52 protein-coding genes are annotated in these 53412 nt (G+C 71.8%); 26 read left to right on the forward strand and 26 right to left on the reverse strand.

The window, feature by feature from the left end; translation table 11 throughout:
* Nucleotides 1-36 precede the first annotated feature (36 nt).
* From ACZ34W_RS31970 to ACZ34W_RS32000, 7 genes are read right to left on the reverse strand one after another with little or no spacing between them, the layout of a single operon-like run.
* Nucleotides 37-762 carry a phosphotransferase family protein gene (locus ACZ34W_RS31970; RefSeq protein ID WP_465609075.1) on the reverse strand — a complete coding sequence of 242 codons (726 nt, stop codon included), beginning with the start codon at nucleotides 760-762 and terminating at the stop codon, nucleotides 37-39.
* A 4-nt stretch (nucleotides 763-766) separates the two neighbouring features.
* Nucleotides 767-1735: a Gfo/Idh/MocA family protein gene (locus tag ACZ34W_RS31975; protein ID WP_465609078.1), complete on the reverse strand. Its 969-nt coding sequence runs from the start codon at nucleotides 1733-1735 to the stop codon at nucleotides 767-769.
* On the reverse strand, nucleotides 1732-2346 hold the full coding sequence (locus ACZ34W_RS31980) for a nucleoside/nucleotide kinase family protein (protein WP_465609080.1): 615 nt from the start codon (nucleotides 2344-2346) through the stop codon (nucleotides 1732-1734). The genes ACZ34W_RS31975 and ACZ34W_RS31980 overlap by 4 nt, the downstream gene beginning before the upstream one ends.
* Nucleotides 2343-3851, reverse strand: coding sequence for a glycosyltransferase family 2 protein (locus ACZ34W_RS31985; protein ID WP_465609082.1), 1509 nt, complete (start codon nucleotides 3849-3851; stop codon nucleotides 2343-2345). The genes ACZ34W_RS31980 and ACZ34W_RS31985 overlap by 4 nt, the downstream gene beginning before the upstream one ends.
* Nucleotides 3848-4657, reverse strand: a complete 810-nt coding sequence (locus ACZ34W_RS31990; protein WP_465609084.1) for a glycosyltransferase family 8 protein — start codon at nucleotides 4655-4657, stop codon at nucleotides 3848-3850. The genes ACZ34W_RS31985 and ACZ34W_RS31990 overlap by 4 nt, the downstream gene beginning before the upstream one ends.
* A complete protein-coding gene (locus ACZ34W_RS31995; protein WP_465609086.1) occupies nucleotides 4654-5676 on the reverse strand; it encodes a UDP-glucuronic acid decarboxylase family protein in 1023 nt (340 codons plus the stop codon). Before ACZ34W_RS31995 ends, ACZ34W_RS31990 begins: the two co-directional genes overlap by 4 nt.
* Nucleotides 5677-5734: 58 nt before the next feature.
* Nucleotides 5735-5941, reverse strand: a complete 207-nt coding sequence (locus tag ACZ34W_RS32000) for a hypothetical protein (RefSeq protein ID WP_465609088.1) — start codon at nucleotides 5939-5941, stop codon at nucleotides 5735-5737.
* 157 nt (nucleotides 5942-6098) lie between these two features.
* On the opposite strand from ACZ34W_RS32000, the gene ACZ34W_RS32005 reads away from it, so the two are divergent.
* Nucleotides 6099-7445: a transcriptional regulator gene (locus tag ACZ34W_RS32005; RefSeq protein WP_465609090.1), complete on the forward strand. Its 1347-nt coding sequence runs from the start codon at nucleotides 6099-6101 to the stop codon at nucleotides 7443-7445.
* Nucleotides 7446-7476: 31 nt separating this feature from the next.
* Here the strand turns inward: ACZ34W_RS32005 and ACZ34W_RS32010 are convergent, their stop codons facing one another.
* Nucleotides 7477-8439 (reverse strand): hypothetical protein, encoded by a 963-nt coding sequence (locus tag ACZ34W_RS32010; RefSeq protein ID WP_465609092.1) that lies wholly within the window; start codon nucleotides 8437-8439, stop codon nucleotides 7477-7479.
* 334 nt (nucleotides 8440-8773) lie between these two features.
* Here ACZ34W_RS32010 and ACZ34W_RS32015 point away from each other — a divergent pair, with 334 nt between their 5' ends.
* The 3 genes from ACZ34W_RS32015 (at nucleotide 8774) to ACZ34W_RS32025 (ending at nucleotide 12541) form a co-directional block, all read left to right on the forward strand.
* On the forward strand, nucleotides 8774-9595 hold the full coding sequence (locus ACZ34W_RS32015; protein WP_402722429.1) for a hypothetical protein: 822 nt from the start codon (nucleotides 8774-8776) through the stop codon (nucleotides 9593-9595).
* Complete coding sequence (locus ACZ34W_RS32020; RefSeq protein WP_465609094.1) at nucleotides 9582-10760, forward strand: helix-turn-helix domain-containing protein; 1179 nt, start codon at nucleotides 9582-9584, stop codon at nucleotides 10758-10760. Before ACZ34W_RS32015 ends, ACZ34W_RS32020 begins: the two co-directional genes overlap by 14 nt.
* Before the next feature lie 338 nt (nucleotides 10761-11098).
* Nucleotides 11099-12541 carry a hypothetical protein gene (locus ACZ34W_RS32025; RefSeq protein WP_465609096.1) on the forward strand — a complete coding sequence of 481 codons (1443 nt, stop codon included), beginning with the start codon at nucleotides 11099-11101 and terminating at the stop codon, nucleotides 12539-12541.
* Nucleotides 12542-12613: 72 nt separating this feature from the next.
* Here ACZ34W_RS32025 and ACZ34W_RS32030 read toward each other — a convergent pair whose 3' ends face one another.
* The 5 genes from ACZ34W_RS32030 to ACZ34W_RS32050 all read right to left on the reverse strand — a co-directional run bounded on the left by ACZ34W_RS32030 (nucleotide 12614) and on the right by ACZ34W_RS32050 (nucleotide 17938).
* Nucleotides 12614-12997, reverse strand: coding sequence for a hypothetical protein (locus ACZ34W_RS32030; protein WP_465609098.1), 384 nt, complete (start codon nucleotides 12995-12997; stop codon nucleotides 12614-12616).
* A 201-nt stretch (nucleotides 12998-13198) separates the two neighbouring features.
* Nucleotides 13199-14917 (reverse strand): relaxase/mobilization nuclease domain-containing protein, encoded by a 1719-nt coding sequence (locus tag ACZ34W_RS32035; RefSeq protein ID WP_465609100.1) that lies wholly within the window; start codon nucleotides 14915-14917, stop codon nucleotides 13199-13201.
* A complete protein-coding gene (gene mobC / locus ACZ34W_RS32040) occupies nucleotides 14914-15468 on the reverse strand; it encodes a plasmid mobilization relaxosome protein MobC (protein WP_391551081.1) in 555 nt (184 codons plus the stop codon). The genes ACZ34W_RS32035 and mobC overlap by 4 nt, the downstream gene beginning before the upstream one ends.
* Nucleotides 15469-16419: 951 nt before the next feature.
* Nucleotides 16420-17625: a DUF3631 domain-containing protein gene (locus tag ACZ34W_RS32045; RefSeq protein WP_465609102.1), complete on the reverse strand. Its 1206-nt coding sequence runs from the start codon at nucleotides 17623-17625 to the stop codon at nucleotides 16420-16422.
* A 97-nt stretch (nucleotides 17626-17722) separates the two neighbouring features.
* The gene (locus ACZ34W_RS32050) at nucleotides 17723-17938 is read right to left on the reverse strand and encodes a helix-turn-helix transcriptional regulator (protein ID WP_400993179.1); all 216 of its coding nucleotides are present in this window, start codon (nucleotides 17936-17938) and stop codon (nucleotides 17723-17725) included.
* 599 nt (nucleotides 17939-18537) lie between these two features.
* Between ACZ34W_RS32050 and ACZ34W_RS32055 the strand changes: the two genes are divergently transcribed.
* The gene (locus ACZ34W_RS32055) at nucleotides 18538-19839 is read left to right on the forward strand and encodes a tyrosine-type recombinase/integrase (protein ID WP_465609105.1); all 1302 of its coding nucleotides are present in this window, start codon (nucleotides 18538-18540) and stop codon (nucleotides 19837-19839) included.
* A gap of 66 nt (nucleotides 19840-19905) precedes the next feature.
* Here the strand turns inward: ACZ34W_RS32055 and ACZ34W_RS32060 are convergent, their stop codons facing one another.
* Complete coding sequence (locus ACZ34W_RS32060) at nucleotides 19906-20535, reverse strand: hypothetical protein (protein ID WP_380383597.1); 630 nt, start codon at nucleotides 20533-20535, stop codon at nucleotides 19906-19908.
* A gap of 290 nt (nucleotides 20536-20825) precedes the next feature.
* Here ACZ34W_RS32060 and hemL point away from each other — a divergent pair, with 290 nt between their 5' ends.
* The 7 genes from hemL (at nucleotide 20826) to ACZ34W_RS32095 (ending at nucleotide 27895) form a co-directional block, all read left to right on the forward strand.
* Nucleotides 20826-22157 (forward strand): glutamate-1-semialdehyde 2,1-aminomutase, encoded by a 1332-nt coding sequence (gene hemL / locus ACZ34W_RS32065; RefSeq protein ID WP_352286241.1) that lies wholly within the window; start codon nucleotides 20826-20828, stop codon nucleotides 22155-22157.
* Nucleotides 22158-22219: 62 nt separating this feature from the next.
* On the forward strand, nucleotides 22220-22867 hold the full coding sequence (locus tag ACZ34W_RS32070; RefSeq protein WP_329492147.1) for a histidine phosphatase family protein: 648 nt from the start codon (nucleotides 22220-22222) through the stop codon (nucleotides 22865-22867).
* A 110-nt stretch (nucleotides 22868-22977) separates the two neighbouring features.
* Entirely contained in the window at nucleotides 22978-23586 is a 609-nt protein-coding gene (locus ACZ34W_RS32075) for a TlpA disulfide reductase family protein (protein ID WP_329488257.1), read from the forward strand.
* On the forward strand, nucleotides 23583-24356 hold the full coding sequence (locus ACZ34W_RS32080) for a cytochrome c biogenesis CcdA family protein (protein WP_329488256.1): 774 nt from the start codon (nucleotides 23583-23585) through the stop codon (nucleotides 24354-24356). Before ACZ34W_RS32075 ends, ACZ34W_RS32080 begins: the two co-directional genes overlap by 4 nt.
* A gap of 2 nt (nucleotides 24357-24358) precedes the next feature.
* The gene (gene resB / locus ACZ34W_RS32085) at nucleotides 24359-26230 is read left to right on the forward strand and encodes a cytochrome c biogenesis protein ResB (RefSeq protein WP_465609108.1); all 1872 of its coding nucleotides are present in this window, start codon (nucleotides 24359-24361) and stop codon (nucleotides 26228-26230) included.
* Nucleotides 26231-26233: 3 nt separating this feature from the next.
* Nucleotides 26234-27367: a c-type cytochrome biogenesis protein CcsB gene (gene ccsB / locus ACZ34W_RS32090; RefSeq protein WP_329488254.1), complete on the forward strand. Its 1134-nt coding sequence runs from the start codon at nucleotides 26234-26236 to the stop codon at nucleotides 27365-27367.
* A gap of 123 nt (nucleotides 27368-27490) precedes the next feature.
* Nucleotides 27491-27895: a hypothetical protein gene (locus ACZ34W_RS32095; RefSeq protein ID WP_329488253.1), complete on the forward strand. Its 405-nt coding sequence runs from the start codon at nucleotides 27491-27493 to the stop codon at nucleotides 27893-27895.
* Nucleotides 27896-27939: 44 nt separating this feature from the next.
* On the opposite strand, the gene ACZ34W_RS32100 is transcribed toward ACZ34W_RS32095, so the two are convergent.
* On the reverse strand, nucleotides 27940-28992 hold the full coding sequence (locus ACZ34W_RS32100; RefSeq protein ID WP_465609111.1) for a ScbA/BarX family gamma-butyrolactone biosynthesis protein: 1053 nt from the start codon (nucleotides 28990-28992) through the stop codon (nucleotides 27940-27942).
* Nucleotides 28993-29341: 349 nt separating this feature from the next.
* Between ACZ34W_RS32100 and ACZ34W_RS32105 the strand changes: the two genes are divergently transcribed.
* Complete coding sequence (locus ACZ34W_RS32105) at nucleotides 29342-29947, forward strand: ScbR family autoregulator-binding transcription factor (protein ID WP_329488250.1); 606 nt, start codon at nucleotides 29342-29344, stop codon at nucleotides 29945-29947.
* Nucleotides 29948-29995: 48 nt separating this feature from the next.
* Here ACZ34W_RS32105 and ACZ34W_RS32110 read toward each other — a convergent pair whose 3' ends face one another.
* The 4 genes from ACZ34W_RS32110 to ACZ34W_RS32125 all read right to left on the reverse strand — a co-directional run bounded on the left by ACZ34W_RS32110 (nucleotide 29996) and on the right by ACZ34W_RS32125 (nucleotide 33568).
* Nucleotides 29996-30619 carry a ScbR family autoregulator-binding transcription factor gene (locus ACZ34W_RS32110; protein ID WP_329488249.1) on the reverse strand — a complete coding sequence of 208 codons (624 nt, stop codon included), beginning with the start codon at nucleotides 30617-30619 and terminating at the stop codon, nucleotides 29996-29998.
* Between the two features lie 237 nt (nucleotides 30620-30856).
* Nucleotides 30857-31069 (reverse strand): acyl-CoA carboxylase epsilon subunit, encoded by a 213-nt coding sequence (locus ACZ34W_RS32115; protein ID WP_329488248.1) that lies wholly within the window; start codon nucleotides 31067-31069, stop codon nucleotides 30857-30859.
* A 60-nt stretch (nucleotides 31070-31129) separates the two neighbouring features.
* Entirely contained in the window at nucleotides 31130-32731 is a 1602-nt protein-coding gene (locus tag ACZ34W_RS32120; protein WP_329488246.1) for an acyl-CoA carboxylase subunit beta, read from the reverse strand.
* A gap of 441 nt (nucleotides 32732-33172) precedes the next feature.
* Nucleotides 33173-33568, reverse strand: a complete 396-nt coding sequence (locus ACZ34W_RS32125) for a PLD nuclease N-terminal domain-containing protein (RefSeq protein WP_359803335.1) — start codon at nucleotides 33566-33568, stop codon at nucleotides 33173-33175.
* 113 nt (nucleotides 33569-33681) lie between these two features.
* Between ACZ34W_RS32125 and ACZ34W_RS32130 the strand changes: the two genes are divergently transcribed.
* Nucleotides 33682-35133, forward strand: coding sequence for a menaquinone biosynthesis decarboxylase (locus ACZ34W_RS32130; RefSeq protein ID WP_329488243.1), 1452 nt, complete (start codon nucleotides 33682-33684; stop codon nucleotides 35131-35133).
* Nucleotides 35130-36038, forward strand: a complete 909-nt coding sequence (gene mqnP, locus ACZ34W_RS32135; RefSeq protein WP_465609136.1) for a menaquinone biosynthesis prenyltransferase MqnP — start codon at nucleotides 35130-35132, stop codon at nucleotides 36036-36038. The genes ACZ34W_RS32130 and mqnP overlap by 4 nt, the downstream gene beginning before the upstream one ends.
* A gap of 58 nt (nucleotides 36039-36096) precedes the next feature.
* Here mqnP and ACZ34W_RS32140 read toward each other — a convergent pair whose 3' ends face one another.
* Nucleotides 36097-36309, reverse strand: a complete 213-nt coding sequence (locus ACZ34W_RS32140) for a DUF4287 domain-containing protein (protein WP_329488242.1) — start codon at nucleotides 36307-36309, stop codon at nucleotides 36097-36099.
* 285 nt (nucleotides 36310-36594) lie between these two features.
* On the opposite strand from ACZ34W_RS32140, the gene ACZ34W_RS32145 reads away from it, so the two are divergent.
* A complete protein-coding gene (locus tag ACZ34W_RS32145; protein WP_465609115.1) occupies nucleotides 36595-37215 on the forward strand; it encodes a DJ-1/PfpI family protein in 621 nt (206 codons plus the stop codon).
* Between the two features lie 10 nt (nucleotides 37216-37225).
* Here the strand turns inward: ACZ34W_RS32145 and ACZ34W_RS32150 are convergent, their stop codons facing one another.
* On the reverse strand, nucleotides 37226-37720 hold the full coding sequence (locus tag ACZ34W_RS32150) for a GNAT family N-acetyltransferase (protein WP_329488239.1): 495 nt from the start codon (nucleotides 37718-37720) through the stop codon (nucleotides 37226-37228).
* Nucleotides 37721-37837: 117 nt separating this feature from the next.
* Here ACZ34W_RS32150 and ACZ34W_RS32155 point away from each other — a divergent pair, with 117 nt between their 5' ends.
* Nucleotides 37838-38725 carry an ATP-grasp domain-containing protein gene (locus ACZ34W_RS32155; protein WP_465609118.1) on the forward strand — a complete coding sequence of 296 codons (888 nt, stop codon included), beginning with the start codon at nucleotides 37838-37840 and terminating at the stop codon, nucleotides 38723-38725.
* Nucleotides 38726-38756: 31 nt separating this feature from the next.
* Here ACZ34W_RS32155 and gcvH read toward each other — a convergent pair whose 3' ends face one another.
* Nucleotides 38757-39155, reverse strand: coding sequence for a glycine cleavage system protein GcvH (gcvH, locus tag ACZ34W_RS32160; protein WP_465609120.1), 399 nt, complete (start codon nucleotides 39153-39155; stop codon nucleotides 38757-38759).
* A 171-nt stretch (nucleotides 39156-39326) separates the two neighbouring features.
* Here gcvH and ACZ34W_RS32165 point away from each other — a divergent pair, with 171 nt between their 5' ends.
* Nucleotides 39327-39719, forward strand: a complete 393-nt coding sequence (locus ACZ34W_RS32165; RefSeq protein WP_465609122.1) for a VOC family protein — start codon at nucleotides 39327-39329, stop codon at nucleotides 39717-39719.
* 15 nt (nucleotides 39720-39734) lie between these two features.
* Here ACZ34W_RS32165 and ACZ34W_RS32170 read toward each other — a convergent pair whose 3' ends face one another.
* Both ACZ34W_RS32170 and ACZ34W_RS32175 read right to left on the reverse strand, forming a co-directional pair.
* The gene (locus ACZ34W_RS32170; RefSeq protein WP_352286260.1) at nucleotides 39735-40445 is read right to left on the reverse strand and encodes an MOSC domain-containing protein; all 711 of its coding nucleotides are present in this window, start codon (nucleotides 40443-40445) and stop codon (nucleotides 39735-39737) included.
* A 67-nt stretch (nucleotides 40446-40512) separates the two neighbouring features.
* Entirely contained in the window at nucleotides 40513-41256 is a 744-nt protein-coding gene (locus tag ACZ34W_RS32175; protein ID WP_352286262.1) for a cyclase family protein, read from the reverse strand.
* Between the two features lie 67 nt (nucleotides 41257-41323).
* Between ACZ34W_RS32175 and ACZ34W_RS32180 the strand changes: the two genes are divergently transcribed.
* The 6 genes from ACZ34W_RS32180 (at nucleotide 41324) to ACZ34W_RS32205 (ending at nucleotide 47264) form a co-directional block, all read left to right on the forward strand.
* The gene (locus ACZ34W_RS32180) at nucleotides 41324-41977 is read left to right on the forward strand and encodes a UbiX family flavin prenyltransferase (protein WP_352286264.1); all 654 of its coding nucleotides are present in this window, start codon (nucleotides 41324-41326) and stop codon (nucleotides 41975-41977) included.
* A gap of 141 nt (nucleotides 41978-42118) precedes the next feature.
* Entirely contained in the window at nucleotides 42119-42580 is a 462-nt protein-coding gene (locus ACZ34W_RS32185) for an Lrp/AsnC family transcriptional regulator (RefSeq protein ID WP_329488232.1), read from the forward strand.
* Nucleotides 42581-42584: 4 nt separating this feature from the next.
* On the forward strand, nucleotides 42585-43547 hold the full coding sequence (locus ACZ34W_RS32190) for a threonine ammonia-lyase (RefSeq protein ID WP_465609126.1): 963 nt from the start codon (nucleotides 42585-42587) through the stop codon (nucleotides 43545-43547).
* Nucleotides 43548-43609: 62 nt separating this feature from the next.
* A complete protein-coding gene (gene mqnE, locus ACZ34W_RS32195) occupies nucleotides 43610-44773 on the forward strand; it encodes an aminofutalosine synthase MqnE (protein ID WP_329488230.1) in 1164 nt (387 codons plus the stop codon).
* A 125-nt stretch (nucleotides 44774-44898) separates the two neighbouring features.
* A complete protein-coding gene (locus ACZ34W_RS32200) occupies nucleotides 44899-46188 on the forward strand; it encodes a L,D-transpeptidase family protein (RefSeq protein WP_465609128.1) in 1290 nt (429 codons plus the stop codon).
* 131 nt (nucleotides 46189-46319) lie between these two features.
* On the forward strand, nucleotides 46320-47264 hold the full coding sequence (locus tag ACZ34W_RS32205) for a beta-ketoacyl-ACP synthase III (protein ID WP_329488228.1): 945 nt from the start codon (nucleotides 46320-46322) through the stop codon (nucleotides 47262-47264).
* A gap of 274 nt (nucleotides 47265-47538) precedes the next feature.
* On the opposite strand, the gene ACZ34W_RS32210 is transcribed toward ACZ34W_RS32205, so the two are convergent.
* Nucleotides 47539-48186 carry a TetR family transcriptional regulator gene (locus ACZ34W_RS32210; RefSeq protein WP_329488227.1) on the reverse strand — a complete coding sequence of 216 codons (648 nt, stop codon included), beginning with the start codon at nucleotides 48184-48186 and terminating at the stop codon, nucleotides 47539-47541.
* 426 nt (nucleotides 48187-48612) lie between these two features.
* On the opposite strand from ACZ34W_RS32210, the gene ACZ34W_RS32215 reads away from it, so the two are divergent.
* The gene (locus ACZ34W_RS32215) at nucleotides 48613-50973 is read left to right on the forward strand and encodes an outer membrane protein assembly factor BamB family protein (protein WP_465609131.1); all 2361 of its coding nucleotides are present in this window, start codon (nucleotides 48613-48615) and stop codon (nucleotides 50971-50973) included.
* Between the two features lie 45 nt (nucleotides 50974-51018).
* Here the strand turns inward: ACZ34W_RS32215 and galE are convergent, their stop codons facing one another.
* Nucleotides 51019-52005, reverse strand: coding sequence for a UDP-glucose 4-epimerase GalE (gene galE / locus ACZ34W_RS32220; protein WP_465609133.1), 987 nt, complete (start codon nucleotides 52003-52005; stop codon nucleotides 51019-51021).
* Nucleotides 52006-52178: 173 nt separating this feature from the next.
* Here galE and ACZ34W_RS32225 point away from each other — a divergent pair, with 173 nt between their 5' ends.
* Complete coding sequence (locus tag ACZ34W_RS32225; protein ID WP_442906807.1) at nucleotides 52179-53321, forward strand: S1C family serine protease; 1143 nt, start codon at nucleotides 52179-52181, stop codon at nucleotides 53319-53321.
* The last annotated feature ends 91 nt before the right edge of the window (nucleotides 53322-53412 follow it).

The following is a 53412-nucleotide window of genomic DNA, read 5'->3' on the forward strand; positions in this document are numbered from 1 at the left end:
ACGGGCGCTCGTCGCTCCCCAGACTCCCCACTCCGTTCAAAGCCGGACGAAGTGAGGTGAACAGCAGCGTTGGCCAAAATCGACCAGCCTCATCAGTTCGGCCAGCGGGTCGCCGCCGCGGGCGCTCTCCAGGTCGACGACTCCGGTGATGCGGTGGCCGTCGGTGAACAGGTGGCGGCCGACCCAGTCTCCGTGCAGGAGTTTGGGTGTCGTCGGCGGGAGGCGGTCGGCTCCGGCTTCGAAGACGAAGCGGGCGCGGTTCAGCAGCCCGGGCAGGTGAAGGCCGTTCAGGCTGGGGGCTCGGCGGTCGGGTAGGGCGAGGAACCATCCCTGGACGGTGGAGTGTTGGCCGACGCCCTGCCCGTCGAGCTGACCGAAGCTGCTGACCTCGATGGTGTGCAGGCGGCGGAGGGTTTCGCCGGCTCGGACGGCGGCGTCCAGGTCCTGCGGTCGCGGCGGCTCCGCTTCGATCGGCTGGCCGGGGCATCGGGTCTCGACGCAGGCCTCTCTGCTGTACCAAAGGACGCGGGCGGCGGGGATTCCCGCTTCGCGCATCCGGGCGGAGGCCCAGGCGGCGGTCGGGTAGCGCGAGCGGCTTCCCGCACGGCGGACCTTGACGACCAGTTCTTCGCCGTCGCGGGTGGTGGCGGCGAAGGGGAGGCTGTCGGTTCCCGACCGCATGGTCGTGAAGCGCGCGCCGGTGGCGTCGAAGCCCGCTTCGGTGAGCGCGTCGAGCAGCAGGGGGTGCGGGCGGTTGATCACGGTGTCAGGGGCGGACATCGGGCACCTCCGGTACCGGGACGGGGCGGCGGCTGGTCGCGGATTGGAGGGCGGCGTCCAGCAGGGCGATGGAGCCGAGGTTGCCGACGGCTGGGACGGGGGCGGTGCCGGGTTGGTGGAGGGCGTCCACCATGGCGGTGATGCAGCGCTGGTACGCCGGCGGGCCGGGTTCGGCGGGCTTGCGGCTGCTGGTGGGGTCAGGTGCCCAGCGGCTGGCGAAGTCGTGAGCCTCCACGCGCCAGTCGCCGTTGGCGTCGGTTCGCAGGAGCGGGTCCGCGATGTACCCGCCCCGGTAGGTGAACAGGGAGCCGTCGGCGAACCGCACGATGATCGTGGCGATCGAGCTGTGCGGGGCGAGGAATCCGGTCGGCGTCTCGATGCAGGTGACCTCGGCCGGCGGCGCAGTGATCAGGGCGCGGACCTGGTCGAAGGCGTGCACCGCGAGGTCGGTGGTGACGGGCAGGTGCTGGCTGCTGCGGAATCCCGGCCCGGGAAGGGTGACGAGAGTGTCGGCAGTGACCACGAAGGGCGCTCGGCCGCCGAGGTGGACCGTGTCGCGGAAGGCGAGGAAGCCGGGATCGGTACCGCGGTTCTGCATGACGGCCAGCAGCAGGCCGCGCTCGCGGGCGAGGTGGACGAGGTCGAGGGCGTCGGGCAGGTTCAGGGCCAGGGGCTTCTCGGTCAGGACGTGGAGGCCGTGGGTGAGGGCTTCGCGGCCGACGCGGTAGTGGTGGTCGGGCGGGGTGAGGTTGACGACGACGTCGATCGGGGCCAGTGCGAGCGTTTCGTCGAGCGTCGTGGCCAACACGGGGCTCAGTTCGTACCGGTCTGCGAGAGCGCGTGCCGCCTGCTGGTCGGGGTCGATGAGCGAGGCGATCTCGATACGGCCGTCCGCGAGCAGGGAGCGGACCCAGCGGCTGGCGATGGCGCCGCAGCCGATCAGCGCGACCTTCACGATGCCTCCCACAGCGGGCGCTCGTCGGCCTGGCGGCGGAGGTGGTCGAGGGCGCGTGCGGCGAGTTCCTCGGGTGAACCGGTGGTGGTGTCGAGCCGGACGACGGCAGGGGAGAACGGGTGGTCGAAGTAGGCGTTGAAGTGCTCGCTGAAGCGGCGGTCGTAGAAGATCGTCGGCATGCCCTTGCGCAGGCGGGCCCGGCGGGCCAGTACGTCCGGGTCGGCGGTGAGGACGATCGTCAGGTCGGGCATCGCCACGGCTCTGCTGGTGACGGCGTGTCGGGCCTGGTCGTCGCAGTCGAAGCCGTTCATCCGGCCGACGGCGTGCGCATGCGCGAGGAGAGTGTCCACGGTGCGGTCGAGGATCACGTCCCGGCCTCCGGCGAGGGCCCGCTCGGCCCGGGCGAGCCGCAGGTCCTCGACTTCCAGGAACTGGGAAATGTTGGCCAGTTGGTGGTCCGCGGTGAAGGGTTCCGGGGCGGGCAGCCTGGTGGGGTCGGGGCTGGCGTGGAAGTAGCAGGGGATGACGGCGGCCCGGTCGAGGTGAGGGGCAAGCATGGCGGCCAGCGTGGTCTTGCCGACGCAGCTGACGCCCTCGATGCCGAGGATCACGGTGCCTCCCTGTCCTTGGTACGGCGGTTGCTCTTGGGGGCGAGTACCGAGTGCCTGGTGCCGGTGGCGGCCCAGCGGCCGAGGGCGGTCATCGGGCCGATGCTCTTGAGCAGCAGCCCGGCTAGCGTCTCCAGGCTCTGCTCGGCGGTCTCCCGTGCAGTCAACAAACGGCCTTCGGCCTCGGCGAGCAAGCGGACCGGTGCGACGGTGGCCGCCCAGAGCGCGGCCGTGGCCGCTGCCCGGACCGGCGGGCTCGTGCGCGGTCCGAGTGCGAGGGCCAAGCAGCCGACGGTGGCGGGCGAGACCAGCAGCCAGGCCATGCCCCGGTAGGCGCCGGTGGTGAGCGCTGCCGCGTGGTCGAGGCGGCTGCCGTGGCCCTGGGCGTGCCAGCGGGCGGCGCACTGCGGGTAATCGAGGTAGCTCTGGAACCAGCGCTCGCCCTGGGACAGCAGCTCGGGCAGGTACTCGGCCGCCGGTACGGCGGTGGTGAAGGGGAGGCTGTCGACCGGGACGCCGTCCAGGGTGAGCCGGTAGCCGAAGGCGACGTCGTCGAGGACGGTGAAGTCGGGTAGGCCGCCGACCTGCCGGAAGACGTCGGCTCGGATGAGCAGGCCGTGGCCGACGGTCTGGGCCAGGCCCCGCCCGCCTCGCGCTCGGTGGGCGGAGTCGGCGTACCGGCGGAGGTTGGGGATCTCGCGGCGGAGGGTCCAGAGCGTCTGCGCTCGGGCAGCGCCTCGGCACAGGGCTCGTTCCCACCAGGTGCCGGCGGCGCCCTGGGTGGCGAAGCGGGCGGACTGCTGGACGACGGGAGGCAACTCGCCGTGCTCAGCCCGGTGGCGAAACAGGAACTCGGCGGTGCGTTGCAGCAGCTCCGGGCTGGGGCGGGAGTCCACGTCGTAGACGGCGACGAACTCGTCCGCGGAGTCGGCCGCTAGCTGTTCGACTGCGGCGTTCACCTGCGCGGCCTTCCGCCCGTCGCCCTCGTAGTGGACGTGCCGGACCACCGGCTCCCGGAGGCGCGCGATTTCGCTCGCGATGACCTCCGCCGTCGTGGGGAAGGGCAGCAGGGCCTCGGCGGCCGTCGCCAGGGTGAGTGCACGCTCGCCCGTCTTGGCGAGGGCTTCGGCCAGGGCGGACAGCTCGTCCTCCGTCAGCTGCGGGAAGCGCTGCACGGTGAGGTCGGTCGCCGTCGCCCCGGCGAGCCGGCCGACGAGGTGTGCACGTTCGCGTTCCTCACGCGCCGTGGACACCAGAGTCAGCGTCGAACCCGGGAAATCGCGCAGGAGCGGTACGAACCACGCCAGCGCGTCGGCGATGTGCTGCTGCTCGCGCAGCACCGGGATGACGAGGTGCAGCACCATCGGCTCCGCCTCCGAGGACGGGGCCGGCTGGTCAACCCGGGCCAGCGTTCGGCGGACCTGCCGTAGCCCGTTCACGTTTCGCGCGGCCACGGCGGCGGCGATCCACCAGGACGGCCGCCGCCAGAACGGCTTTCGGCCGTTCACCCGGCTCCTCCCGCGTCGGCGTAGTCGTGGAACAGCCGGTAGGTGTCCCGGAGCCGGCCGTCCGGGTAGCCGTCCTGCCAGGGCTTGTCGGGGCCGGCGAAGTGCACCAGGGCGGCGGTCTGCTCGTCCTCCAGGAGCTGGGCGAGCGGGCTGTCGACCTCGGCATAGTGGACGAACCCGGACTGGGTAGCCTGCGGGGACATGGCGAAGGTGTTCCAACGCCGCTCCAGCCGGTGCCAGTTGTCGTCGACGGCCCAGTTCAGCGCGTCCTGGTCCCAGAACCGGACCTTGTCCGGGTGCTCGGACAGGAACTGCCGCGACCGCTCGAAGACGCCGAGCCGCTGGCAGCGGTCGAGGTCGATGAGCATGACGCCGCTGTTGAAGTAGTCCCGGCCGTACGGGATGCCGAGTTGCTCCCAGCCCGGCAGCTGGATGCCCCGGCCGATGACCGGGTTCTGCGGGTCTCGCACCGCACCGATCGGGCGCCCGCCGAGGGACTGCCGCAGCAGCGGGCGTAGGTCCCCGAGCACCAGGGTGTCGGCGTCCAGGTACAGCACCCGAAGCTCGTCGGGGATGACCTCCGGGATGGCCAGGCGCACGTACACCGCGGCGCTCACCCAGTCGGAGACCGGGTAGCGCGGGTCGGTCATGGGCGCCGACCGCAGCTCGGTCCGCAGGCCCGTGCGGTCGGCGTCCCGCAGGATCGCCCGCCGGTTGGCGTCGCTGATCTGCTGGTCGAGGACGATCAGGCGAAGCTCGTCGACGCCGCAGACGAGTGCGGGCAGCGGGTGGAAGACGGTGTTCACGAGGTGCTCCTTCCGGTGGCGGCGGTCTGGCGGGGGAAGTGCTGCTCGGCCCAGTCGAGGGTCCGGCGCAGGCCGTCGCTCAGGTGGGTGGTGGGCTCCCAGCCGAGGTGGGCGCGGGCCGAGGCGATGTCGGGGCAGCGGCGCTTCGGGTCGTCGGCGGGCAGCGGGACGAAGGTGATCGCGGACGAGGAACCGGCCAGCGCCCGGATCTCCTTGGCGAGCTGGAGCATGGTGATCTCGTGCGGGTTGCCCAGGTTCACCGGGTCGGCGTAGGCCGCTGCTGCGGCGGCGAGCAGGCCCTCGACGGTGTCGGCCACGAAGCACAGGGAGCGGGTCTGGCTGCCGTCGCCGGCCACGGTGATCGGCTCGCCCGCCAGCGCCTGCTGGATGAAGGCGGGCACGGCGCGGCCGTCGTCGGCGCGCATCCTCGGGCCGTAGGTGTTGAAAATTCGTACGATCCGGGTGCGGGTGGTGCCGGAGCGCTCGAAGCATGAGGTCAGGGCCTCGGCGTATCGCTTGGCCTCGTCGTAGACGCTGCGGGGCCCGACCGGGTTCACGTTGCCCCAGTACTGCTCCGGCTGCGGGTGCACGAGCGGGTCGCCGTAAACCTCGGACGTGGAGGCGAGCAGGAACCGGGCGTGCTTGGCCTCGGCCAGCTCCAGGCCGTTGAGTGTGCCCATCGCGCCGACCTTCAGGGTGGCCAGCGGGTGGCGGGCGTAGTCGAGCGGCGATGCGGGCGAGGCCAGGTGGAAGACGAAGTCCACCGGCCCGACCACGCTGAACGGCTGAGTGACATCGTCGGTCTGGAAGCGGAAACCGTCGGCCGAGCGCAGGCCCGACAGGTTGTCGAGGCGGCCGGTCAGCAGGTTGTCGACGCCGATCACCTCCGCGCCCAGGTCGAGCAGGCGCTCGCACAGGTGCGAACCGATGAACCCGGCGGCCCCGGTGACGACGGCGGTACGGCGGGCGAAGGCGCTGGTCACTGCCGTGGGCGACAGTGGTTCTTGCGGGTAAGACACGGTGCTTTCTCCTCCAACTCGCTGGCGGGTGGCGGGCTGAGCACAGAGCCGTGGCTCCTCAGACGGCCGGCTCCCGATCCGGGACGACGCGTGCCGGCGGCGCCGCGAACTGCTGCTCGGCGCCGAGCTGGTGCTGGGCGACGGTCCCGAGCAGCACCAGCGCCGCGACGTGACCGAGCCCCCACAGCACCGTGAACCTGACTCCCAGCGGGTCGTGGTGCGCGCCTCGATGGCGGCCTCGCTGTGCGCTCGCGGCTCTGTCCATGGGCCCTTCCCTCCGCTCTCCTCGGACGACGGCCGGTCCAGCGTCACGGCGAGACGGAGCGTGGCGGAACGTTTCCAGGGGGTTTCTCTCCGAGAGCGCCCGGCTGCGGCGGGTAGCAGTACGCTCACCAACAGGGCCTGAAAAGCCGGGGGTTGAGATGATCGAAGGCACACTGGCGGTCCACCCGCTCACCTACCTGCTGCAGTCGCGCGGGTGGGGAAAGAACCAGTTCGCGGGCATGATGCGCGATCGAGGCGCCGCGCTGAAGATCCACCTGGCGACCAACCGGACCCTGGTCTGGAAGTGGGAGCAGGGCCAAGAGCCGGAGCCGGACGCGCAGTACGTGCTGGCCGATCTCCTGGGCGTCAATCCCCGTACTCTGGTTGCCAATCCGTGGCCGGGATGGCTTCCTGTGTGGGAGGTGACCGGCGTCACGGCGCCGTGGACGAAGGCCGGTACCGTGGACGTACTGGTGGAACTGGTCAGGAGTGGTCGTATGGATCGGCGTGGCTTTCTCACCATCACCGGGGCCGCCATGGCCACCGTCGCCGCGAGCTGGGCCTCGGCCTCGCCCGCCTTCGCCTCCGCCCTGAACGGCGACCAGGTGACCGACTCCATGGTCGACACCCTCGAAGCCCGTGTCGCTACCCTCCAGACGCTGGATGCCCAGATGGGCGGCGCCCGCCTCATCGAGCAGGCCCGCGGCGACCTCGCGATCATCACCACCCTGCTCAAGCAGGGCCGTCACACCGAAGCTGTCGAGGCCCGCCTGTACGGGCTGGCCGCCCAGGTCAACTACATCGCCGGTTGGATGGCCTACGACAGCGGCCTGCGCTCAGCCGGCCAGCAGCACTACCTCGGTGCCCTCCGCGCCGCGAAGACCGTCGGCGACGACGCCCTCGGCGCCTTCCTCCTCGCCGAGATGGGTGTCCACCTCTCCGACGCCGGCAACCCCGCCGAGCGCGTCGCCCAGGTCGAGACCGCGCTCGCGAACACCCCCTCGACGATGCAGCCCGGTATCCGCAGCTACCTCGAACTCCACCACGCCGAGAGCCTCTCCCGCGACGGCCAGCACCAGAAGGCCGGCTCCGCCCTCAACCGCGCCCACGACCTCTGGTCCAGGAGCGGCGGCGACCAGCTCCCGACCTGGCTCTCCTGGTACGGGGGCGCCCAGCTCAGCTCCACCGAGGGCAAGATCATGCTCCGCGCCGGTCAGGTCGAACGCGCCACCAGTGCACTCGCCTCCTCCATCGACCACGCCGTCCCCCGTGACCAGGCCGTCCGCTCCGGCCGCCTCGCCACCGCCCGCCTCGCCGGCAAGGACCTCGACGGTGCCCTCGACGCCGCCAACCGCGGCCTCGGCCTCCTCGAAACCAAGGTCCACTCCGTCCGCGCCGTCAGCCGCCTCACCAAGTTCGACGGCTACCTCAAGCCGCACGCTGCCGAGCCCGCCGTCGCCGAGTTCCGCGAGCGCCTGCGCGCGCTGCCTGCCATGGCGGCCTGACGGTTGCCAGATCGGTGGCGTTGGGGCCGCGCTACTGGGCTGCCGCAAAGCTGCCCAGGTGCAGGCCAGTGGTCCTGGCGGTGCGCAGGGCGTTCCTGGCGCGCGCCGCGCCGCTGCGGGTGACTGCCTCGCCCGTGCCGACGGCTACCGTTCGCGCGCCGAGACCTGCGCACGCTCGGCAGATTCCCGGCTCGGGTACCGGATCGTGGCACTGGGCGCACTCGGCGTGCCGGGATGCTGCGGGCCGCACAGCGGGCTGGACGGGAGCCATCTTGCGCTCCAGGCGGTAGCGGAGCACCGCTACCGCTGAGTGCACTGGGACGGGCAGGCCCGGCAGCAGGGCCTGGGCGAGGTCGGCCTGGGTCGCGCCGTGCTCCATCCACTGCGCGACGAGGGGCGCGAGCTCCTCGGCTTCGGCCTGGCCGAGCCGCAGGCGCGGCTCGGGGCGGATCACCCGGAACAGCGTGGCGACCGCCTCGCGGACCTGCTCGTCCGGCACCGCCACGGGCTGCTCGCCGGTCTCCTCCTCGTGGTCTTCCGCCCGCCCTCCCGTCCTCGCCTGCGGCTCGTCGGCGAGGACCGGTTCGTCGGTCTGCTCGGTGGGGAGGGAGGGTTCTTTCACCAGGTCCTTTGGAAGGGCGTCAGGACCGCCGGTGGTCGCTTCACCGGAGACCGGGCGGGTGGCACCCGGCAGTACCGTGAGCTGCGGGGTGTCGTAGACGTGGGTCTCGGTGCGGATCGTGCCGTCGGGCATGCGGATCTTCTCGACCTTGTAGAAGCCCGCCTCGGCCAGCTCCTTCAGGGCCTTGCGGATGGCACCGCGTCCCTGGGGGCTGGTGTCGGCCATGTGTCGGCCGTCCTCGCGCCAGCCGTCGGGGCGGGAGAGGAGGTCCGCGAGCAGGCCGCGGGCGGTGTAGGAGAGCCGCCGGTACTGCAGGACGGTGTTGGGCAGCACGGTGAAGTTGCGCACGTGGGCGCTACGATGGACACGCATCGGGAGTTAGAGCTCCTGTTGCCGGACCCCGGAGCGTTGGCGCGCTGCCGGGGTCGCCTGTTTTCGGTTGGATCACGGAACGTAGCACACGCGCCGTTCGAAGATCGACGCGATCGGCGAGCGATCACCATCACATGCCAGCCGGTCTCGGCCGGCGCATCGGCGATCGCCATGTGTCAGTTTCTGCCACCGCGAGTGCCAGAGTGAGCCGCCCGCGACACCGCCCGTCACCTTGCCTACTGAAGCGCTTGTGCAAGTTCTCCGATATCAACTAAAGTGCGCTTGGCTGTGATGCGCTTCGATGGAAAGTGCTGACCTCAAGGAGCTCTGACGCATGGACGTGCTGCTCTCTCCCTGGATGACCGAGCTGTTCGGCGAGCAGGCGCTCGCCGTCCGTACCGGCTTGGGCCAGGCCCTCCGGAACATGCAGGCCAATGCGCAGGCCGGCCAGGAACAGGCGGACGTCCGGACGAAGCACCCGTTCGGGTCTGCACGCTGGTCCGGCCAGTTCGAGCGGGTCTACGAGGAGCTTAGGGAACTGCCGGGGGCCAAGCCAGTGAAGCCGTACCGCTTCCCGTTCGACCTGGTGCTGGTCGGACGCGGCCTGATCTATCCGTTCCTCTACGCGAGGACCCGGTCCGACATCCTGACCGCACGGGTACCCAGCAACTCTGGGATGGTTCGAGAGCTGTTCACCTTCGCCCCGGTCCCGGCGGCTCCGACAAGCATCCAGGGCGCCTTCGACTTCGAGTTCGCCACACCGCCCGAGGAGCCGGCCGTCGAACTGCATGGCGGTCTCACCACCGTGCCCCCGGACACGTGCCTGGTTCTGGTCCCCTTTGCCTGCAACTCCTCGGAGCTGCTGGAGGCGCACTGGGGCGTCGCCGCTCACGGCGCCGATGGCATGTTGGACTGGATCGCTGGACCGGAAGCGCTGCCACTTCCGGAGGCCGTCACCGTCCACGGAAAGCGGCTGTCGTCCATCCCGGCTCAGTCCGGACCTGCAATTCTGGAGCACACCGGCTTCGACCAGGGCGAGACGCCTACTCTTACCCTGTCGTCCCGTTCGAACGTAGATCGAACGCTCAACGTGACGCCACTGACCGAAGCGGAACCAGCGAAGCCTCAGATCAACGAAAACGATGCGACGAACTAGGCAAGACCTCATCCCGGGACTGGAAGAACGAGGGATCACCCCGCGTGCCGTCGTTGACGGTTTCGATCCAGCCCGACTCACGCAGGCCCGCCGACTGGCGGAGATGACCAAGAAGGACGTAGCCGAGCGGCTTGGTGTCACGCCGGCCGCCGTCGGCCAGTACGAGACGGGCGTCTCCAAGCCCAGACCAGAACTGGTCCCTGGCCTTGCAGACATCCTCGGCGTGCCGCTCTCGTTCTTCTTGGCCGGCCGACCGAGCAGCCGTCTCGATGCCTCGATGGCTCATTTTCGGAGCCTTCGCAGCACTCCAAAGGCTCAGCGTGAGCGGGCGCTGGCCTTTGCTGAGCAGGTCTGGGAACTGACCTACGCCCTGGAACGGCGGGTACAGCTGCCGGTCGTGGACCTGCCCGGTTTTGCCGGAGGAGAGGTCCATCCCGGTGAAGAGCTACCAGCTGAGCCCGCAGCGGCGGCGCGGGAGCTACGGCGCCGTTGGGGTCTGGGGGATGGTCCGGTCACCCACCTCGTAAGACGGATGGAGTCCCACGGCATCATCGTCGTCATGCCGCCGGCGGGAGACACCTCGGCCACAACCGTCGATGCCTTCTCCTCCCGGACAGTCCGACCCCTCGCCGTTCTGACGTCCAATCGTGCTGATGACGTCTATCGGCACCGCTTCACCGCCGCGCACGAGCTGGGCCATCTGGTCCTTCACGGAGACGCCACCGGCGACAGTCGGCAGGAGAAGGAAGCTGACGCCTTCGCGGCCGAGTTCCTTACTCCCCAGTCCAGCATCCTGCCGCTCCTCCCGCGTCGCATGGATCTTGCACGTCTGGCCGAACTGCGGCGCACCTGGGGTGTCTCCATACACTCGTTGATCTACCGATGCCGCGAACTCGGACTGACCTCAGACGCGACGACCAGTCGCGCCTACCAGCGCTTGCGTGCGCTCGAAGGGCAGCCGGGGTTCGCGTCCGAGTCGGTCAACGGCTTCTCCGGCGAACAGCCTGCCCTCCTACGCCAGGCCTTCGAACTCGCGGCCGAGGAGGATGGCCTCACGGTCGAGAAGCTCGCCCGTGAGCTCGCTTGGAAGCCGGAGCGCGTATGTGAACTGCTGGGCGTGCGGAATGAACGACCAGTGCTCCGCCTGATCAGCAGCCAAGCCTGATGCGAGGGCGTGGCCGTGGACGGCTGATGGGGATCGACCTGATGTCGATCTCCATCGCTTCTACTACCGACGGGGCCATTACTGCACAGGCGATCACCATTCGAGAGCGCCAGCCCGCTTACGCCGAGTGCTCCGACCAGGTATCGCCCCGGGCATTCGCCCCTAGCCAGATCGAATGGGATGCGGCCCCTCGGCCCGGAAACTCGGAGGCAATCGGCGACATCGAGTGTCGTTGTGGCTGCGGAGCCTGAGTGCGACCGCTGCGGGTTCGGAACCGTTTCCAGCTCGGCGTCCGGAACAGCCCCACGGCATCGGTCAGGTGCTCTAACCTCCCGGGCATGAGTGGAAATCTGGAACCCAGCTCGAACGCCGAGATCGTGGCAGGGACGCGCGAAATGGGTCTTCAAGGACTGCAGTCGTTCGAGACCCTGATCCTCGACCTCCTTGCGAAGTCGGGCCTTCCCACCGACGGCATCTTGGTTGGTCTTGACGAGCGGCACGCGCTGATGGAGAGCACGGCCTTCGCACTCAACAAGCTGCCCTTCGAACGGCGAGGCCAGTCCAGCTACATATCCAAGATGATCATTGCCGGGTCTGTCGGCCTCTTCGACGCGGCGCTGAACTACCTCTGGGACGAGACCGTCCTTGAGCTCCGCAAGCGCGTCGTGAACTTCGACCTGCAGTACTTCTATGAGGTCGCGGAGAAGTCCGACAACAAGCGCAAGGACCTCAAGGACGAGAGCGACCTGCCCAAACTCGACGACTCCAAGCTCCTCGCCGGCTGCCGTGAGATCGGCCTGATCACCGACATCGGGTTCCAGGAGCTCGACCTCATCCGCTACATGCGGAACTGGGCGAGCGCAGCCCACCCGAACCAGTCAGAGTTGAACGGCCTCCAGCTGGCCAACTGGCTGGGGACCTGCATCAAGCACGTGATCACGCTGCCCTACGACAACATCACGGCCCAGGTCCAGAAGCTCTTGGTCAAGGTCAAGGAGAAGCGACTCGAGGACGGTGTGATCAAGGAGATCACCGCCTTCTTCGTGAACCTTCCGCCAGTTCAGGCCGACCCCCTGGCCTCAGGACTCTTCGGCCGCTACACCGACCTCACCACCGGACCGGAGACTCTGGACAACATTCGCCGCCTCTGGCCCGACCTTTGGGACCGGCTCTCCGACGAAACCCGCTACAACTTCGGATTCCGGCTCGGACGGTTCCGTGCCAACGGCGATCAGGACCAGGCCGATCTTGCTCGGCAGCTCATCGACCTCGCCAACGGAGCGACCTACCTCCCGTCCGAGGAGAAGGCATGGGAGATCAACGATCGCCTGGACGAGCTGATCGACGCGCACAACAACTGGAACAATTTCTATACCGAACCGCCGATCGCGCGCCGGCTCCAGGAACTCGTCGGTCAACACGGTGACGTCCCCGAGGGGCTCAGCAAGAAGTACGTCCTCGGTCTCGTCGAGGTCACCCTGACCAACGGTCACGGTACTGCCGTCCACGCCGAGCCGGTCTATCAAGACCTGATCGCCAGGTTCAGCCCCCAGCAAGCATCGCTCGCGCTCCGGTCGTTCACAGAATCAGCGATCGTCAGCAAGTTGCACCGCAAGCTGTCCCAGGAGAAGTGGGCCGACGTCCTCAGTCTGATCGGGCCCAAGCTGACTGGCCGCACCGACCGCGAGTTGCTCGGCGCCGTACGAGCCTTCCCCGGTCAGGCCTACCTGCTGGACAAGGATCCCGAGATCAAGGCCCTGCTCAAGCGTTCCACAGGCTGACGGCCCCTGGTCATAGAAGACACGAAACCGACATCCTGGCCGGGCACCCGCCCGGCCAGGATGCGCGAATGATCAGTCCTTGGTGGGGATGAAGATCCGGCCGACAGGGGCGGCGATGTCGAGCAGATGCTCGTACGTGGTGCGGTCGTGCTCGGCCATGATGGCGACGGCGTCGCCGACCACACTGCCGGCTGGGAGCAGGGCGAAGTACGGGAGCAGGAGGGCGACGATGGCCTGGGTGGCGTCGTCGAGCTCGCGCGCGGCTTCCACCTCCTGGCTGTGCAGTTCGAGGCTCGCCTCGAGTTCTGCCCTGGTGGCGCTGTCGGCGAGGGCGCGTTCCTCCATGGTGAAGGGACGTCCGTCCTGGTGGAGCAGGGTGTTGGTGCTGCGGTACTGCGAGTAGTCCGTGTTGTGCAGCAGGTCGACGACGTTGGGGCGGATAGTGTGCTGGGTCAAGAGGCTTCCTGAGAATGGGAGATGGGTGGTGTGGTGGCAGGTGCGGCGGTCGGTGGTGCTCGAGCGGTTGGGCGTTGGAAGGCCGGACGGAGCGCGTTCGGCTGTTCCCGAGGCCACCGCCGGGGCTGTCCTACAGGGACGGGCGACGTCAGCCGGATAGGTGCGACTGGTTGATGATGGGACTCGGCTGTCCTTAGGGGTTCACCGCTTGCGGCGCTGCTGGTTGGCGCCGAGGTGGTGCGGTGGAATGGGCTGGGTCGCGTCCCGTACGGGCGTGGCGAGCCTGGTGGTGCGGAGACGGGCAGCGTCGGCGGCGCGGTTGGACTTGGGGTCGCGACTGGTGTGCTGGATGCGGCCGAGCAGGACCTTGGCGGGCTGGCGGGCTGTGCCGAGTTCGCGGCGGGCGGCTGCCTCGGCGAGGAGTTGGCGGGGCTGGTGACCGCCGGCTTCGGCGTCGGCGAGGACGGTGGCGAGGGCGGGCCAGGTGGGGTCGGCGAGGATGCGTGCGGCGTGGTCGGGGACGGCGGCGCGCAGGTCGTGGGCGAGGTCGTTGATCGTCTCCTGGGCGGGCTGGCGGTGGGTGAGGGCGGAGAGGTGTTCGGCGGCGGCCTGGTCGTAGGCGGCCTGCAGGTGCTGGACGGCGAGGTCGGCGGCCTGGGCCTGCTGGTGGTGGCCATGGGCCTGGTGCCAGCGGCCGGCGAGGACCGCCGCCCAGACGAGCGCGGCGATCAGGACGGCGAGGGCGCTGCCGCCGGGCCCGTCGGCGGCGTGGAGGATGTCGCGGGCGGCCCGTCGCAGGTCGGTGGCGGCCTGGTGGTCGGCGCGCACCCGGGAGCGCTGGGCACGGGCGTAGGCGCGGGTGGCGGCTCGTAGTTCGGCGCGCAGCTCGTGGGGTGCGGCTTGGGTGGTGGCGTTGATGATGTCGCCGAGGGCGGTGATCTGGGCCTGCGCGAGGGCGTCGGTCCCGCTGTTGCCGTCGGGTTCGGCGAGGTGGAGGGCATCGAGAGTGTCGGTGGTGCGTTGCCAGCTGGTGCTGTGGCGGTGGCGGCGGGCGGTGGGGTGTTCCTCCGGGGTGCTGGTGGCCAGGAGCGCTTGGAGCTTGGGCAGGGAGAGGTCGGGGGCGATCTTGCTGCCGGAGAGGTAGTTGGGTGTGCCGTCGGCCTTGAGGTCGCCGGGCCGGGCGACGGAGTAGCCCTTCAGGTCGCCGGAGGGCAGTCGGCGGATGTTGACCTCGACGCCGTCGGCTTGGAGGTAGGCGAGGAACTCCTCGATGTCGGCGGCGTGGGGGATGGCGTCGCGGATGCGGTCTTCGAGCCAGGCGCGGCTGGTCTGCTTCCAGCCGAGGCGTTGGGCTTTGTGTATCTCGGCCTGGGTGGGGCGTTTGGCGGCGGTGCCGTCGCCGGGCTTGAGTTGGCGCAGGCCGTAGTCCTTCTCGATCTGGCGGCAGGCGTCGGCGGCGCGTCGCCCGCTGCCGTGGAGTTTGGGGCGGCGGCCGTCCTCGCGGACGGTGGTGGCGACGATGTGGATGTGGTCGTCGGCGTGGCGTACGGCGATCCAGCGGCAGGCGAGGTCGTCGCCGTCGGGCGCGATGCCGGCTGCCTGCACGATCCGGTGGGCGATGTCGGCCCACTCGGTGTCGGAGAGGTGGCGGTCCTCGGGAGCGGCGCGGACGGGGCAATGCCAGACGTGGTTGGTGAGCTTGAGGCCGACTTCGCTGTTGCGCAGGTGGACCGGCTCGTCGAGGTAGCGGGCGAGCTGGGTGAGGGTCGCCTGTTCCTCGCGGCCGGGGTCGGGCATGGCGAGCATCGCGAAGCCGGCGACGATGTGCGGGTCGTGGTGTTCGTCGTGGCGGCCGGGGCCGTAGAGGTAGGCGAGCAGGCCGCGGGTGTTGGAGCCGGGGTCCTTGATGGCGGCGATCACGGGTGGGTGGAGGACTCCTGGGTGGCGGACGGGCGGAAGGCGTGGGCGATCTCGGTCTGGAGGCGGAGCAGTTGGTCGATGGTCCGGGGGCTGTGGGCCGGCCGGTCGTAGCCGCCGTTGTCGGCGCGGGCGATCTGGTTGAGGTTGTTGCCCAGCCGGTCGTGCTTGCGCAGGAAGACCGAGCGGAAGTGGTGGGTGGCCCGCCGCTCCTCGGCGAGGGGGAGGTCGATGAAGAACCGGCCGTCGATGAACGCCATGACGACGTCGGCCGCGAAACCGGACACGCCGTTGTAGCCATGGGCGAGGGCAGCCGCTTGCAGCCTGGCGTGCTCGTCGGGCCTGAACCGCAGCGGTCCGACGCGTTCCTCGCGCTTGACGCCTCCGAACCGGCGGTTGCGCGGCTCGGCTCCGCCGGCTTCGGTGGGGCTGTTGTAGCGGCGGTGGTCGGTGAGGATCGTCGTCTGGACGCTGTGGAGCTCGTCCGGTTCGGGGCCGTCCTCGGCCTCGAACCCCTGGCCCGGCGCGCCCTCGCGCCGGGACCGCTCCGCCACCCCTGGGGCGGAGCCTCCCCGTGTCCGGCCGCGAGTCGGACTCGGGGTACTACTGGCTCCGCCAGGGGTGCCCGGGTCGAACGCCCGCCGCAGGTCGCGGGCGAACGTGGGCGAGTCGAGAAGCGCCTCCGGGCCGGCATCGGGGCGGTCGTCGTGCGCGGGGCCGTGCTGGTGATCGGTCAGGGAGTGTCTCCTGGGTCTTCGGGCGGATCGGCCGTACGGGTGAGGTGCGGACGGACCGCAAGGAGGACGGTCCGGTCCGTGAGTGGACCGTCGGACCGAGCGGTCCGGGCCACCGGTCCGGTCCGCTTGGTCGGTGAGCGGATTTCGGTCCGACGGACCACGTTCCGGACGGTCCGGTCCGCCGGCGCGGTCCGTCAGCGAATGGTCGGCAGATCTCGGTCCGCTGGTCCGCTGGTCCGCCGGTCCGTCCGGTCCCGGTCCGTCCGTCCGGTCCCGGACCGTCCGGGACCGGACCGGTCCCGGACCGGACGGACGGACCGCGCAGAGCGGCCGGATGGTCCGGACAGCCCGATGGCCGGGTCTGCGCGGGAGACGGTCCGACAGCTTCCGGACCGTGCGTTCGGACAGGACGCCGGACACCGGACCGGTCCAAGTCCGCAAGCCTCGGACACCGGTCCGGTCCGGGCGGTCCGCAAGCCTGCGGGCGGCGGACCGTCCGGTCCGGTGGGGTTGAGTGCCGCGGTCCGTTTCATCCGTCTCGTGTGCCGAAGTCCATTGCCACGACTGGCCTGTGCGGCTGGTCGCTCCGTCCCGCTGCCGTCCTGGTCCGGTCCGGTTGTACCGGACCAGGAGCGGACCGGTCGGTTCGCCCGGCTTGTGCTCGGCGGCCGTGCGGACGGCTCTCGGAAGGGTGCCGTCCCGGTGGTGGGCGTGCGGCAGAGCGGATGCGACGTCGGTGACGGCATCTACCGCACCCGGGGGTCGGGGTCAGCCGGCCGGGGCGCGCTGGGGGAGCGGGTGGATCCTGGGGCAGTAGCGGCGCCAGGAGTCGGCGAACTTGTTGAAGGTGTAGCCCTTGCGCTGGGTGCCGTCGGGCAGGCGGATGTTGGCCGAGGAGATCCGGTAGTCCTTGAGCAGCCCGGCCAGCCCGCGGGCGGTGAGGCCACCGCGCCCGTGCTCGGCCCACGGCGCCTCGGGGTCGTCGTTGAGCGCCGCGAGGATCGCCGTGGTGGACAGGGTGTCCGTGTCGCCGTGGGTGAAGAAGATCCGGCGGATGTCGGCGAGGATCCGCGCGCCGCCGCAGCTGTCCTCCTCGATCTCCTCCTCCGCCGCGACCATCTGGACGCACGCCAGGCGGGCGCGGTCCGGCCACGAGTCGCCGGCGAGGTCGGCGACGGCCACCAGGGGTTCCCAGGTGTCGGCGGCGCGGTCCTCGACCGGCATGTCCGGGTGCAGGGCCTCGGCCTTTTCCCGCACGCGGGAGGCCCAGAGGGCGAGCTTGGCGCGGGTCGCCCGCAGCAGGACGCCGTCGCGGCGGTCCCGCAGCGGGGCGACGACCTCGCCGTCGGCACGGCGGCGCATGCGGATCACGATCGACCGGTCCATGATCGTGTCGGGCAGGTCGCCGATCCCGGCGAGGGCGGCCATGGCGAAGGTGTCGAACTCGCGGGCCTGGTGGTCGTTGCCGACCGACCGGGTGACGGGCCGGTTGCGCTGGTGGCCGGCGTTCAGCAGGCCGCGCAGGCCCTCGTTCATCTCGGCCGTGCGGGGGTTGCCGAAGATGGTGTCGACCTCGTCGACCAGCAGGGTCCTGGGCCGGTCGCTGAGCGAACGGTAGATCGCCGCCGCGCTGGTGTTGACCGTGATCAGGGGATCGTGGACGGTCTCGACCAGGATGTCGAGCAGGCGGGACTTCCCGCACCGCCGCGCCGGAGCCACGATCGCCAGACGCGGCGCGTGGTGCCACACCGCCTGCAGGTGCGTCGCGGCGACCCACAGCGTGACCGCGTCCAGCGCCTCTGCGGAGGGCAGGACCGCGTACCGGCGGATGTGGTCACGCAGTTCGGCCAGCAGAACGGCACCCGGCGACTCGGACGTGCTCGGCGGCGTGTCGATGGCCCGAAGGACGTCCGTCGTCGCGCCGTCTGCGGTCGGGATCTTCACGGCGGCGTCGGCGACGAGGGGGTTGGACATAGGGGTGATGGTGAGGCTCCAGGTCGGGCGCGCGGCGGGGGTGCCGGGCGCCGGCGGTAGGGGGCGGAAACGGGATGGAGGGTGAAGGGCGGTTGGGTCAGGCGGCCTGGTCGGCGCTCTGGTCGTCCAGCCAGGCTTCCACCTCCGCCCAGCGGTAGCGCAGGTGCCGGCCGACCTTGATCGCCACGGGCCCCTGGCCGCGGTGTCGCCACGCGTACACGGTCCCGAGCGGTACTCCGAGGTAGGCGGCGAGTTCCTCTGCGGTGGCCAGCGGGCGGCGATCGGGGGTGGTGGCACGGAAGGTCGTGGGCAAGAGGTCTCCAGTAGGCAGGGGATAGGGGAGTGAGGGCGCGCCGAGGGGCCCCTGGGAAAGGGGTCGCTCTGCGCGGTGAGGGAAGTCTCTACGCAACCCGGCTCGGAACCTAAAACGGCTCCAGGTGGATCGATGGACCTGCCCGGCGAGAAGCGAAGCGTCGCGACCTCGCTGGGCGGCGATAACGAACGTAAGGCCCGCCATATCTCCCCGGCAAGGAACTCGAGAAAATCCATCAAAAGATCTTGATCGCCCTGTCGGAGGTGGCCTTGATCGGGCAACTTGCCAGGTCAGAGTGCATCGCGTTCGCAAGTGGACATCTCGCTCGCCCTTGAGCGGCGGTGAGCGCTCATGGGCGCCAGCGAGCTCGGGACTATCCGGCACTATCGAGCACGAACTGGCACTCAAGCGCCTCTCCGGGAATCTCCCATTTGACAAAACGGGTGCGGTCGATAAACATCCAACACCCGCCCCGAGGGGCGCTTCCGCGAGCGTCCCGAATCCGCGGCTCACCTGGCGCCACAGCCGTCGCGCCACCACTTCCACCCGACCGCCGGCCACAGGCCGTGCCTCCGCATGCCCCCGACCAAAGGAGCCGAATGGCGACCGTCTACGACACCTGGCACAAGACCTATCCCCGCCCGACCGACAAGCCCTGTCGTGAGCACAAGGGCAAGTACCCCACCGTCGACCACGGCAAGGGCAAGCGCTGGCAGGTCCGTTACCGAGACCCCCAGGGCACACAGAAGAAGGAGGACTTTGAGCTCAAGACCAAGGCGGACAGTCGTGTCGCCGAGCTCAAGGCGGCCCTGGACGATGGCACGTACATCGACCCTGCGGCGACCAGGATCACCCTCGGCGCGTACGCCACGAAGTGGTTCAAGAACAACACTGCGGGCCCGACGACGGAGGTTCGCTACGAGGGTGTTGTCCGGAACCACATCGTCGGGCGCCTCGGCCACCACGAGATGCGGGTGTTCAACGACCCTGAGCCGGTTCGCGCCTGGATCAGGGAGCTACTGGAGGTGCCGCTGGCGGCTTCTACGGTCGGTGGCATCGGCGACGTGCTCAGCAGCATCTTCGACGCCGCCGTCGACTCGGGCATCCTGAGGCGCAACCCGTGCAAGGCGTCCTCCGTGTCGTGGCCGAAGGTCCCGCCGAAGCCCGTCGTGCCGTGGACCCGCGAGCGGGTGCTGGCGGTCCTGGAGGGACTCCCCGAGAGCTTCCGCGCCGGCGGCGCGGTGGGTGTCGGATGCGGCCTCCGTCAGGGCGAGATCTTCGCATTGACGGAGGATGACATCGACTTCGAGGGTGGCTGGTTGCACGTGAACCACCAGATCCGCTTCGTCGGCTCGAAGATGGTGTTCGCGCTGCCGAAGGGCGACAAGATCCGCTCCGTGCCGCTGTCGCCGGCCACGGCCACGGCTCTTCGGGCCCACCTCGCGGTGTGCAGGCCGATGCCTGCGACGCTGCCGTGGCACAAGCCCGACGGCAAGCCGAAGACCCTCAAGCTGCTCTTCGTGGACGCCAAGGGGAAGCCCCACAACCGGAGCGTCTTCAACCAGGGCCTCTGGAAGCGCGCCCTGGTGCACGCCGGTGTCATCCCGCCCCGCACGAGCGGCTCGCAGTATCTCGAGGCGGCACCCGACGACGGCATGCACGCCCTCCGCCACACGTACGCCTCGGCCCAGCTCGAAGGCGGCACCAGCATCAAGGCCCTCGCGGTCTACCTTGGCCACTCGGACCCCGGCTTCACGCTTCGGACCTACACCCACCTCATGCCGAGCAGCGAGGGCCGCGCCCGCTCGGCCACCGACGACTTCCTGCTCGGCGCGGCCGAGCAGGAGCGCCGCCGGGGCACTTCCGGGCCCGTGTGCCCTGGATGTGCCCTGGCGGCCTGACGGCACCTTTCGGGCGCCCGCTCCGTAGCCCGTTGACGAGCGTTCAGAAGCGGGCGGACCCGCAGGTCAGGGCCAGACCAGGCAGTACAGCTGGTGGCCGGCGTCGTGGAGGCGGTTCGCGAAGTCCTGCCACTCGTGCAGCATGCTGTAGATCACGAAGGCGTCCCGGGGGCCGCGGCGGTCGGGCACGGTGGACCAGATGAACGCGGCGGCGCCGAGTTCGGTCTCGTCGGCCTTGCGCAGCGGTTCGACGACGTTCTGCGGGAGCTGCACCACCGCGTAGTCGGGGTGCAGCACGACCAGCTCCAGCGGCGGCACCTGGTGCAGCGGCACGCCCTGGATGCCGGTGAGGACCATGGCGCTCATGGTCTCCGGCTTGATCTTGGTGGAGAGGTGCCCGTTGGGCGAGCCGCTGGTCTCCATCAGGTCGCCGAGCCGCCCCAGCGAGCCGAGCTCGCCCGCGTCCAGGCCGAGCCCTCCGGGGCCGAGCGCGGTGGGGACTCTGGCGGCGGTGGCGCGGTCGGGTGCGCCGAAGTACTTGTACGTCACCCCCACGCGTCCCTCACCCCGCCTCTCGCCACCGCGACCGCCACGCCCCGTACCCGCTCCCGTACCCCCGCGTGCGGCCTCGGCGGGGCGGCGGGGGCCACCCGCGGCCTCGTCGTAGCCGTCCTGCGCCTCGGACACTCGGACCATCCTCACCGGAATTCGCCGGAATCGACAGACCCCCGCACGTCCGGCGTCCCACCGGTCGTGCTCCTTACCCGTCATGCGCCGCCGTACCCAGTCATGGCACGCGGCAGTCCTCTTCACACCCCTGAAACACCGGAGCTTGCGCACACCCGGAGTACACAGTCTGACTGGTCCGTGCAGCCGGGGTCGCCAGGACCCCCGTTGTACGGATAACCGTACAGACTTCGTCACCCGGATCATCGTTCCAGATGATGAGGTCCGACATGCAGAGGTGAAGGACACGATTTGAGACCATGTCTCCCGTGAGCTACCCCTACGAAGCCCCCCAGTCCCAGTCGCTCTTCGACCGCGCCTCGGTCGTCACGCCCGGCGGCGTGAACTCCCCGGTGCGCGCCTTCCGCGCGGTCGGCGGTACGCCGCGCTTCATGGTGTCCGGCAGCGGCCCCTACCTCACCGACGCGGACGGCCGCGAGTACGTCGACCTGGTGTGCTCGTGGGGCCCGATGATCCTCGGCCACGCGCACCCCGCGGTGATCGACGCCGTGCAGCGGGCCGTCGCGCACGGCACCTCCTTCGGCACGCCCGGCCAGGGCGAGGTCGAGCTGGCGGAGGAGATCGTCGCCCGGATCGCCCCGGTCGAGCAGGTCCGGCTGGTCTCCTCGGGCACCGAGGCGACCATGTCCGCGATCCGGCTGGCCCGCGGCTTCACCGGCCGGGCCAAGATCGTGAAGTTCGCCGGCTGCTACCACGGTCACGTGGACGCGCTGCTGGCCGCCGCCGGGTCCGGTGTCGCGACCTTCGGCCTGCCGGACACCCCGGGCGTCACCGGCGCCCAGGCCGGCGACACCATCGTGCTGCCGTACAACGACCTGGCCGCGGTCGAGCAGGCCTTCCGGGCGCACCCGGGCGAGATCGCCTGCGTGATCACCGAGGCCTCGCCCGGCAACATGGGCGTCGTCCCGCCGCTGCCCGGCTTCAACGGCGGTCTGGCCCGGCTCTGCCGGGAGAACGGCGCGCTGTTCATCTCGGACGAGGTGATGACGGGCTTCCGCGTCTCCAAGGCGGGCTGGTACGGCCTGGAGGCGGCGCACGAGGGCTGGGCGCCGGACCTCCTCACCTTCGGCAAGGTGATGGGCGGCGGCTTCCCGGCGGCGGCCTTCGGCGGCCGCGCGGACGTCATGGGCCACCTGGCCCCGGCCGGCCCGGTCTACCAGGCCGGTACCCTCTCCGGGAACCCGATCGCCACCGCGGCGGGCCTGGCCCAGCTGCGCGGCTGCACCGACGAGGTGTACGCCACGGTGGACCGGGTGGCCGCCGAGCTGTCGGCGATGGTCTCCGGCGCGCTGGCCAAGGAGGGTGTGGCGCACCGGCTGCAGACCGCCGGGAACATGTTCTCGGTGTTCTTCACCGAGGCCGCGGTGACCAACTACGACGAGGCGAGGACCCAGGAGGCGTTCCGCTTCAACGCCTTCTTCCACGCGATGCTCGCCGAGGGCGTCTACCTGCCGCCGTCCGCCTTCGAGTCCTGGTTCGTCTCGGCGTCCCACGACGAGCGGGCGATCGAGCGGATCGCCGCCGCACTGCCGGCCGCCGCCCGCGCGGCCGCCGAGGCCCAGCCCGCGTAGCCGCGGCCGACCACCAGGAGTACTGAGAAGTGAGCACCAACGACACCACCGTCGTCCACCTGATGCGACACGGCGAGGTGCACAACCCGGAGGGCGTCCTGTACGGCCGCCTGCCCGGCTACCGGCTGTCCGAGCTGGGCCGGCAGATGGCCGACCGGGTCGCCGAGGACCTGGCCGGCCGGGACATCACCCACGTGGTGGCGTCCCCGCTGGAGCGGGCGCAGGAGACCGCCGAGCCGATCGCCAAGTCGCACGGCCTGGACCTCGCGGTCGACGAGCGGCTGATCGAGGCCGACAACATCTTCCAGGGCAAGACCTTCGGGGTCGGCGACGGCTCGCTGAAGAACCCGGGCTACTGGAAGTACCTGACCAACCCGTTCAAGCCGTCCTGGGGCGAGCCGTACCTGGAGCAGGCGGTGCGGATGATGGGCGCGCTGGCCGCCGCCCGGGACGCCGCGCGCGGCCACGAGGCGGTCTGCGTCAGCCACCAGCTGCCGATCTGGATCGTGCGTTCCTTCGTGGAGCGCCGCCGGCTCTGGCACGACCCGCGCAACCGCCAGTGCTCGCTGGCCTCGCTGACCAGCTTCACCTACGAGGGAGACCGGATCGTGTCGGTCGGCTACCGCGAGCCGGCCCGCGACCTGCTGCCCGCGCACCTGGTCGGCAAGGGCGGGAAGAGCAAGCCGGTGGGTAAGAGCTTCGGCGCCTGACCGCCGCCGGGTGGTCTGGCCCAGCCGCAGGTCAGAGGGGGTTCGACACGGAATGTCGGACCCCCCCGAACCTGCCCGGAACTCCATGCGAAACTTTTCACATGTCTGGCATGACGCGCCCCCGTCCCCGTGTCGCCGCAGCGGCCGCCGCCACCGCCGCCGCTGCCGCGCTCGCCCTCAGCGGCTGCAGCTCCTCAGGTTCGTCGGCCAGCGGTGACGGCCAGATCGGCTTCGTCTCGGCCAAGGGCAGCAACATCTCCAAGGCCGCGGTGGGGCACCGCCAGGACGCGCCGGACCTCTCCGGCACCACGCTGGAGGGCACCCCGGTCAAGCTCTCGGACTACCGGGGCAAGGTCGTCGTCCTCAACGTCTGGGGCTCCTGGTGCGGGCCCTGCCGGGCCGAGGCGGACGACCTCCAGCGGATCTGGGACAAGTACAAGGACCAGGGCGTCCAGTTCCTCGGCATCAACACCCGGGACCCGGAGATCACCAACGCCGTCCGCTTCGAGCAGGAGCGGGGGGTCACCTACCCGAGCCTCTACGACCCGGCCGGGACGCAGCTGCTGAAGTTCCCCAAGGGCAGCCTCAACCCGCAGTCCGTGCCGACCACCATCGTGGTCGACCGGGAGGGCAGGCTCGCCGTGCGGGCCGTCGGCGGCCAGCTGGACGACGGCCTGGAGTCGATGCTCCAGCCGGTCCTCGCGGAGCAGCAGCAGTGAGTGCCGCGGCCCAGCTCGCCGACACCACCGGGACCATCCAGAGCGGGGCACTGCTGGTGGCCGCGCCGATCGCGCTGGTGGCCGGTCTGGCGTCGTTCTTCTCGCCGTGCGTGCTGCCGCTGGTGCCCGGCTACCTCTCCTACGTCACCGGCTTCTCGGCCGCCGACCTCGCCGACGCGCGCGGGGCCCGGCGCGGCCGGATGCTGCTCGGGGTGCTGCTGTTCATCCTCGGCTTCACCGCCGTCTTCGTCTCCACCGGCGCGCTGTTCGGCTTCTTCGGCTCGACCCTCCAGGAGCACCGGCGGGTCATCTCGATCGTGTTCGGCGCGCTGACCATCGTGATGGGCCTCGCCTTCATGGGCCTGGTGCCCGGGCTGAGCATGCGCGAGGTGCGCTCGCACCGGCGCCCGGCGGTCGGCCTGCTCGGCGCGCCGATGCTCGGCGTGGTCTTCGGCGTCGGCTGGACGCCCTGCCTCGGCCCGACCCTGGCCGCCGTCCAGAACCTGGCGCTCAACGAGGCCGACGCCGGCCGCGCCGCGCTGCTGATGACGGCCTACTGCCTGGGCCTGGGCGTACCGTTCGTCGTGGCCGCGGTGGCCTTCCGCCGGGCCCTGGGCGCCTTCGGCTGGGTCAAGCGGCACTACCCGCTCGTCATGCGGATCGGCGGCGGCATGCTCGTCGCGGTCGGTCTGCTGCTCGTCACCGGGGTCTGGGACTCGATGGTGAACGAACTGCAGTCCTGGACCGCCGACTTCCAGATCGGAATCTGACCGTGAGCAAGACCACGACCGATACCGAGCTGCCCCCCCAGGCGGTCGAGGACGCGGCCGAGCGGCTGACCAGCGCCCCGGTCGAGTCGGACGGCCCCGGTGGGATAGGGGCGTTCGGCTGGCTGCGCTGGATGTGGCGCCAGCTGACCTCGATGCGGGTCGCGCTGATCCTGCTCTTCCTGCTCTCGCTGGCCGCCATCCCGGGCTCGCTGATCCCGCAGAGCGGCCAGAACGAGTTCAAGGTCGAGACCTGGAAGGCCCGGCACACCACGGTCGCGCCGATCTACCAGAAGCTCCAGCTGTTCGACGTCTACAGCTCGGTCTGGTTCTCGGCGATCTACATCCTGCTGTTCGTCTCGCTGGCCGGCTGCATCGTCCCGCGCACCTGGCAGTTCGTCGGCGTGCTGCGCGCCCAGCCGCCGGCCGCGCCGCGCAACCTGACCCGGATGCCGGTCTACGCGGCCTGGCGCACCGAGGCGGACGCCCGGGAGGTGAACGCCGCCGCGCACCGGCTGCTGCGGCGCCGCCGGTTCCGGGCGAACCTGGCCGGCGGCGCGGTGGCCGCCGAGAAGGGCTACCTGCGCGAGGTCGGCAACCTGGTCTTCCACCTGTCGCTGTTCGCGCTGCTCGGCGGCTTCGCCTGGGCGAGCCTGGCCAGCGGCACCGGCGGCAAGCTGATGGTCGCCGGCGAGGGCTACTCCAACACGATCACCCAGCTCGACGACTTCACCGGCTCGCGGTTCTACAGCTCCCAGGACCTCGACCCGTTCTACCTGAAGCTCAACGACTTCACCTCGCGCTTCCAGACCAAGGGCGACCAGATCGGCGCCGCCCGGGAGTTCACCGCGAACGTCGAGTACTACTCCGGCAGCGACGCGTCGAAGCTGAAGCAGGGCTCGATCGAGGTCAACCACCCGCTGGAGATCGGCGGCAGCAAGGTCTACCTGATCGGCCACGGCTACGCCCCGGTGGTGACCGTGCGCAACGCCGCCGGAACGGTGGTCTACACCGGTGCGACGCCGTTCCTGCCGCAGGACCCCAACCTGACCTCCACCGGCGTCATCAAGGTCTCCGACTACGGCGAGAAGGACGGCAGGCGGACCCAGATGGGCTTCTCCGGCTTCTTCCTGCCGACCGCCCCGGTGGCCTTCGACGCCAACACCGGTCCGCGCTCGCTCTTCCCCGGCGACGCCGACCCGGCGCTGGTGCTGAACGCCTTCGCGGGCGACCTCGGCACCGACTCCGGCCTGCCGCAGAACGTCTACCAGCTCAACACCAAGAACCTGACGCAGCTGCAGCAGGACGGCAAGATCGCCAAGGTCCGGCTGAAGCCGGGCCAGGCGTGGGACCTGCCGGACGGCTACGGCAGCGTCACCTTCGAGGGCTACAAGCAGTGGGCCAGCTTCAACGTCTCGCACCGCCCGGGCAACGCGATCGCCCTGACCGGCGGCGTGCTGGCGATCCTCGGCCTGATCGGCTCGCTCTTCGTGCAGCGCCGGCGGATCTGGGTGCGCGCGGTGGCGCTGCCCGGCGGCGGCACCCTGGTCGAGCTGGCCGGGCTGGGCCGCAGCGAGTCGGCGAAGACCGCCGAGGAGCTGGCCGAGCTGGCGGTCGACCTCCAGGACGACGCTCCGGCGGCCGACGAGCCGGACTCCGGCGCGACCGGTCCCCACCGGCCGGATGAACCCGCCGGGGCCGTCGAGGCCGCCGAGCCCGATCAACCCGCCGAGGCCGCCGAGCCCGATCAACCCGCCGAGCCCGCCGAGCCCGCCGGGCCCGCCGAGCCCGCCGGGCCCGACGGGGCCGCAGCGGCCCCCGAGCCCTCGGCACCCGCAGACCCCGCAGTCCCTGCCGACCAGAACTCCAAGGAGTAGACGGTGCATCTCGCCTCGGCGGTCGACCCACAGCTGGCCGACCTGTCCAACAAGCTGATCTACTCGGCCATGGCCGTCTACCTGATCGCCATGTTCGCCTACATGTTCGAGTGGACGTTCGGCTCCAAGGGAGCCGTCGCCGTCCGGTCGTCCGCGCAGGCGGGCCTGGCCGAGACCGTCGCCGAGGCCGCGCCCGCGGCCGGGAGCGGCAAGAAGGTGACCGTCACGGTCGCCTCGGCCGGCGGCGGCACCACCACGCTCACCCGCACCGCGCTGGCGGGCGAGGGCGCGACGGTGGTCACCAGCGGGCGCGGCGACGGCGAGGTCGACGGCCCGGGCGCGGCCGGCACCAGCGAGAAGGCCGACCTGTCGGGCCGGATCGCGATCTCGCTCACGGTGCTCGGCGCCATGCTGCACGCGGGCGGCGTGGTCACCCGCGGCCTCTCGGTCTCACGCTGGCCGTGGGGCAACATGTACGAGTTCTCCTGCGCCTTCGCGCTCGCCATGACGGTGGCCTTCCTCGGCCTGCTGCTCACGAAGAAGCCGGTCCGCTGGCTCGGCCTGCCGGTCACCCTGGCGGTGCTGCTGACCCTCGGCATCGCCGTCTCGGTGCTGTACACCGAGTCCGAGCAGCTCGTCCCGGCGCTCCACTCGTACTGGCTGGCGATCCACGTCTCCACCGCGATCATCTGCGGCGGCGCCCTGTACGCGGCGTTCATCGCGACCCTGCTGTACCTCGGCAAGGACTCCTTCGACAAGCGGATGGCGGCCGGCCTGGCCAAGGGCCCGCTCGGCACCTCGCCGTCGATCTGGCGCCGGCTGCCCGCCGCCTCCACGCTCGACAAGCTGTCCTACCGGATCAACGCCCTGGTCTTCCCGCTCTGGACCTTCACCATCATCGCGGGCGCGATCTGGGCCGAGGCCGCCTGGGGCAAGTACTGGGAGTGGGACCCGAAGGAGACCTGGTCGTTCATCACCTGGGTCGCCTACGCCTGCTACCTGCACGCCCGCGCCACGGCGGGCTGGCGGGGCCGCAAGGCCGCGTACCTCGCGGTGCTGGCCTTCGCCTGCTACCTGTTCAACTACTACGGCGTGAACATCTTCGTCACCGGCAAGCACTCGTACGCGGGGCTCTGACCGGGGCTGCACCACCCACCGGCCCGGCGCTCCGACCAAGGAAGCCGGGCCGTGGTGCGACAGGGGTAGTTCGTGCCGGCCACCCGGTCCGGCACGGGGAGGAACCGAGGAGGAAATCGCGCAATGGAGTGCGACGAGGTCATGCTGACCGTCCGAATCACCGCCGCCGAGCGCACGCTGCTCCGCAGACTCGCCCAGGGGCACCGCAGCGACGTGTCCGAGGTCGTGGCCGACGGCCTGCTGGACATCATTCCGACGCTCAGCTCGCAGGCGGACGCCTACCGGCTGCTGGGCGCCCTGACGGCCCCCGCGCCGTGCGCGTTGACCGTCTGGCTGCCGACGCCGCTGGCCGATCTGCTGGTGCCGGGGGCGGCCCGGATCGCCCAGGTGACGCAGGTGCGGATCGGCTCGGCCAGCGCCATGCTGGGCGCCGCGCTGCGGCTCTGGCTGGCCCAGGACCCGACCAGGCTGGCCGCCAACCTCAGCGTGATGCACGCCGGCCGCCCCGCGGCGCTGGTAGCCGCCTGAGGGTGCGGACGAGGGGCCCGCCGGCCCCGGACACCGGTCCGGGGTCAGCTGGCGAGCGGCAGGCCCCTCGCGCGTCCGGAGCCGGCGGGGCGGGTGTCCCGGGCCTCCTGCCGGGCCGGCTCGGTCAGCAGCCGGCACTCGGCCGCCGTCCGGCCGTCCTGGACCAGCTGGACCCGGACCGGTACCCGCCGGCCGTCCGCGCCGCTCTCCCGGACGGCCCGCACCAGGCAGGGCCGGTCCAGCTCGATGAGGCGGTCGAACGAGGACAGCAGCTCGACCGGCACCACCGGCTCGGGGTGCCGCAGCCGCTGGGCGGCCTGCCGGGCGGCCTCCAGCACCAGCATCCCGGGGACGTGGTCAGCCGCCGGGTCGAACAGCACCGGGTGGCCGGGGTCCACCCGCAGCAGCCAGCTGTCCGGCGCGGGGGACGCGCCGAGCACCACGTCGGCGGACCGCTCGCGGCCGACGAGTTCGGGCGCGGTCGGCGCGGACAGCGCCGCGGCCCGCATCGAGGGCGCGCCGGACAGTCGGGAAGGCACCGGCCGGGGCCCCGGACCGCGCAGCCGGGCGTAGGCGGCGGGGGAGTGCACTCGTAGCTCTCCGGAGGCGTGGCCGACCGGACGGCCGTCCCGCTCGACCTCGACGTGCACCCGCAGCGAGGCCGGTCGGCCGTGCCGCATCCGGACGTCCTGGCAGCCGACCTTGAGCATCAGCGAGGCCGGTCCGGCGCCCACGGCGAGCCCGTCCAGCCCGGCCGGGCCGAGCGTGAAGCAGAGTTCGTCCAGCGTGAAGTGGTGGCCACGCGGCACGCCGAAGCCGACGTGGCCGATCAGCAGACCGGCCTGGCGGACGGTCTCGGCCATCAGCAGCGGGTCGTGGTGCCGGTCGTCCGGCAGCCGGTAGAAGCCGTGCAGCCGCGGCCATTGAGCGCCCAGCAGGAAGTCGTAGGGGCCGGCCGACTGCCAGCCCGTGATGAGGACGTCGGAGACGCAGGAGCGGTGGACCAGGTGCCGGGAGACGGTCCGCTCGTGGAAGTCGTAGCCGGGACCGGGGTGGGCATAGGGGATGCCGGCGTCCGGATCTACGATCAATGGCATGACTGGCCCCACTCCCGGGTCTCGGCCGACCGGCCGCGCAGACGGCCTCGGTAAAACATACAGACCACCCGGTTTGCGCACTACTGGCGGGGTCGTCGCTGCCGAGCACTCCGCGTGATCACGGTACCCGCGGGCTGGACTGCGGGAACGTGCCGAGGGGAGTAGTCCGCGCCCCGGACGGGCGCCGATCCCCCCTGGACGGCGGCGTCGAGCGAGGGGCTAGATTAGATACCAACCATGCGGTTTGGGATGGCCCGTCCGCATGCGAGGCGTCGCACCATCGACGACGACGCCCTGAGAGCAGCCGGGCGAGCCGCGATCTCGCCGGCGCCGAGGCCGGAGGGGCCGAGTGGTCAAGCAGGAACGCGCGGGTCGGACCAGGCAGGCCGTCCTGCTCGCCGCGGCGGTCACCTTCGCGGACGCGGGGTTCGAGTCCGCCAGCCTGATCGACATCAGCCGCCGGGCGGGCGTCAGCAAGGGCGCGCTCTACTTCCACTTCGTCTCCAAGCAGGCACTCGCCGACGGCGTCCGGGCCGCGGCCGGGCGCGAGATCGGCTCGGCCGCGCTCCGCGCCCTGCGCGGTGGCGGACCGGCTCTCCAGGGCCTGATCGACTTCACGCACGAACTGGCCCGGCTGCTCCGCGAGGACGTCGTGGTCCGGGCCGGAGTCCAGCTCGGCCAGGGCGCCCGGGGCGGCTCGGACGCCTGGCACAGCCTGACCGCCGTGGTCCGGCGGCTGCTGGAGCGCGCGGCGGCGGCCGGCGAGCTGCGCCCGGGGCTGGACCCGCGCCCGGCCGCCGAACTGCTCACCACCCTGGCGGCGGGGCTGGTGCTGCTCGCCCCCGAGGACGCCGACCGGCTCCGCCCGGAGGCGGTGCGGAGCCTGTGGGGAGCGGCGCTGCCCGCGCTGGTCCCGGGGGACCGCTGCGCCGCCTACCGGACCTGCGCGCCGTAGCGCCGCACCCCGCGATCGGCGGCCGCCGCCGGACCGGCCCCCGCCGGATCAGCCGCCGCCCGCGCCCCGCTCGGCCACGCTGAGCCGGGCGAGCGCGTGCGGCTGGACCAGGCCCGGCAGAAGCAGCGTCCAGAGGTCGGTCATCCGCTGGAGGAGGTCCCGGCGGCCGGCCAGCACCTGGGAGCTCAGCTGGATCCCGGTCACCGCCCCGGTGATCACCCCGGCCGCCGCCGCGACGTCCAGGCCCGGGTGCAGGTCGCCGGCCTCCCGGGCCTGCTCCAGCAGCGCGCGTGCCGCGTCCGACCAGCCCTGGTAGGCCTCGATCTGCGGCTGGGTGAAGCTGCCGTGCTCGATCGTCAGCCGGATGCTGCCGCGCACCAGCGGATCGTCCAGCAGGGCGTGGGCGAAGGCGTACCCCAGGTCGATCAGGGTCTGCACCGGGCTGTCGGAGGTCGGCCGCCAGGTGGCGAGCCAGTCGGCCTGGCCCTCGATCACGGCCAGCGCCAGCTCCTCCTTGGAGTGGAAGTGGAAGTACAGCGCCCCCTTGGTGACGCCGGCCCGCTCCAGGATGTCCGCCATGGTGGCCGCGGCGTAGCCGCGTTCGTCGAAGACTTCGGCCGCCGCGAGGAGCACCGCCTGGCGGGTCGCCAGTGCCCGGGCCTGCCTGGCCATCGCAGCCTCCCTGGGTAGTTCGCACGCTCCGGCAGCGGCTGATCCTAGGGCCGCGGCGGCGCGGAGATCACATACCGTCCAGTAGGTATTCTACCGAGCCGCCCCGGGCCCGACCGGGACCGTCCGGGGCCGGGACGGGTCCGTCCGGGCAGGGACGCCCGGTGAGCGGGGCCCCGGTACGCCGACGGCCGGCCACCCGGGGAGGGTGGCCGGCCGTCGGGCGGGCGTGTCGGGCCGTCAGGCGGCCTGCTGCCAGCTGACCGGCGAGTAGTACGCCGGGCGGCGCTCCAGGCGCTGCCAGCTGGCGATCGGCTCGATCGGGGCGGCGGCGGCCGCGGCCTGCTGGGCGGCCGCGGCGCGGGCCAGCAGGACGGCGGTCAGGGCGGCGAGTTCCTCGTCGTCGAGGGAGCCGCGGACGATACGGACGAGAGGTTCGGCGGAAGCGGTCATGATTCGGTTTCTCCCCCGGCGCAAGTGTGGTGTGTGGTCGGTGGCGTGGTAACCGCGGTGCTACATCGGCGGGTTGCCGTGCTTACGGGACGGCAGGTCCGCGTGCTTCGTCCGCAGCATGGCCAGCGAGGAGGCCAGGACCTGGCGGGTCTCGGCCGGGTCGATGACGTCGTCCACGAGGCCGCGCTCGGCCGCGTAGTACGGGTGCATCAGTTCGTTCTTGTATTCCTTGATCTTCTGCGCCCGCATCGCCTCGGGGTCCTCGGCGCCGTTGATGTCCCGGCGGAAGATCACGTTGGCGGCGCCCTCGGCGCCCATGACGGCGATCTCGTTGGTCGGCCAGGCGAACGAGAGGTCCGCGCCGATCGAGCGGGAGTCCATCACGATGTACGCGCCGCCGTAGGCCTTGCGCAGGATGAGCTGGATGCGCGGCACGGTGGCGTTGCAGTAGGCGTAGAGGAGCTTGGCGCCGTGCCGGATGATGCCGTCGTGCTCCTGGTCGACGCCGGGCAGGAAGCCGGGCACGTCGAGCATGGTGACCAGCGGGATGTTGAAGGCGTCGCACATCTGGACGAAGCGCGCGGCCTTCTCGCTCGCGTTGATGTCCAGCACGCCGGCCAGCGACTGGGGCTGGTTGGCGATGATGCCGGTGACGTGGCCGTCGATCCGGGCGAGCACGCAGAGCACGTTGGTGGCCCAGCGCTCGTGGACCTCCAGGTACTCGCCGTGGTCGACGATCTCCTCGATCACCTTGCGCATGTCGTACGGGCGGTTGCCGTCGGCCGGCACCAGGTCGAGCAGCACGTCGTTGCGGCGGTCCACCGGGTCGTCGCTGACGACCGTCGGCGGCATCTCGCGGTTGTTCTGCGGCAGCAGCGAGAGGAGGTAGCGGACCTCCTCGATGCAGGACTGCTCGTCGTCGTACGCGAAGTGCGAGACGCCGGAGACCGCGGAGTGGACGTCGGCGCCGCCGAGACCGTTCTGGGTGATCTTCTCGCCGGTCACCGCCTGGACCACGTCCGGGCCGGTGATGAACATCTGCGAGGTCTCGCGGACCATGAAGATGAAGTCGGTCAGGGCCGGGGAGTACGCGGCGCCGCCGGCGCACGGGCCGAGCATCACCGAGATCTGCGGGATGACCCCGGAGGCCCGGGTGTTGCGCTGGAAGATGCCGCCGTATCCGGCCAGGGCGGTGACGCCCTCCTGGATGCGGGCGCCGGCGCCGTCGTTCAGCGAGACCAGCGGGGCACCGGCCGCGATGGCCATGTCCATGATCTTGTGGATCTTCTGCGCGTGGGCCTCGCCCAGGGCGCCGCCGAAGATCCGGAAGTCGTGGGCGTAGGTGAAGACGGTCCGCCCGTGCACGGTGCCCCAGCCGACGACCACGCCGTCGGTGTGCGGCTTCTTGGCCTCCAGGCCGAAGCCCTGGGCGCGGTGCCGGCGCAGCGGCTCCACCTCGCGGAACGAGCCCTCGTCGAGCAGCAGCTCGATGCGCTCGCGTGCGGTCAGCTTGCCCTTGGCGTGCTGGGCCTCGGTGGCCTTCTCGCTCGGGCCGCGGCGGACCTGGTCGCGCAGTTCGTGCAGCTCGGCGACCCGCCCGTGGGCGTCGGCCGCGATCTCGGGGATCTCGTCGCCGACCGGCGCCTCATGCACAACCGTCATCTCGAACCACTCCAAGGGTGAGGGAACTGTCCGACAGCCAACGTCTGCTGTGCCCCCGGCTGCGAATCACTTTCTTCACTTATGACTGTACGAGGGGCCGCACGCTGGTTTCGGCGTCGATTCCGTACAAGGTCGGGTCCGTTTAGATGTCAGGGCTGCACAGAAACCGGTCGGTGGGACTGCGTACGGTAGGTGTCCGTTCGATTACCCGAAGCTGTCATCACGGCTTCCGGAAGATGATCTGCACATGAGGGAACGTGCAGGTCAGGGGCGTGCGCCGAGAGGCCGGGCGGGGCGCTCCGCAGGGGGCCGCCGACGGCCGCCGGGCGGTCGCGGCGGGCGCGGCGCAGCGGGTCGGCGCGTCCGCCACTCGTAGGGATGCGCCAAAAACACCGCAGCCCCCCCGGAACCGGTCCGGCTGGGCTGTCCGGGGTAGCCGGGTCAGCTCTTCCGGCCGTCCTCCGGCTCGTCCTTGCCGCGCAGCTCCTCCTCGCGGCGGCGCAGATCGGCCTCCCACTGCTTGAGCATGTCCTCGTGCTTCTTGTCGTCCTTCTTCAACGAGGCGAGGAACTCGGGGTCGTCGTCCGGCGCGAGCGGCCGGCCGCCGCGCGGGCGCTCGTACTCCGGGGAGCCGCCGGGGCCGCCGGCCACCGCCGCGCCGCGCCGCTTGCCGGCCACCAGCCAGGCGATCGAGCCGACCAGCGGGAAGAGCAGCACGATGATCACCCAGACCACCTTGGGCAGGTGCTTCACCTCGTCCTCGGGCGTGGTCAGGCAGTCGATGAACGCCCACACCCAGAGGGCGAGCGGGAGTACGAAGGTCAGGATCCTCAGCACGGCGGCGATCTCCCCCGGCGACGGCGGTTTGCGGCGGGCGGCCCGGAAGCGGTGGACGGCTTCACGGGGGCCCTTGACCGAGCCAGGCTATCGGGTGGCGGATACTGGCTGGCATGGCATACGACGATCTCCGCTCGTTTCTGCGGGCCCTCGACCGCGAGGGCGATCTCAAGCGCATCAAGGCCGAGGTGGACCCCCATCTGGAGATCGGCGAGATCGTCGACCGGGTCCAGAAGGCCAAGGGCCCGGCCCTGCTGTTCGAGAACGTCAAGGGCTCGTCGATGCCACTGGCGATGAACGTCTTCGGCACCGAGGCCCGGCTCGCCAAGTCGCTCGGCCTCAAGGGGCCCGAGGACATCGCCGAGAAGATCGCGGGGCTGCTCAAGCCGGAGCTGCCGCAGGGCTTCACCGGCTTCCGGGACGCCTTCGGCAAGCTCGCCTCGATGGCCCACGTGCCGCCGAAGAACGTCAAGGACGCCCCGGTCCAGGAGGTCGTGCTCACCGGCGACGACGTCGACCTGGACGCCCTGCCGGCCCTGTTCACCTGGCCGCTGGACGGCGGCTCCTTCTTCAACCTGGGCCTGACCCACACCAAGGACCCGGACAGCGGCGTGCGCAACCTGGGCCTCTACCGGCTCCAGCGGCACGACCGGCGGACCATCGGCATGCACTGGCAGATCCACAAGGACAGTCGCAACCACTACGCGGTGGCCGCGAAGCGCGGCGAGCGGCTGCCGGTCGCGATCGCCTTCGGCTGCCCGCCGGCCGTCACCTACGCCGCCACCGCGCCGCTGCCCGGTGACATCGACGAGTACCTGTTCGCCGGTTTCGTGGCGGGGGAGCGGGTGCGGATGGTCGACTGCAAGACCGTCCCGCTGCAGGTCCCGGCCGACGCCGAGGTGGTGCTGGAGGGCTGGCTGGAGCCCGGCGAGATGCTGCCCGAGGGTCCGTTCGGCGACCACACCGGCTTCTACACGCCGCAGGAGCCCTTCCCGGCGCTGACGATCGACTGCGTGACGATGCGCCGCCGGCCGATCCTGCAGTCCATCGTGGTGGGCCGGCCGCCGACCGAGGACGGCCCGCTGGGCAAGTTCACCGAGCGGTTCTTCCTGCCGCTGCTGAAGATCATCATCCCGGACATCGTCGACTACGACCTGCCCGAGGCCGGCGGCTTCCACAACTGCGTGATCGTCTCGATCGACAAGAAGTACCCCAAGCACGCCCAGAAGACGATGCACGCCATCTGGGGCGCCCACATGATGTCGCTGACCAAGCTGATCATCGTGGTGGACTCCGACTGCGACGTGCACGACTACCAGGAAGTCGCCTGGCGGGCCTTCGGCAACGTCGACTACAGCCGGGACCTCACCGTCGTGGAGGGCCCGGTCGACCACCTCGACCACGCCTCCTACCAGCAGTTCTGGGGCGGCAAGGCCGGTATCGACGCGACCCGGAAGCTGCCCGAGGAGGGCTACACGCGCGACGGCGGCTGGCCGGAGATGGTCTCCTCCGACCCGGCCACCGCCGCCCTGGTGGACCGCCGCTGGAAGGAGTACGGGCTCTGATGAGTACCGCCGCCGCCCTCCCCGACGTCCCGCCCGGCAAGGTCAAGGCGTTCCTGCGGCTGGTGATGATCGAGCACTCGGTCTTCGCCCTGCCCTTCGCCTACATCGCCGCGCTGACGGCCATGTTCCTCGCCGACGAGCGGGTGCACTGGGCCGAACTGTTCATCGTCACGGTCTGCATGGTCGGTCTGCGGACCTTCGCGATGGCCGCCAACCGGATCATCGACCGCGAGATCGACGCCCGCAACCCGCGCACCGCCGGGCGCGAACTGGTCACCGGCGCGGTGTCGGTGAAGACGGCGTACATCGGCTCGGCGGTCGCGCTGGTGGTCTTCCTCGGCGCCGCCGCGCTGCTCAACCCGCTCTGCCTGGCGCTGGCGCCGGTCGCCGTCGTGCCGATGGTGGTCTACCCGTACGGCAAGCGGTTCACCGACTTCCCGCAGGCGATCCTCGGCCTGGCCCAGGCGATGGGCCCGGTCGGCGCCTGGCTCGCCGTCACCGGCTCCTGGTCCTGGGACGCGGTCGTGCTCGGCGTGGCGGTGGGCATCTGGATCGGCGGCTTCGACCTGATCTACGCCTGCCAGGACGTCGCCTCCGACCGCTCGGGGGGCGTGCGTTCGGTGCCGGCGCGCTTCGGCGTCCCGGCGGCGATCCGCGGCGCCCGCGCCTGCCACGTGCTGACCACGCTGCTGCTCGGCTGGTACGCCGTGCTGACCGACGCCGGTCCGGCGTTCTGGGTCGGGCTGCTCGTGGTGGCCGGGGCGTTCGTCTACGAGCACACCATCGTGAAGCCCCACGACCTGTCGAAGCTGAACCGGGCGTTCTTCCAGACCAACGGCTTCGTCGGCATCTCGCTGTTCTTCTTCGCCCTGGTGGACCTGCTCCTGCGCGGTATGGGCACCTGACCCGGATCCGCTCGTACCCGGCCGGGGCCCGGACGCCCCGGCCGGGCCCCGGCCCGTGCTACCGGCCGGCGTCCTCGTCGAGGGTGTGCTTCACCAGGGCGTTGGCGTGGCCGTGGCCCAGTCCGTGCTCGGACTTGAGCCAGCCGACCAGTTCGCCGTGCCTGGTCAGCGGCGAGGAGCGGATCAGCTCCTTCCAGTGCGCGACCGGCCTGCCGTACGTCTTCTCGATCGACGGGAAGTAGCTGGCGGGGCCCTTCACGGACGCGGTCACGGGAGTCTCCTGTCGGGGTGTTCGGTCGCCTTCGCGCGGTGCTTACGAGAGTTGGACCGGAGCGGACCGCCGAACTCATCGGTCCGCCGGAGTGACCCGCGTCACAGGGGTGCCCGGTACGCGCTCGGCCCGGCGCAGGACGGCCTCCGGGCCGCCGTCGGGGCCGGGCTCGACGCGCTGCGCTGACGGCCCCCGGTATTCCCCCGCGGCCGCACGATCACTCCATCCCGTGAACCCGGCCGCGCGGCCGACCGGCCCGGGCGGGGCCGCCGTTACGCTGCGCCCATGGACATCGTGATCCCGCTCTTCGACCGTTTCGAGCCGCTCGACGCGATCGGGCCGTACGAGGTCCTCGGCCGTGTCCCGGGCGCCGAGGTGCGCTTCGTCGCGCCCGAGCCGGGGCGGGTCACCGATGCGCTGGGGGCGCTGACGGTCGACGTCCCCACCCGGTACTCGGAGATCGGGTCCTGCGACGTGCTGCTCGTCCCCGGCGGCGCCGGGGCCCGGGCGCTGGTCGCCGACGAGGACTTCCTGGACTGGGTCCGGGCGGTGCACGGGGAGAGCGGGTTCACCACCTCGGTCTGCACCGGCGCGCTGGTGCTCGGCGCGGCCGGGCTGCTCAAGGGCCTCACCGCCACCACCCACTGGGCGGCGGTCGCCGAGCTGGAGGCCCATGGCGCCACCTACACCGCCGAGCGGGTCGTCCGCCACGACCGGATCATCACCTCGGCCGGGGTCTCCGCCGGCATCGACATGGCCCTGCGGCTCGCCGCCCTGCTCACCGACGACCTCACCGCCCAGGCCATCCAGCTCTACACCGAGTACGACCCGCAACCCCCGTTCGACACCGGCTCGGTGGCCAAGGCCCCGGCCGCCGTCCTGGAGCGCACCCGCACGCTCGGCTGAGGAGCCGCCGCTACCGTGGGGCGTCGAGGCCGCGCCGGTAGCGCAGACCGGGGCGGCTGTCGACGACGGTCTCCCCGGTCACGGTGAACCCGGTCCGTCGCAGCACCGCCCTGGACGCCGGGTTGTCGAGCGTGGTGACGGCGGTGAGTCCGGTCAGGCCGTACTCCGCGGCGGCCAGGCGGCACACCTCCTCGACGCCCGCCGTCGCCGCGCCCCGGCCGGCGGCGCGCTCGCCGATCCGGTAGCCGAGTTCGGCGCTCCCGGCCGCCACGTCCACCAGGTTGACCCGGCCGAGCAGCTCGCCGCGCTCGTCGACCAGGAGGTGGAAGTGGCAGGCCCCGGTGTCCTGTTCGGCGAGCAGCGCGCGGTGCCGGTCGGCGAACGCCGCGAAGTAGTCGTCCCCGCGGTCGGGGACGGAGCGGGCGAAGTACTCCCGGTTCTCCCGCTCGAAGGCCAGCAGGGCCGGCGCGTGGTCGGCCCGCAGTCGCTCCAGTCTCGTCGTCATGCCCCGAGAGTAGGGGTGGCGTCGACCGGGTGTCCGTCCGTAGGCCGGCTCGCGGACCGCCGCCTCGCCGCTCCCTAGACTCGGAAGATCGTCGACCGGTCGGACGGGAGAGCACGCATGGGTACTGCCAGGATCGCGGTCGTCACCGCCACCGCCGCCGCGGAGTACGACGCCGACCTGCCCCTGATCGTGGACGCCTTGCGGGCAGGCGGCCTGGCGGCCGAGGCGGTGCCCTGGGACGCGGCCGCCCCGGGGTGGGGGGAGTTCGACCTGGCGGTGGTCCGGTCGACCTGGGACTACGCGGAACGCCTCGACGAGTTCCTGGCCTGGGCCGACACGACGGCCCGCGTCACCCGGCTGCGCAACCCGGCCCCGGTGGTGCGCTGGAACAGCGACAAGCGCTATCTGTCGGTGCTCGCCGAGCGCGGCGTCCCGGCCGTGCCGACACGGTTCGTCGTCCCCGGCGACCGCTGCGACGAGGCGGACTTCGACCTGGCCCCGGGGGTGGTGGTCAAGCCCGCCGTCTCGGCCGGGGCGCAGGACACCGCCCGCTACGAGCCCGGCCGGGCCGCCGACGCGCTCCGCCACGCCCGGATGCTGCTGGAGCGGGGGCGGACGGTGATGGTGCAGCCGTACCTGCCGCTGGTGGAGGAGGGGGAACGCGCGCTGGTCTTCATCGCGGGAGCCTTCAGCCACGCGATCCGCAAGGGGCCCGTGCTGACCGAGCCCGGGGTGATCGACAACGACCGGATGCCCCACCCCGGCGTCACCCCGTACCTGCCGACCGAGGCGGAACTGCGCACCGCCCGATCGGCGTTGGCGGCCGTCCCGGCCCCGGACGCCCTGCTGTTCGCGCGGGTGGACCTGGCGCTGAACGACGACCGCGAGCCGGTGGTGATGGAACTGGAGCTGATCGAGCCGAACCTGTTCCTGCGGAGCGCCCCGCAGGGGCTGGCACGCCTGGTCGACGCGGTGGCCGCCGAGAGCCGGCGGCCGGCCGGGTAGCCCGCCGCCGTGCCCCGGGGCCGGACGGCGGCTACTCGGCCGTCTCGGACGTGATGTAGTCCTGGTACTCGGCCGCGGTCAGCAGGCCCTCCGGGCCGCTGCCCGCCGCCGGGGTGACCTCGATGATCCAGCCCTCCTCGTACGGGTCCTCGTTGAGCAGCTCGGGGGAGTCGTTCAGTTCCTCGTTCACGACGCTCACCGTGCCGCCCAGCGCCATGTAGAGCTCGCTCACCGACTTCACGGACTCCACGCTGCCGAACGGCTCGCCGCTCTCGAACACGTCGCCCTGCTTGGGCAGTTCGACGAAGACGATGTCGCCGAGCTGCCTCTGGGCATGGTCCGTGATGCCGATCCGCAGCCGGCCGTTGCCCAGGGACCGCACCCACTCGTGGTCCCTGGAGTACTTCCGGTCGGTCGGGATGTTCGTCATGGGGCTCTCCGAGGGTTCGTCGCCGCGTGGCTGACGGAGCGCCAGCCGCGCGGACGAGCCTGCTACAGATCCCGGGGCCCGGCCGGGACGTTCACTCGCAGGAGTGAGTCCCACCCTCCGGCCCGCGGAGGACAATGGCGGCGAACCGCCCGTCCGCCACCAGGGAGCGCCGTGATCGGCACACTGCAGTGCATCGTCCTCGACTGCCCGGAGCCGGCCGTGCTGGCCCGGTTCTACGCGGCCCTGCTCGGCGGCGAGGTGGACCGGCCGGACCCCCGGTGGTCGCTGGACGGCGCGTGGTCGACCCTGCACGTCGGGGGCGGCCCGGTGCTCTGCTTCCAGGGCGTGGCCGACCACCGGCCGCCGCGCTGGCCCGACCCGGCCCACCCGCAGCAGGCGCACCTGGACATCGACGTGCCGGACCTCGACCGGGCCGAGCGGGAGGTCCTCGCCCTCGGCGCCACCCGGCTGGGTGACGCCGGTGCCTGGGGGATCTACGCCGATCCCGCCGGCCACCCGTTCTGCCTGCTCCCGGCCGCCTCCGGGAGTGGCCCGCGGGCCTGACGGGAGCGGCCCGACTCAGCCGAGTGACAGTTCGTCACCGACGCTCAGGCGCCCGGGAGCCACCACCTCGGCGAGGGCGTCCAGCCGGCCGTCGTGGGCCTGGACGATGGCCTTGAGGATCTCCGGGGCGTGCGGCAGGCCGGGCTGGGCGACGGTGGTCATGGCGCAGCGCTCGCTGGCCCGGACGAAGGAGAGCCGGGCACCGGTGCCGGCGCCGCCCTCGCGGCCGAACCAGCCGTCCTCGACGAACGGCGGGGTGCCGGGCGGTGTCCGCAGCAGGATGTTGGGCCGGAACCGCCGCACGTCCACGACGACGGAGGGCGCGGCCCCGCAGACCCAGTCCAGGGTCGCGGTGGTGAGCACGCTGACCGGCAGCTGGTCGAAGTGCGAGACGGCGTCCTCGCGGGCGAGCGCGACGTCCGGGCGCTGGAGGTAGGCGCGCAGGAAGGCGGTGGGATCGGCGACCGGCCGGCCCAACGGGTCGAACAGCTCGGGGCCGTCGAGCCGGCGGCCGAGCCGGGAGGAGAGCCGCAGCAGGCCGTCCATCCGGCGGAAGCGCCGGGTGTTCTTGCCGGAGCCCAGCTTCCCGGCGCCGTCGCGCACCGCGTAGAGGCGGTCGCCGGCCAGGCCGCGCTCGTCCAGCTCGACGGAGTCGAGCCGCTCGCCGCCGGTGGACTTCACGGGGTAGCGCCAGAGCTGCTCGATCACTCCGATGATCTCTGCCATGGCGCGCAAGCGTAGCGGCGCCCGCCGGGGATGGTCTAGACCAAGGTAGACCAAGTGCCGACGAGCGTCAGCCCAGTCGCGCCACCGCCCGGACGGGCGCGCCGTCGGCGGCCACCAGACGCAGCGGGAACAGCGACACCTCCACCGGCCGGCCGGCCTGCTGGGCGTCCAGCAGCGCCCGCAGATCGGTCAGGTTCTCGGCGATCACGCCCCCGCCGGAGGCCCCGAGCAGCACCCGGTGCGCGGCCAGCGTGGGCTCCGGGGCGGCGGGTTGGTCGTGCTCGTCGGTCAGGTCGGCCAGCAGCGCGGCGACCGCCGGGTCGCCCGGGCCCGGGTCGGGGGTGGGGTCGACGCTGAGCGCGTCCACCCCCACCGTCCGCACCCCGGCGGCGACGATCGCCTCGGCCGCCGCCGCGCTCAGGCTGGGATGGGCCAGGTAGACGTCGGTGCCCCAGTGCCGGGCCCAGCCGGTGGCCAGCAGCAGCACGGTGCCCTCGCCCGCCCGCTCCAGCGCCGGGGCGAGCTGCTCCGGCGTCACCTCGGCCCGCGGCTCCAGCCCCCGCAGGTCGGCGACGACGGCCGGCCCGGTGAAGCGCTCCAGCGGGAGTCCGTCCAGGGTGGGCCAGGTGACGTCCACGTGGTACGGCGCGTCCACATGGGTGCCGGACTGCGAGCCGAGGTGCACGGCCAGCACGTTCACCCCGGCGGTGGCGGTGGTGAGCACGGGCGTCAGGACGACGGCCGGATCGCCGGGGTAGACCGGCATCGCGGTGGTCACCTGATGGGTGAGGTCGACGAGGGTCGCTGCCATGGCGCCCATCCTCGCAGGGGTGAACGCGGATGGGCCCGCCCCGGGGGCCGCCGTATAGAAAGGGGCCATGGGAACAGAAACGCGTCAGCCATGGGTGGTCGGGGTCTCGGGCGCCTCCGGTACGCCGTACGCCGCCTCGGTGATCCGGGCGCTGCTCGCCGCCGGGGAGCCGGTGGACCTCGTGGTCAGCCGGGCCGCCCGGCTGACCATCCTGGACGAGACCGGCATCTCCTTCCGGGACGCGCACTGGCGCGCCGACCTCGCGGCCTGGCTGGGCGGCGACGAGGGCCTCGACGACGTCCGGTACTGGTCGTCCGGGGACTTCGCGGCCGGGCCCTCCAGCGGCTCCTACCCGGCCAAGGGCATGCTGGTCGTCCCCGCGACCACCGGCGCGGTGGCCGGGATCGCGCTCGGCCTGAGCAAGGACCTGCTCCAGCGGGCCGCCAGCGTCACCCTCAAGGAGCGCCGGCCGCTGGTGGTCTGCGTCCGGGAGGCGCCGCTCAACGGGGTGACCCTGAAGCACCTGGTCGAGCTGGACGCGCAGGGCGCCGTCGTGCTCCCCGCCTCGCCCGGTTTCTACGCCGGCGGCTCCACCGTCCGCGAACTGGTCGATTTCGTGGCCGGCCGGGTCCTGGACGCCGTCGGCGTCCCGCACACGCTGTACCGGCGCTGGGAGGGCGAGTTGGGCGCGGCCGCCCGCCCGGCAGGCCAGGGCGGGTGAAGGCCGGTCCCGGGGGGAGTGGGCGGCCCCGGGGCAGGAGAGTATGTTCTCTGCGATATCCGGGTTGTTCCGCGCACGGCGCCTTTGAATCCGGATAATGATCTGTGGGTCTGGTGAGGTTCGGAAGGACGCGGACGGTATATGGACACGGTGGACAGACAGCTCATCCAGGCGCTCCGGGAGAACGGCCGCGCGTCCTACGCCGAGCTGGGCCGACTGGTGGGCCTCTCCGGCCCGAGCGTCACGGACCGGATCAACCGTCTGGAGCAGGCCGGGGTCATCACCGGCTACCGCGCGACGGTCAATCCGGCGTCGCTCGGCTTCGGCGTCACGGCCCTGATCGGCCTTCAGCTCACCGACGCGGCCGACCACGAGGACGTCGCGTTCCGGCTGAAGGACCTCGGCGAGGTCGAGGACTGCTGGTTCATCGCCGGTGACGACTCGTACATGCTCAAGGTCCGGGTCTCCGACGTGGAGGGCCTGGAATCGGTGGTCAAGCGGATCTCCGGCACGAAAGGCGTGGCCCGGACCCGTACGACCGTCGTACTCTCCACGAAGTGGGAGAACCGGGTGAGCGAACTCCCGATGGTCGAAGGCGAGTAACACGATGGCACTGGTCGGTCTGGAGGAGCTGCGCGCGGCTCGGCAGCGGATCGCCGGGGTGGCGGTCCGCACCCCGCTGGTCCCCGCCCCCTGGGCGGGCGACGGCGAGCGCCGGCTCTGGCTCAAGCCGGAGAACCTCCAGCCGACCGGCGCCTTCAAGACCCGCGGTGCCTACAACCGCCTCGCCGCGCTCGACGACGAGGAGCGGGCCCGCGGTGTGGTCGCCCAGTCCAGCGGCAACCACGCCCAGGCGGTGGCGTACGCGGCCGGGCTGCTCGGCATCAAGGCCGTGATCGTGATGCCGGACACCTCGCCGGCGGTCAAGGTCGAGGGCACCCGCTCGTTCGGCGCCGAGGTGCTGCTGGTCTCGCCGGAGGAGCGGGACACCGTGCCCGGCGAGCTGGCCGAGCGACACGGCTACGTCTGGGTGCCGCCCTACGACGACCCGTACATCATCGCGGGCCAGGGCACGGTCGGCCTGGAGATCGCCGAGGACGCCCCGGCCGAGCTGGACACCGTGCTGGTGCCGGTCAGCGGCGGCGGCCTGATCTCCGGCGTCGCGGCCGCCCTCAAGCTCACCCGCCCGGGCATCCGGGTGGTCGGCGTCGAGCCCGAGCTGGCCGCCGACGCCCAGGCCAGCCTGCGGGCCGGCGAGCGGCTGGCCTGGCCGGTCGCCGACACCTACCGGACCATCGCGGACGGGCTGCGCACCCCCTCCGTCGGCGAGCTGCCGTTCCAGCACCTCACCGCGTACGTGGACGACATCGTCACCGTCACCGAGGACGAGATCCGCGCCACGGTGGCCGTGCTGGCCCGGCGCGGCCGGCTGGTCGCGGAGCCCTCCGGCGCGGTCGCCCCGGCGGCGTACCTCCACCGCGCGGGCGAGATCGGTGGCCGCGCGGTGGCCGCCGTGGTCAGCGGTGGGAACATCGATCCGGCGCTGCTCGCGGAGCTGCTCGCGGCGTGACGCCGGCATAGGCGTACGCTCGGTCCGGCAACGATTCGAAGTCGGAGGAGGCGGGGCACCGCATGGACGCAGGGCTCAAGCGCGAGCTGGAGGCGAAGGTCTACGCGGGTGAGCGGCTGACCCGCGAGGACGGGATCGCGCTCTACGAGAGCGACGACCTGGCCTGGCTGGGCGGTCTGGCCCACCACGTGCGGACGCGGAAGAACGGCGACGTCGTCCACTTCAACGTCAACCGCCACCTCAACATGACCAATGTGTGCAACGCGTCCTGCGCGTACTGCTCGTTCCAGCGCAAGCCGGGCGAGAAGGACGCGTACACGATGCGCATCGAGGAGGCCGTCCGCCTCGCCAAGGCGATGGAGGTCGACTCCCTCACCGAGCTGCACATCGTCAACGGGCTGCACCCGACCCTGCCGTGGCGCTACTACCCGCGCTCGCTGCGGGAGCTGAAGGCGGCCCTGCCGAACGTCTCGCTGAAGGCCTTCACCGCCACCGAGATCCACTGGTTCGAGAAGATCAGCGGCCTGCCGGCCGACGAGATCCTGGACGAGCTGATCGACGCCGGCCTTGAGTCGCTGACCGGCGGCGGCGCGGAGATCTTCGACTGGGAGGTCCGCCAGCACATCGTCGACCACGACACCCACTGGGAGGACTGGTCGCGGATCCACCGCCTCGCGCACAGCAAGGGCCTCAAGACGCCCTCCACCATGCTGTACGGCCACATCGAGGAGCCCCGCCACCGGGTCGACCACGTGCTGCGGCTGCGTGAGCTGCAGGACGAGACCGGCGGTTTCCAGGTCTTCATCCCGCTGCGCTACCAGCACGACTTCCACGACTCCAAGGACGGCGTCGTGCGCAACAAGCTGATGGCGCGCACCGAGATGGCCACCGGCGCCGAGGCGCTGAAGACCTTCGCCGTCTCCCGGCTGCTGTTCGACAACGTGCCGCACGTCAAGGTCTTCTGGGTGATGCACGGCGTCACCACCGCGCAGCTGGCGCTCAGCCACGGCGCGGACGACATGGACGGCTCGGTCGTCGAGTACAAGATCACCCACGACGCGGACAACTTCGGCACGCCGAACAAGCTCGGCCGCGACGACCTGCTCGGGCTGATCCGGGACGCCGGGTTCCGCCCGGTGGAGCGCAACACCCGCTACGAGGTCATCCGGGAGTACGACGGCCCGGACCTGACGCGCCGGGAGACCCCGCAGGCGATGCGCCTCTGACCGGTCCCCGACCGGCTTCCACCGCCTCCCGGGCCGCCCGTCGGCCCGGGAGGCGGTGTTCTTCACCGGGTCCGCACAGGCCCCCGGGTTTCCCAACCGGGTCCGGATTTGGCAGGATCAGCGCCATGTCCGGTTCCCATCGCGCCACCGCGTACCCGTCGTACGAGCCGATGCACGAGCCGGTGTACGAGGTGCCGCAGCAGTCCTACGGGGTCTACGAGCAGCAGTCCCACCAGGGCTGGGACGCTCCCGCGCAGGCCGTGGCCGACCCGAACCAGCCGTTCCACGACGGCTGGAACGGCTACCCGCAGCAGGACCACTGGAACCACCAGGCCCTCCAGGCCCACCAGAACCACCAGAACCACCCGGACCACCAGGCGGTCTACGTCCCGCAGGCCACCGCCGCCGAGGGCTACGACGCCTACGACCGGCCGTTCCAGCCCCAGCCCGTCGAGCCGGTGGCGCCGCTCGCCGCCGCACCGGTCCGGCCCCGGGGCCAGGCGCCCGCGGCCGACCCGGCCGCCGCCGCGGCCGGTCCCCGGGCGGCCGCCCGCGGCCACCGCCGCAAGCCCAAGAAGAAGCGCGGGGGCAAGGCCGTGACCGCCGGCACCGCGCTGCTGCTCGCGGCCGCCGCGGGCTGGTACACCGTCGGCCAGGACTCCGGCCACCCGGGCGTGACCGCCGCCGACGGCCCCGGTCCGGAGGGCGTCTCCGCCCCGGACCAGCCCTCCCCGGCCGCCGCCGCGCCGGCCGCCCAGGCCGCGAGCGACCGGCACACCGGAGCCCCCGCCGCCGACCGCAGCGAGTCCCGCCCGGACGGCTCGGTGGCCGCGATACCCGGTCTGGGGGCCGCCTTCACCGCGCGGATACCCGCCGAGACCACCCAGGTCGTGCTCGCCTCCGGTCAGGACAAGGACGCCAACCGGACCGCCGTCACGCTCTGGACCCGCACCGCCGAGGGCCGCTGGCTGGCCGGCGAGACCTGGCAGGGGCACAACGCCAACAAGGGCTGGACCACCGACCACAACGAGGGCGACCTGCGCAGCCCGATCGGGGTCTTCTCGCTCACCGACGCGGGCGGCCGCAACGCCGACCCCGGCAGCCGCCTCCCGTACGACAAGGACGCCAACTTCGTGGTCTCCGGGAAGGGCTTCGCGGGCGAGTCGCTGGCCGGCTCCTTCGACTACGTGATCGCGATCAACTACAACCGGGTGCCCGGCAACTCGCCGCTCGACCCGCGACGCCCCAGCGGCTCCTCGAAGGGCGGCGGCATCTGGATCCACGTCGACCACGGCGGCCCGACGCACGGCTGCGTCTCGGTGCCCGAGGACAAGATGGCCCAGCTGATCCGCACCCTCGATCCGGCGGCCCATCCGGTGATCGTGATGGGTGACTCGGCCTCACTGGCCGCCTGAACCGGCCGTCCCGGCCGCCGCCACTCCCCAGGCGCCGCAACGGCCCTTGTCGGCCTCCTACAGCTTCCGGGGGCGGATCCTGTAGCCGGTCGCGCCCCGCTGACCAGCGGGTAACCCGGTTGAGTGGCTGTATGAGCGGTTCGCGCATTGTGGCACTCGGCCACTACCAGCCCCCCAAGGTCCTCACCAACGACGACCTGGCGGTGCTGGTCGACACCGACGACGAGTGGATCCGCAGCCGGGTGGGGATCCGGACCCGCCACATCGCCGAGGGTGAGACCCTGGTCGACCTGGCCACCGAGGCGGCCCAGAAGGCGCTGGCCAACAGCGGCCGCTCGGCCGCCGAGATCGACCTGGTCGTGGTCGCCACCTGCACCGCGGTCGAGCGCAGCCCCAACACGGCCGCCGCCGTCGCCGCCCGCCTCGGCGTGCGCGCGCCCGCCGCCTACGACATCAACACGGTCTGCTCGGGCTTCTCCTACGCGCTGGCCACGGCCGACCACGCGATCCGGGCCGGTGCGGCCACCCGCGCGCTGGTGATCGGCGCCGAGCGGATGTCGGACACCCTCGACTGGACCGACCGGACCACCTGCGTGATCTTCGGGGACGGTGCCGGCGCGGCGGTGGTGGAGGCCCAGGAGGAGGGCGCCGAGCCGGGCATCGGCCCGGTGGTCTGGGGCTCGGAGCCGGAGAAGAGCGACGCCGTGGTGATCACCGGCTGGGATCCGGTGATCAGCCAGCAGGGCCAGTCGGTGTTCCGCTGGGCCACCACCCAGATCGCCCCGCTGGCCCGGAAGACCTGCGAGAAGGCCGGCATCGACCCGTCCGAGCTCAAGGGCTTCGTGCCGCACCAGGCGAACCTGCGGATCATCGACGCGATCGCCGCCAAGCTGGGCGCGCCCGACGCGGTGGTCGCCCGGGACGTCGTGGTGTCCGGCAACACCTCGGCCGCGTCCATTCCGCTGGCCTTCTCCAAGATGGTCGAACGCGGCGAGCTGTCGCCCGGCGACCCGGTGCTGCTGTTCGGCTTCGGCGGCGGCCTGGCGTACGCCGGTCAGGTCGTCCGCTGCCCCTAGCGGCCCCCTGAGCCCCCAGGGCACCCCGTGGCGCCCCCTGGGCGCCCGCCGCGGCCCTTCCGGGCCCCCGGGCGTCCCCGGGAGGCCCGGAAGCCCCCTCTCACGCGCGCATGCCGGTGGGCGGGCACCCTGCACGGGTGCCCGCCCACCGGCATGTCTGGCACGCTGCGGCACGTCGGCGGACCTCCCCCGAGGACACGGCCGCCGTCCGTCGTTCCCCGGACAGGAGGCCGGGGCTGCGTGCGGAGCGGATGGGTGGGTAGGCGGGATCGGTCTACTTGGGCGGCTTCTTGCCGGTGACACCCAGGTACACCAGGGGAGCGAGGTTGGGCTTCAGGTCCTTGACCTTGACGCCCCACGAGGTGAACGCCTTCTGGTGCTCGGCCGCCGAGGCGAGCAGCGAGACCAGCGAGCCGGCGACGGCGGCCGGGTCGAGCGACTTGTCGGCCTGGCCCTTCGTCTGGAGCTCCTTGACGGCCTCCGTGAGGGGCTTGGCGACCGCGTTGAGGACCGTCATGCGGATCTTGAAGAACCGCTTGTCCCCTTCGGCGGCACCGAGCGTGACCACTCGGAGAATGGCGTCGTTCTTGCGCCAGAAGGCGAGGAATCCGTCGACCAGTTCTTCCGAAGTGGTCGTGCCGGACTTCCCTGCCCAGGACTTTCCGGCCACCAGCTCTTTGAGGGTGTCGGAGTCCTTGGCCATTTCCTCGGCGATTTCGAGGACTGCGCCCTCGACATCCGGGAAGTACTGGTAGAAGGTCGCGGGGGAGGTACCCGCCATACGGGCGACGTCGATGACCTTGACGTCCCGATAGGGCGACGTGCTGAGCATCTCGCGGAGGCAGTCGAGCAGCTTCTGCCGCGTCTCCTGTCCGCGTCGCCCGGCGACGCGACCGTCGACGGTGCGAACTTGTCCTGTCATGCCGTCAGCTTACCGTGGCACGATCTTGGCGCGATTCGGTGATGCGACTATTACTCCGCACGGGGGGTTGCTATAGGGGGCGTGAACGACTTCGGACGGATATTCATCGGGCTCCGGAGGCACCTGTTGAAGCCCCCCCGTGTGCTTATGACCCCACAGCGTGACGGACCCTCCGCTGAGGGGTGGTCGAGTGACAGAGCGTGACGATCGCGGCCGGATCCGAGGTGCCCGAAAAAGAGTTGCGGGCATCTCGTGTGCAAGCCGCAGGCGGAGCGGGCGTCAGAATCCGGCCGTTCCGGCGGCACTGACCGGACGGTGAGCCGGAGGGGCCTCTGGGCGGGGGAGGTTGGAGTTGACCGGGGCGGCATTGGAGAATCGGCTGCGGCACCCCGTGGCGGGTGCGGAAGACGGGGAGGTGGCAGCGGAGTGGACCAGCTGACGGCGCACGATCCGAGGCGGATCGGGCCCTTCGAGGTGCTGGGGCGGCTCGGCGCGGGCGGGATGGGCCTGGTCTACCTGGCGCGCTCCGCGTCCGGCCGGCGAGTGGCCATCAAGACCGTCCGGGGGGAGCTGGCCGAGGACGAGCTGTTCCGGGTCCGTTTCGCCCGGGAGATCGCGGCCGCCAAGACGGTGGGCGGGTTCTACACCGCCGCCGTGGTCGACGCCGACGCCGACGCCCGGGTGCCCTGGCTGGCCACCGCGTACGTCCCGGCGCCGTCCCTGGAGGACCTGGTCACCGAGTGCGGGCCGCTGCCCGCGGGGGCGGTGCGCTGGCTGGTGGCCGGCATCGCGGAGGCGCTCCAGTCCATCCACGCGGCCGGGCTGGTCCACCGTGACCTCAAGCCCTCCAACGTGCTGGTGGTCGAGGACGGTCCGCGGGTGATCGACTTCGGCATCGCCGCCGGCGTCTCCAGCACCCGGCTCACCATGACCAACGTCGCGGTCGGCACCCCGGCGTACATGTCGCCGGAGCAGGCCCGGGACAGCCGTGGCGTCACCGGTGCCAGCGACGTCTTCTCGCTCGGGTCGCTGCTGGTCTTCTGCGCCACCGGGCACCCGCCGTACCGGGGCGCCAACCCGGTCGAGACGGTCTTCCAGCTGCTGCGCGACCAGCCCGACCTCTCCGGCCTGCCGGCCGAGCTGGTGGACCTGGTGCGCGCCTGCATGCGGCCCTCCCCGGAGCACCGGCCCTCGCCGGCGCAGATCCAGGCCGAGCTGGCCCCGCACCTGTTCTCCCGTGACGACGCCTCGGGCGAGGCGGGGGACTGGCTGCCGGCCAACGCGCTGGAGCTGATCGAACGCAAGCGCGGCCGCCGCCCGGCCCCGGCGCCCGCCCCCGCTCCGGCGCCCGCGCCGCCGCAGCCGGCCCCGCCGCCCCACCCGCACCAGCCGCTGCCGCCCCAGCGCCCCGCGCAGGACGACCCGCGCACCCGGCACCCCGCCGAGCGGTACGCGCCGCCCGCGCCCGGGCCGGTGCACGCGCTGCCCGGGCCGGACACCGAGGCCGCCACCGAGAAGCTCGCCGCCCCCCGCCGCCACCGGGCCCCGGTCGCCGGGGAGAGCGCCGCCGAGGTCCGGCTGCCCGGGGCCTCGGTCCGGATAGGCCCGGGTCCGCGCGCCGAGCAGGCCGGGCCGGGGGCCGCGCCCGCCGAGACGGACTGGGTCCGCCGGGCGACGCCGCCGCCGGTCCAGGCCGCCCGCTGGCGCCCCTGGCGGTTCCGGATGTCCAACGACGTCTGGGGCACCCCGGTGGTCGCCGACGGCACGCTCTTCGTCTCCAGCTTCGAGGTGCACGCCCTGGACGTCGCCTCCGGCCAGCGCCGCTACAAGACCCGGGACGTCGCCTGGGCGCTCGCGGTGGACGCCGGCCGGGTGCACGCCGCCGACGGCCCGCACCTGTACACGGTGGACGTCGCGGACGGCACCGAGCGCTGGCGCAACTCGCTGGACGGCTGGGTCTACTCGCTGGACGCCGCCGACGGCGTGCTCTGCTGCGGCGTCCGGGGCGGCGGGGTGCAGCTGCGCTCGGCGGCCGGCGGTGCCGAGCTGTGGCGCGCCGACGACGCCCAGCAGGACTACGAGAACCCGCAGTCCGGGCCGGCCCTGGTGGGCGGCGCCGCGTACTACTACGGCGGCGGGCGGCTGCGCTGCGTCGATCCGCGCGGTGCGGGCCTGCGCTGGTCCTTCCCGGTGGGCGAGGACGTGCCGTCGCGCCCCGCCGAGCGGGCCGGCGTGCTGTACGTGACGGCCGGCACCCGGGTGTACGCGCTGGACGCGGCCAGCGGCGCCGAGCGCTGGCGCTTCGAGGCGCCGGTGGTGCTCTTCACCCCGCCGACGCTGGACGCGGACGCGGTCTACGTCGCCGACTACCTCGGCACGGTCTACGCGCTCGACGCGGCGACCGGCCGGGACCGCTGGCGCGCCGCCACCGGCAACCGGCAGGGCGCCGAGCCGGTGGTCGTCGGGGACGGCATGGTGCTGGTCGGCAGCGGGGACGTGCTCTACGCGTTCGAGGCGGCCACCGGCCGGGAGCGCTGGCGCTACACCGCGCGGGGCGAGATCGTCGGCTCGCCGGCGGTCGCCGACGGCCTGGTCCACCTGGGCAGCCGCGACCACTCGCTGCACACCCTGGACCTGGTGAGCGGTCAGCTGCGGTGGGAGCTCGGCACCAAGGGCGAGCTGACCGGCTCGCCGGTGGCGGTCGGCGGGCGGGTCTTCGTCGGCAGCAAGGACCGCTGCGTGTACGCGCTGGACGCCTTCTACGGCACGGCGGTGCCCTCGCACTGAGCCGCCGTCCCGAACGCCTCGCAGGCGGGAACCCGAGGGCCGGCCCTACCGCCTGCGGGCCCCCGGGTGCCGGGCGCACCAGCCCTCCCAGGCCGAGGTCACCATCTCCTCGACCCCGTGGCGGGCCGTCCAGCCCAGCTCGCGGTGGATCAGCTCGGCGGAGGCGACCACCCGGGCCGGGTCGCCGGCGCGGCGCGGGGTGACCTCGCCGGTGGTGTCGTGGCCGGTGACCCGGGCGATCACGTCCAGCATCTCCCGGACGCTGACGCCCTCGCCGCGGCCGATGTTGAGGACCAGCGAGGTCTCGCCGGGCGGGTCGGCGGCGAGCCGCCGGGCGGCCGCCACATGGGCCGAGGCGATGTCCCGGACGTCGATGAAGTCGCGGACGCAGGTGCCGTCCGGGGTGGGGTAGTCGGCGCCGAAGATCAGTGGGGCGCGCCCGGCGGTGAGCCGTTCGAAGACCATCGGGATCAGGTTGTAGGCGCCCTCGTCGGAGAGCTCGGGCGAGGCGGCGCCGGCCACGTTGAAGTAGCGCAGCGAGACGGTGGAGATGCCGTGCGCCCGGCCGACCGCGGACACCAGCCACTCGCCGGCCAGTTTGGTCTCGCCGTAGGGGTTCATCGGGGCGCAGGGGGCCGTCTCGGTGACCAGTTCGACGTCTGGCATGCCGTAGACGGCGGCGGAGGAGGAGAAGAGGAAGCGCGGCACCCCGGCCTCGGCGACGGCCTCCAGCACGTTCTGCAGGCCGGTGAGGTTCTCCCGGTAGTAGTAGAACGGCCGCTCCACCGACTCGCCGACCCGCTTCTTCGCCGCGAAGTGCAGCACGCCCGCGATGTCCTGGGAGCGCAGGGCGGTGTCCAGCGCGGCGCGGTCCAGGGTGGAGCCCTCGATCAGGGCGACTCCCCGCGGCAGCCGGGCGCGGTCGCCGGTGCTGAGGTCGTCCAGTACCGCCACCCGCTCGCCGGCCTCGACCAGCTGGTGCACCACGTGCCTGCCGATGTACCCGGCACCACCGGTGATCAACCAAGTCATGGCGTGAATCCTAGGGCTTGTCCGCCTTGCCCCAGGTCGTGCCCGGTGACGGGCGCGTCGGGGCAATGACTCGGACATATCGGTGAAATGCTGACAAAGATCTCTGTGATCTCGATGGTTCCGCACGGATCTCGACGGCCCCGGTACGGCCGATGGAATCGGAGGCAGCCCAGGTGAACCGAAAGAAGGAACCCACCCGCCCGCTCCCGGCCGGGCCGCGCCCCACCGGCCCCCGGGCGTTCGGCGGGCGACTGACCGGGCCGGCGGCCGTCGCCGCGCTGACCGCGCTGGCGGTGGCCGGGTGCAGCAGCGGATCGTCCTCCTCCTCGTCGACCGCCACCACCCCCGGCGCTTCCTCGTCGTCCTCCGCCCAGCCGGCCGGCGGCAACCAGCTCCAGGACGCCTACCAGAAGGTGATCGCCGACGTGCTGCCCTCGGTGGTGCAGATCACCACCGCGACCGGGCTCGGCTCCGGGATCGTCTACGACAACAAGGGCGACATCGTCACCAACGCCCACGTGGTCGGCACCGCCACCACCTTCACCGTCACGCTGGCCAACAGCACCAAGGCCCTGGACGCCACGCTGGTCGCCTCCTACCCGGACTCCGACCTCGCGGTGATCAAGCTGACCAGCCCGCCGAGCGCCCTCAAGCCGGCCGTCTTCGGGGACTCCGCCAAGGTCGAGCTGGGGCAGATCACCCTGGCGATGGGCAGTCCGCTGGGCCTGTCCAGCAGCGTCACCCAGGGCATCGTCTCGGCCACCGGCCGGACCGTCTCGGAGCCCCAGGGCGGTGGTTCGCCGGGCGCCACCATCGGCAACATGGTGCAGACCTCGGCGGCGATCAACCCGGGCAACAGCGGCGGCGCGCTGGTCAACCTGAACAGCCAGGTGATCGGCATCAACACGCTCGCCGCCACCGAGCCGGAGGCCAACGGGGCCGCCGCGCCCGGTATCGGCTTCGCCATCCCGGCGTCCACCATCACGAGCATCGCCGACCAGCTGATCAAGGACGGCAAGGTCACCAACTCCGGCCGGGCCGCGCTGGGGGTCACCGCCCGGACGTACTTCGACCAGAACTTCCGCCCGGCCGGGGCCGTGCTGGTGGCCGTCGGCGCGGGCGGGCCGGCCGCCTCGGCGGGGCTCCAGCCCGGCGACGTGATCACCAAGGTCGGCGACGCCACCGTCGACTCGCTGAACGGGCTCACCAGCGCGCTCGCCTCGCTCACCCCGGGGACCACGACGACCGTCGGCTACACCCGGGACGGGCAGGCCAAGACCGCCGACGTCACCCTCGGCACGCTGGAAACGCCCTAGTAGTACTTCGTTAGGTTGGGGCGGGTTGTCGGGTTCGGCTTCTGGGCTTCGTTGTGGGAAGTGGGTGTTGGCAGGTGTGGCAAATGCCGGT

This window comes from Kitasatospora sp. NPDC022856 (genome assembly GCF_055561235.1).

What these genes read in the sequence shown, in the direction of transcription:
- ACZ34W_RS32155 (WP_465609118.1), top strand. Translation starts at nt 37,838, where the DNA reads ATGGGTACTGCCAGGATCGCGGTCGTCACCGCCACCGCCGCCGCGGAG.
- ACZ34W_RS32025 (WP_465609096.1), top strand. Translation starts at nt 11,099, where the DNA reads ATGAGTGGAAATCTGGAACCCAGCTCGAACGCCGAGATCGTGGCAGGG.
- hemL (WP_352286241.1), top strand. Translation starts at nt 20,826, where the DNA reads ATGTCTCCCGTGAGCTACCCCTACGAAGCCCCCCAGTCCCAGTCGCTC.
- ACZ34W_RS32130 (WP_329488243.1), top strand. Translation starts at nt 33,682, where the DNA reads ATGGCATACGACGATCTCCGCTCGTTTCTGCGGGCCCTCGACCGCGAG.
- ACZ34W_RS32120 (WP_329488246.1), bottom strand. Translation starts at nt 32,731, where the DNA reads ATGACGGTTGTGCATGAGGCGCCGGTCGGCGACGAGATCCCCGAGATC.
- ACZ34W_RS32055 (WP_465609105.1), top strand. Translation starts at nt 18,538, where the DNA reads ATGGCGACCGTCTACGACACCTGGCACAAGACCTATCCCCGCCCGACC.
- galE (WP_465609133.1), bottom strand. Translation starts at nt 52,005, where the DNA reads ATGACTTGGTTGATCACCGGTGGTGCCGGGTACATCGGCAGGCACGTG.
- ACZ34W_RS32110 (WP_329488249.1), bottom strand. Translation starts at nt 30,619, where the DNA reads ATGGCCAGGCAGGCCCGGGCACTGGCGACCCGCCAGGCGGTGCTCCTC.
- ACZ34W_RS32000 (WP_465609088.1), bottom strand. Translation starts at nt 5,941, where the DNA reads ATGGACAGAGCCGCGAGCGCACAGCGAGGCCGCCATCGAGGCGCGCAC.
- ACZ34W_RS32185 (WP_329488232.1), top strand. Translation starts at nt 42,119, where the DNA reads ATGGACACGGTGGACAGACAGCTCATCCAGGCGCTCCGGGAGAACGGC.
- ACZ34W_RS32045 (WP_465609102.1), bottom strand. Translation starts at nt 17,625, where the DNA reads ATGTCCAACCCCCTCGTCGCCGACGCCGCCGTGAAGATCCCGACCGCA.
- ACZ34W_RS32210 (WP_329488227.1), bottom strand. Translation starts at nt 48,186, where the DNA reads ATGACAGGACAAGTTCGCACCGTCGACGGTCGCGTCGCCGGGCGACGC.
- ACZ34W_RS32175 (WP_352286262.1), bottom strand. Translation starts at nt 41,256, where the DNA reads ATGGCAGCGACCCTCGTCGACCTCACCCATCAGGTGACCACCGCGATG.
- ACZ34W_RS32150 (WP_329488239.1), bottom strand. Translation starts at nt 37,720, where the DNA reads ATGACGACGAGACTGGAGCGACTGCGGGCCGACCACGCGCCGGCCCTG.
- ACZ34W_RS32005 (WP_465609090.1), top strand. Translation starts at nt 6,099, where the DNA reads ATGATCGAAGGCACACTGGCGGTCCACCCGCTCACCTACCTGCTGCAG.
- ACZ34W_RS32200 (WP_465609128.1), top strand. Translation starts at nt 44,899, where the DNA reads ATGTCCGGTTCCCATCGCGCCACCGCGTACCCGTCGTACGAGCCGATG.
- ACZ34W_RS32170 (WP_352286260.1), bottom strand. Translation starts at nt 40,445, where the DNA reads ATGGCAGAGATCATCGGAGTGATCGAGCAGCTCTGGCGCTACCCCGTG.
- mqnE (WP_329488230.1), top strand. Translation starts at nt 43,610, where the DNA reads ATGGACGCAGGGCTCAAGCGCGAGCTGGAGGCGAAGGTCTACGCGGGT.
- ACZ34W_RS32100 (WP_465609111.1), bottom strand. Translation starts at nt 28,992, where the DNA reads ATGCCATTGATCGTAGATCCGGACGCCGGCATCCCCTATGCCCACCCC.
- ACZ34W_RS32060 (WP_380383597.1), bottom strand. Translation starts at nt 20,535, where the DNA reads ATGGTCCGAGTGTCCGAGGCGCAGGACGGCTACGACGAGGCCGCGGGT.
- ACZ34W_RS32070 (WP_329492147.1), top strand. Translation starts at nt 22,220, where the DNA reads ATGCGACACGGCGAGGTGCACAACCCGGAGGGCGTCCTGTACGGCCGC.
- gcvH (WP_465609120.1), bottom strand. Translation starts at nt 39,155, where the DNA reads ATGACGAACATCCCGACCGACCGGAAGTACTCCAGGGACCACGAGTGG.
- ACZ34W_RS32205 (WP_329488228.1), top strand. Translation starts at nt 46,320, where the DNA reads ATGAGCGGTTCGCGCATTGTGGCACTCGGCCACTACCAGCCCCCCAAG.
- ACZ34W_RS32095 (WP_329488253.1), top strand. Translation starts at nt 27,491, where the DNA reads ATGGAGTGCGACGAGGTCATGCTGACCGTCCGAATCACCGCCGCCGAG.
- ACZ34W_RS32145 (WP_465609115.1), top strand. Translation starts at nt 36,595, where the DNA reads ATGGACATCGTGATCCCGCTCTTCGACCGTTTCGAGCCGCTCGACGCG.
- ACZ34W_RS32015 (WP_402722429.1), top strand. Translation starts at nt 8,774, where the DNA reads ATGGACGTGCTGCTCTCTCCCTGGATGACCGAGCTGTTCGGCGAGCAG.
- ACZ34W_RS32180 (WP_352286264.1), top strand. Translation starts at nt 41,324, where the DNA reads ATGGGAACAGAAACGCGTCAGCCATGGGTGGTCGGGGTCTCGGGCGCC.
- ACZ34W_RS32075 (WP_329488257.1), top strand. Translation starts at nt 22,978, where the DNA reads ATGACGCGCCCCCGTCCCCGTGTCGCCGCAGCGGCCGCCGCCACCGCC.
- ACZ34W_RS32020 (WP_465609094.1), top strand. Translation starts at nt 9,582, where the DNA reads ATGCGACGAACTAGGCAAGACCTCATCCCGGGACTGGAAGAACGAGGG.
- ACZ34W_RS32115 (WP_329488248.1), bottom strand. Translation starts at nt 31,069, where the DNA reads ATGACCGCTTCCGCCGAACCTCTCGTCCGTATCGTCCGCGGCTCCCTC.
- ACZ34W_RS32010 (WP_465609092.1), bottom strand. Translation starts at nt 8,439, where the DNA reads ATGCGTGTCCATCGTAGCGCCCACGTGCGCAACTTCACCGTGCTGCCC.
- ACZ34W_RS32190 (WP_465609126.1), top strand. Translation starts at nt 42,585, where the DNA reads ATGGCACTGGTCGGTCTGGAGGAGCTGCGCGCGGCTCGGCAGCGGATC.